Source organism: Paenibacillus sp. DRB1-1, assembly GCF_052119485.1.
Classification (GTDB): Bacteria; Bacillota; Bacilli; order Paenibacillales; family Paenibacillaceae; genus Paenibacillus; species Paenibacillus polymyxa_B.
Window position 1 is genome coordinate 5467514 of the sequence record NZ_JBODQH010000001.1, and the last position, 57671, is coordinate 5525184.

The 57671-nt window shown below is 42.0% G+C and carries 41 protein-coding genes, 4 pseudogenes and 1 riboswitch (2 of these 46 running past the window's edge); of the genes and pseudogenes, 12 read left to right on the plus strand and 33 right to left on the minus strand.

The genetic code is table 11. The features are described 5' to 3' along the window. A protein-coding gene (locus ACQW03_RS24595; RefSeq protein WP_441952218.1) for a mannitol dehydrogenase family protein crosses the window boundary here: on the minus strand, positions 1-1191 show its 5' portion. Its footprint begins 417 nt before the window's first position; the window shows 1191 of its 1608 coding nt (coding positions 1-1191); its start codon is at positions 1189-1191; the stop codon falls past the left edge of the window. Next, complete coding sequence (gene uxuA / locus ACQW03_RS24600) at positions 1192-2268, minus strand: mannonate dehydratase (RefSeq protein ID WP_104494722.1); 1077 nt, start codon at positions 2266-2268, stop codon at positions 1192-1194. A 160-nt stretch (positions 2269-2428) separates the two neighbouring features. On the opposite strand from uxuA, the gene ACQW03_RS24605 reads away from it, so the two are divergent. Further along, the gene (locus ACQW03_RS24605; protein ID WP_104494724.1) at positions 2429-3082 is read left to right on the plus strand and encodes a GntR family transcriptional regulator; all 654 of its coding nucleotides are present in this window, start codon (positions 2429-2431) and stop codon (positions 3080-3082) included. Between the two features lie 50 nt (positions 3083-3132). Then, complete coding sequence (locus tag ACQW03_RS24610; RefSeq protein WP_220031416.1) at positions 3133-3360, plus strand: hypothetical protein; 228 nt, start codon at positions 3133-3135, stop codon at positions 3358-3360. 74 nt (positions 3361-3434) lie between these two features. On the opposite strand, the gene ACQW03_RS24615 is transcribed toward ACQW03_RS24610, so the two are convergent. Next, entirely contained in the window at positions 3435-4250 is an 816-nt protein-coding gene (locus ACQW03_RS24615) for a MerR family transcriptional regulator (RefSeq protein ID WP_441952221.1), read from the minus strand. Positions 4251-4366: 116 nt separating this feature from the next. Here ACQW03_RS24615 and ACQW03_RS24620 point away from each other — a divergent pair, with 116 nt between their 5' ends. From ACQW03_RS24620 to ppsA, 3 genes are all read left to right on the plus strand, one after another. After that, positions 4367-4897 carry a GNAT family N-acetyltransferase gene (locus ACQW03_RS24620; protein WP_305954433.1) on the plus strand — a complete coding sequence of 177 codons (531 nt, stop codon included), beginning with the start codon at positions 4367-4369 and terminating at the stop codon, positions 4895-4897. Positions 4898-5203: 306 nt separating this feature from the next. Beyond that, a complete protein-coding gene (locus tag ACQW03_RS24625; RefSeq protein ID WP_071640891.1) occupies positions 5204-5575 on the plus strand; it encodes a hypothetical protein in 372 nt (123 codons plus the stop codon). A 623-nt stretch (positions 5576-6198) separates the two neighbouring features. Then, positions 6199-8811: a phosphoenolpyruvate synthase gene (gene ppsA, locus ACQW03_RS24630; RefSeq protein WP_441952224.1), complete on the plus strand. Its 2613-nt coding sequence runs from the start codon at positions 6199-6201 to the stop codon at positions 8809-8811. Between the two features lie 382 nt (positions 8812-9193). On the opposite strand, the gene ACQW03_RS24635 is transcribed toward ppsA, so the two are convergent. Then, positions 9194-11356 carry an amidase gene (locus ACQW03_RS24635; protein ID WP_441952226.1) on the minus strand — a complete coding sequence of 721 codons (2163 nt, stop codon included), beginning with the start codon at positions 11354-11356 and terminating at the stop codon, positions 9194-9196. 1581 nt (positions 11357-12937) lie between these two features. Here ACQW03_RS24635 and ACQW03_RS24640 point away from each other — a divergent pair. Next, entirely contained in the window at positions 12938-13279 is a 342-nt protein-coding gene (locus ACQW03_RS24640; protein WP_441952228.1) for a sensor histidine kinase, read from the plus strand. A 56-nt stretch (positions 13280-13335) separates the two neighbouring features. Here ACQW03_RS24640 and ACQW03_RS24645 read toward each other — a convergent pair. The 18 genes and pseudogenes from ACQW03_RS24645 to ACQW03_RS24730 all read right to left on the minus strand — a co-directional run bounded on the left by ACQW03_RS24645 (position 13336) and on the right by ACQW03_RS24730 (position 35125). Then, a pseudogene (locus ACQW03_RS24645) lies at positions 13336-13972 on the minus strand (FMN-dependent NADH-azoreductase). A gap of 150 nt (positions 13973-14122) precedes the next feature. After that, positions 14123-14302: pseudogene (locus ACQW03_RS24650) on the minus strand (alpha-amylase family glycosyl hydrolase); the annotation flags it as partial. A 33-nt stretch (positions 14303-14335) separates the two neighbouring features. After that, on the minus strand, positions 14336-15973 hold the full coding sequence (locus ACQW03_RS24655) for a glycoside hydrolase family 13 protein (protein WP_441952230.1): 1638 nt from the start codon (positions 15971-15973) through the stop codon (positions 14336-14338). 63 nt (positions 15974-16036) lie between these two features. Further along, positions 16037-16930: a carbohydrate ABC transporter permease gene (locus ACQW03_RS24660; protein ID WP_071640877.1), complete on the minus strand. Its 894-nt coding sequence runs from the start codon at positions 16928-16930 to the stop codon at positions 16037-16039. A gap of 13 nt (positions 16931-16943) precedes the next feature. Continuing rightward, positions 16944-17858: an ABC transporter permease gene (locus ACQW03_RS24665; RefSeq protein ID WP_039274897.1), complete on the minus strand. Its 915-nt coding sequence runs from the start codon at positions 17856-17858 to the stop codon at positions 16944-16946. Positions 17859-17920: 62 nt separating this feature from the next. Continuing rightward, complete coding sequence (locus tag ACQW03_RS24670) at positions 17921-19657, minus strand: sugar ABC transporter substrate-binding protein (RefSeq protein ID WP_039274898.1); 1737 nt, start codon at positions 19655-19657, stop codon at positions 17921-17923. 323 nt (positions 19658-19980) lie between these two features. Next, positions 19981-21639, minus strand: a complete 1659-nt coding sequence (locus tag ACQW03_RS24675) for an extracellular solute-binding protein (RefSeq protein WP_233901869.1) — start codon at positions 21637-21639, stop codon at positions 19981-19983. Between the two features lie 47 nt (positions 21640-21686). Then, the gene (locus ACQW03_RS24680; protein ID WP_441952234.1) at positions 21687-23093 is read right to left on the minus strand and encodes a response regulator transcription factor; all 1407 of its coding nucleotides are present in this window, start codon (positions 23091-23093) and stop codon (positions 21687-21689) included. 2 nt (positions 23094-23095) lie between these two features. Further along, a complete protein-coding gene (locus tag ACQW03_RS24685; RefSeq protein ID WP_441952236.1) occupies positions 23096-24802 on the minus strand; it encodes a histidine kinase in 1707 nt (568 codons plus the stop codon). Between the two features lie 389 nt (positions 24803-25191). Next, complete coding sequence (locus tag ACQW03_RS24690; RefSeq protein ID WP_158659106.1) at positions 25192-25329, minus strand: hypothetical protein; 138 nt, start codon at positions 25327-25329, stop codon at positions 25192-25194. A gap of 21 nt (positions 25330-25350) precedes the next feature. After that, positions 25351-25683 (minus strand): hypothetical protein, encoded by a 333-nt coding sequence (locus tag ACQW03_RS24695; RefSeq protein ID WP_071640870.1) that lies wholly within the window; start codon positions 25681-25683, stop codon positions 25351-25353. A gap of 256 nt (positions 25684-25939) precedes the next feature. After that, entirely contained in the window at positions 25940-26647 is a 708-nt protein-coding gene (locus ACQW03_RS24700; protein ID WP_071640868.1) for a response regulator, read from the minus strand. Further along, positions 26640-29336: a DUF4118 domain-containing protein gene (locus ACQW03_RS24705; RefSeq protein WP_441952239.1), complete on the minus strand. Its 2697-nt coding sequence runs from the start codon at positions 29334-29336 to the stop codon at positions 26640-26642. The genes ACQW03_RS24700 and ACQW03_RS24705 overlap by 8 nt, the downstream gene beginning before the upstream one ends. Before the next feature lie 323 nt (positions 29337-29659). Continuing rightward, the gene (locus tag ACQW03_RS24710) at positions 29660-30667 is read right to left on the minus strand and encodes an SDR family oxidoreductase (protein WP_441952241.1); all 1008 of its coding nucleotides are present in this window, start codon (positions 30665-30667) and stop codon (positions 29660-29662) included. A 105-nt stretch (positions 30668-30772) separates the two neighbouring features. Continuing rightward, the gene (locus ACQW03_RS24715; RefSeq protein ID WP_441952243.1) at positions 30773-31591 is read right to left on the minus strand and encodes an oxidoreductase; all 819 of its coding nucleotides are present in this window, start codon (positions 31589-31591) and stop codon (positions 30773-30775) included. A 329-nt stretch (positions 31592-31920) separates the two neighbouring features. Beyond that, the gene (locus tag ACQW03_RS24720; protein ID WP_076293688.1) at positions 31921-32574 is read right to left on the minus strand and encodes a TetR/AcrR family transcriptional regulator; all 654 of its coding nucleotides are present in this window, start codon (positions 32572-32574) and stop codon (positions 31921-31923) included. 415 nt (positions 32575-32989) lie between these two features. After that, positions 32990-34753 (minus strand): starch-binding protein, encoded by a 1764-nt coding sequence (locus ACQW03_RS24725; protein ID WP_441952245.1) that lies wholly within the window; start codon positions 34751-34753, stop codon positions 32990-32992. Positions 34754-34783: 30 nt separating this feature from the next. After that, positions 34784-35125, minus strand: coding sequence for a hypothetical protein (locus ACQW03_RS24730; protein ID WP_441952247.1), 342 nt, complete (start codon positions 35123-35125; stop codon positions 34784-34786). A 576-nt stretch (positions 35126-35701) separates the two neighbouring features. Between ACQW03_RS24730 and ACQW03_RS24735 the strand changes: the two genes are divergently transcribed. Further along, the gene (locus ACQW03_RS24735) at positions 35702-38512 is read left to right on the plus strand and encodes an alpha-amylase family glycosyl hydrolase (protein ID WP_441952249.1); all 2811 of its coding nucleotides are present in this window, start codon (positions 35702-35704) and stop codon (positions 38510-38512) included. Positions 38513-40990: 2478 nt separating this feature from the next. Here ACQW03_RS24735 and ACQW03_RS24740 read toward each other — a convergent pair. The 3 genes from ACQW03_RS24740 to ACQW03_RS24750 all read right to left on the minus strand — a co-directional run bounded on the left by ACQW03_RS24740 (position 40991) and on the right by ACQW03_RS24750 (position 44030). Next, positions 40991-41932: a flavodoxin family protein gene (locus ACQW03_RS24740; protein WP_441952251.1), complete on the minus strand. Its 942-nt coding sequence runs from the start codon at positions 41930-41932 to the stop codon at positions 40991-40993. A 462-nt stretch (positions 41933-42394) separates the two neighbouring features. Then, entirely contained in the window at positions 42395-43174 is a 780-nt protein-coding gene (locus ACQW03_RS24745) for a DAPG hydrolase family protein (protein ID WP_441952253.1), read from the minus strand. Positions 43175-43208: 34 nt separating this feature from the next. Beyond that, positions 43209-44030, minus strand: coding sequence for an NAD(P)-dependent oxidoreductase (locus tag ACQW03_RS24750; RefSeq protein ID WP_441952255.1), 822 nt, complete (start codon positions 44028-44030; stop codon positions 43209-43211). 451 nt (positions 44031-44481) lie between these two features. Between ACQW03_RS24750 and ACQW03_RS24755 the strand changes: the two genes are divergently transcribed. Further along, positions 44482-45435 carry a PucR family transcriptional regulator gene (locus tag ACQW03_RS24755; protein WP_441952257.1) on the plus strand — a complete coding sequence of 318 codons (954 nt, stop codon included), beginning with the start codon at positions 44482-44484 and terminating at the stop codon, positions 45433-45435. Positions 45436-45460: 25 nt separating this feature from the next. On the opposite strand, the pseudogene cntE reads toward ACQW03_RS24755, so the two are convergent. Both cntE and ACQW03_RS24765 read right to left on the minus strand, forming a co-directional pair. Continuing rightward, positions 45461-45968 (minus strand): annotated as a pseudogene (cntE, locus tag ACQW03_RS24760) (staphylopine family metallophore export MFS transporter CntE); the annotation flags it as partial. A gap of 89 nt (positions 45969-46057) precedes the next feature. Further along, positions 46058-46304: pseudogene (locus ACQW03_RS24765) on the minus strand (diaminopimelate epimerase); the annotation flags it as partial. Positions 46305-47266: 962 nt separating this feature from the next. Here ACQW03_RS24765 and ACQW03_RS24770 point away from each other — a divergent pair. Beyond that, positions 47267-49174 carry a carbohydrate-binding protein gene (locus ACQW03_RS24770; RefSeq protein ID WP_441952259.1) on the plus strand — a complete coding sequence of 636 codons (1908 nt, stop codon included), beginning with the start codon at positions 47267-47269 and terminating at the stop codon, positions 49172-49174. A gap of 559 nt (positions 49175-49733) precedes the next feature. On the opposite strand, the gene ACQW03_RS24775 is transcribed toward ACQW03_RS24770, so the two are convergent. After that, positions 49734-50699, minus strand: coding sequence for a flavodoxin family protein (locus tag ACQW03_RS24775; RefSeq protein WP_071640829.1), 966 nt, complete (start codon positions 50697-50699; stop codon positions 49734-49736). Between the two features lie 311 nt (positions 50700-51010). Here ACQW03_RS24775 and ACQW03_RS24780 point away from each other — a divergent pair, with 311 nt between their 5' ends. Continuing rightward, complete coding sequence (locus ACQW03_RS24780) at positions 51011-52564, plus strand: PucR family transcriptional regulator (protein WP_441952261.1); 1554 nt, start codon at positions 51011-51013, stop codon at positions 52562-52564. 156 nt (positions 52565-52720) lie between these two features. Here the strand turns inward: ACQW03_RS24780 and ACQW03_RS24785 are convergent, their stop codons facing one another. The 4 genes from ACQW03_RS24785 to ACQW03_RS24800 form a co-directional block, all read right to left on the minus strand. Continuing rightward, on the minus strand, positions 52721-53035 hold the full coding sequence (locus ACQW03_RS24785) for a DMT family transporter (protein WP_071640827.1): 315 nt from the start codon (positions 53033-53035) through the stop codon (positions 52721-52723). A 3-nt stretch (positions 53036-53038) separates the two neighbouring features. After that, a complete protein-coding gene (locus tag ACQW03_RS24790) occupies positions 53039-53380 on the minus strand; it encodes a DMT family transporter (protein WP_025723001.1) in 342 nt (113 codons plus the stop codon). A 95-nt stretch (positions 53381-53475) separates the two neighbouring features. Then, positions 53476-53574: riboswitch (guanidine-I (ykkC/yxkD leader) on the minus strand. 84 nt (positions 53575-53658) lie between these two features. Next, entirely contained in the window at positions 53659-54177 is a 519-nt protein-coding gene (locus tag ACQW03_RS24795) for a GNAT family N-acetyltransferase (RefSeq protein ID WP_220028115.1), read from the minus strand. Between the two features lie 26 nt (positions 54178-54203). Further along, the gene (locus ACQW03_RS24800; RefSeq protein ID WP_441952265.1) at positions 54204-54656 is read right to left on the minus strand and encodes a MarR family winged helix-turn-helix transcriptional regulator; all 453 of its coding nucleotides are present in this window, start codon (positions 54654-54656) and stop codon (positions 54204-54206) included. Positions 54657-54772: 116 nt separating this feature from the next. Here ACQW03_RS24800 and ACQW03_RS24805 point away from each other — a divergent pair, with 116 nt between their 5' ends. Next, a complete protein-coding gene (locus tag ACQW03_RS24805; RefSeq protein WP_441952267.1) occupies positions 54773-55417 on the plus strand; it encodes a YczE/YyaS/YitT family protein in 645 nt (214 codons plus the stop codon). Positions 55418-55635: 218 nt separating this feature from the next. Beyond that, entirely contained in the window at positions 55636-56553 is a 918-nt protein-coding gene (locus tag ACQW03_RS24810) for a dihydrodipicolinate synthase family protein (RefSeq protein WP_441952269.1), read from the plus strand. Positions 56554-56839: 286 nt separating this feature from the next. On the opposite strand, the gene ACQW03_RS24815 is transcribed toward ACQW03_RS24810, so the two are convergent. Further along, on the minus strand, positions 56840-57671 hold part of the coding region annotated (locus tag ACQW03_RS24815; RefSeq protein WP_441952271.1) for an amino acid adenylation domain-containing protein (this coding region is incomplete at its 5' end). The annotated region continues 9100 nt past the right edge of the window; 832 of 9932 annotated nt are visible.

Sequence of the window (57671 nt, forward strand, 5' to 3'; positions counted from 1 at the left end):
GGCGAAGCGTTCCTGCAATACCTCGTCAATAAATGGTTTCGGTTGGATAATACCGGGATCAACTACAACAGGCAAACCTTCCTTGTAGCCAATGGTTTCCACCAGACGACGCAATGTCTGATCCCTCATTTCATCTGCAATAAGCTCATATCCAAGCAGACACCCAGCTAGGGCCAGGGCTGTATGCAGCGGATTGAGACAGGTAGTGACTTTCATCTTCTCCACTTTGTCCACCGTATCCCGATTCGTGAAGATGATGCCAGCTTCCTCCAGTGCAGGTCTCCCGTTCGTAAACTTGTCTTCAATGACCAAATACTCGCTAACCTCAGCATTGACAAAGGGAGCCGTATACGTATGCCTTGAGGTAACGATCATCTCCATGTCGGCTAACCCCAGCTCCCGAAGAGCAGACTGTACTTGCAAGGAAGGGCGGGGAGTAATTTTGTCAATCATAGTTAGGGGGAAGGTTATTTTCTCCTCATTCTGCAGATAGTCTGCAAATCCTTCCTCTACCAGGCCTCTGCGAGTCCACTCCTTGGCGATAGCAATCATACTATCCTTTAACAGATCGCCGTTATGGGAGCAATTATCCATGCTCACAAAGGTCATTGGATGCCGCCCCTTCAGATAACGCCGATAGGCAAGCGAAGTAGCTATGCTCATCACATGCACTGGCTGTTCAGGACCATTCGTCAAATCCCTCTCCACAACAGCCAGATACTTGCCGTCGGGCCCGGTCAGGGCGTATCCTTTTTCCGTGACAGTAAAGCTTGCCATCTGCAAGGATGGATTCTCAAATGTTTCAATCAGACGGAGGTAGTCGTCTGGACGATTTTGCTCTGCTGCGAGTCCCTCAACGATGCTTGCGACCACGCTCTTGTGAAATCTTCCGTCTGCACTCATCAACACCAGTAAGGTTAGATTGTCGTAAGGCTTATAGGCTTTGTCGATCATTTCAAAATCAAAGACTTCGGCTGCAACAATACCTGTATCCGCTTTCAATTTATTCAGCAGTTGTTGCTGCGCGTTGGCTATCAACCCTCGAAAAATATTGCCTGCGCCGAAATGCAGCCATTGTGGTCTAACTCGGGTGTTATTGGCTACAAGCTCCAGATCATATTTTGGCAGTTCGATGCCTGCTGCTCCCCAGGCCGCCTTGTCTGAAAGGCCTTTCCGGTTAAGTTGGAGCATTTATTTCACTCCTTTGCCTTGAGCGAGACTATCCCAGACACCAAGCAAGTACATAACTCCCAGTGCACGGTCATACAAACCGTAGCCTGGCCGACAATTCTTTTCTTCCCCCCATAGATGTCTGCCGTGATCCGGGCGTACATATCCCTGATAGCCGTTCTCGTGATAAGCTCTAACTACTTCCGGAACATCGACGCTTCCGTCCTTTCCGCGGTGTGACACTTCAATAAAGTCACCATTCTCAAACACCTTGACATTACGAATATGCGCAAAATGAATACGATCGTGAAACTCCCGAATCATGGCAGGCAAATCATTCTCAGGATTGCTCCCCAGTGAGCCTGTGCAGAAGGTTAGACCATTATAGGGACTGTTCACTGCATCTAGGATGCGCTGGATGGTCTCACGACTACGGACAATTCTCGGCAATCCGAAGATGGGCCATGCCGGATCATCAGGATGAATGGCCATCTTGATGTCAACCTCCTCGCAGACCGGGATGATGCGCTCAAGAAAATACTTCAGGTTGTCAAACAACTTGTCTTCTGTGACATCCGCGTAAGCAGCAAAAAGTTCATCCAGTCTCGCCAACCGCTCCGGTTCCCAGCCAGGCATGGTGAACTTTCCGGCTCCCTCGAGAATCCGATCCACCATTTGGCGGGGATCATCGGTAATGGCAGCCTTTTCATAAAAGAGGGCGTTGGACCCGTCAGGTAGTTCCTTATACAGTTCCGTTCTTGTCCAGTCAAAGACAGGCATAAAGTTATAGCAAATCACCTTGACTCCCACTTTGGCTAATTTTCGAATGGTGTCGATATAAATGTCAATATATTGATCGCGGGATGGCAGGCCGATTTTGATATCATCGTGGATATTTACACTTTCTACGACCGCCGTACTAAAGCCCTTACTCGTAATCTGATCAGCTACTTCCTGAATTCGCTCCATTTCCCATACTTCACCGGCTACCTTATCATGTAAAGACCAGACAATGCCCATAACTCCCGGAATTTGCCGGATATGATCCAGTGTAACATTGTCATTGCCTTCCCCATACCATCTCCAGGTCATATTCATAACGATACCCTCCCTGATTGTATTTCGTTTATCTTGTATACAAGATTGAGTTGATCATAAATTATAAGATTTGTTCTTGTCAATGATAATTTCAGAGGAGTTCGTCACATCAAAATGCTTTATAATAAAACTAGATTTATAAAGTGAAGGTAGGAATGATATGTTTACAAAAGAAGAAATCATGCAACTGTTGAAAAAAGATATTTTGTCCCTGACCTTAAAGCCGGGTACTCTTCTCAGTGAGACGACCTTGTCAGAACGCTTCCAGCTGTCCAGAACTCCGCTACGCGATGTATTGAAGTGGCTTGCGCTCGAGTCCTACATTGATATTTATCCCAAGAAGGGAAACATTGTTTCCTATATTGATCTGGAGTCCGTGGAACAAATTATTTACTTAAGAAGCGCATTGGAAAAGGAGATTATGAAGGAGCTTTCTTCGCAAATTGTATTAAAGGATGTACAGAAGCTGAGCGATATTCTGGACAGACAGAGAGCTGTGATTGAAGAAGATCATGCTACGGATCAATTTCTCAGTCTGGATGATCAGTTTCACCAAACCATGTTCCAATTGGTGGGGCGGGGGTTTCTTTGGCAGCTCATTCAGCAGTCGAATGTTCACTATATCAGATATCGCAAGCTGCATATGCTGGAAACAGGGAAGCTGATGGGCATCTGGCATGAGCACCAGGCTATGCTTGAATACATGTTGAATAAGGAAACAACCAAAATGGATGATCTGGTTCATCATCATCTCAGAGAGGATATCCATTCGCTCGATTTTCTCCGGAAGTTCGCTGATTATATCAAGAAATAAGGGAACTAGCTCAAATTAACATGTATGAATATTGAAGAAGTGAGTAATTCATGGAGGCTGTTCTACGAGTTGGATATGTTGGTGAAAGAGCGAGTAAGAAATGCGAGACTGCAGCAAAATTTAAGGCCGGCAACATGCCAGCCTGTGTCATTCCATTCTTGCTCGTGAGTATTGTTATTTACAGTCAGGCGGTGGTCAAACTGGAGGAATCCTCACAGGAACTTGCGGACTTGTATACATGTCAGATGGAATCCTCCTTGAATACGCTCATGGAATAATATAATAAATTGTCTAGCTTGATACCTTAAAATAACCTTGATGTTTGCCTTTCTTATTAACTTCAGCAATACCCTCAGTCTGTGACTGTTTGATTCCCAACCCTAACTTGTATTTCCGTTAAATACTCTTCCTCAAGTATAGTATCTCGATTATCAACCTCGTAAATTTCAAAAGGACTGCCCAATATTTTTAAGTTATTTTCTTTTGCATACGTAATAACTTCTATTATTCTGTCTGTGCTTTGATGATAACCTCCACGATAATAAAGTGAAAGATATTCTCCTGCGGGAAGAGTAAAGTCATTTTCATCTTGATCCAGAATAAAAAAAACAGAGTTAAACACAACCGGTGCGCCATCTTTTAGCTCATCAACCGATACAGAAGCTGCATAAAGTTGATTTCCGAAGTCATGAATCTTTTTTTCATGTTTTGAGTGTAGCTTTTTTATAGCGAAGTCCATTTCTTCATCTCTGGTTATTCTCATTTTAAGTTTAAGACATGGGCGTTCAGACATTTTTTTTATTTTAAAAACGTCTGTTTTGATTTGGCTGGCTGCCGATAATACCACTATCCTATCATGAATCATTTGTTCCTTCGTTTGGAGCTCCTTTAACTGCTTTTGAATGAGCATCTGTTCTTCATGCAGCAGTTCCAAAGTATTGTCAATACTCTGATAATCCAAGTATTCTTTGATTTGTTGCATGGAGAAATCTAATAGACGAAGATCGCGAATGATATTTAACTTGTACATATCATTAAGACCGTAAATGCGGTAGCTATTCACATCACGTTGAGGTTTCAATACGCCTAACTTCTCATAATAAAGCAATGAATCAATACCAATTCCATAAAGTTTCGATATTTCACTTATTTTATAATAATCTTTCATTATACTCACACCTTTACATTTCTAAATGTAATTAAAATTCTTGACTCTAGTATAATACCAGGGTTTAGTGTGGTTCATACAGGATAGAAATTAATTATAGCTAGGAAGTGAGCAATTTGATTCAACGTGAAATATTTGATCAAATATTCAATATTATGAAAGAATCCTTTCCTATCATCGAATATCGAAACTATGAAGGACAGAAGGAATTACTTTCTAATCCGCGTTATCGTCTGATGACTGAAGAGAATAAGCAAGGCGAAGTGATCGCTTTTCTCGCGGGTTGGGAATTTGAGGGTTTTAGATATGTAGAGAATATTGCTGTTTCCCCGACGATTCGGGGAGGGGGGATAGGAAAACGTTTAATGGAGCGGTTTATAAAGAAATCTACTTTGCCAGTAATCCTGGAAGTCGAACCGCCAGAAGATGAGCTAAAGCAGAGAAGGATCAGGTTTTACGAGCGTCTTGGGTTTCGATTAGGGAACTACAAGTATCTTCAGCCTCCGCTGCGCGCGGGAAATTCTAATTTTCCTTTATGTATCATGAGCTATCCCGATCTTTTGACAGACTCGCAATTTAAATTCATAAAGAATCAACTGTACAGGGAGGTGTACAATGTTCCGGCTGTTTATCCGAATTCAATTTAATTTATTTGAGCAAGGGACGCATTATAGTAGGTCCAGTAAAAATAATGTGGGGGAGAAAAAAGCTCTTAGGACTTATTCATATAGAATGAAAGTTCCGACACCTGCATTCAAACAGGACAAAAATGAAGATTCCCTGTTTTAAGACCATAAAAGGGTATAATGTTTTACGCAACCGCTCGCCGTAAACCTCCTAAACCGCTGCGTAAAAAGGAGAATTATATTACAATTGAAAAAAATACTGAAATATTTCCATGATGTAAGTAAAAAATGCCAGATCAATTCTAGATTATAAAGGGGGGGAACAATATGTGCAGATACGCAATGTACGGCCCATATAAAGATATCTTTGCCTGCTTTACCTGCAGGAAGGTATATAAGCAGACATCACGGTTTGAAATACCGAAGGATGAATATGAACGGGTTGGCCATGTCTGTCCGCAATGCCAGGCATCCATGCATGACATGGGTCATGATTTTCAGGCCCCGAAGCAAACGGATATTAAGCAGTGGAAAAAGGTGGAGCTACTATATCAACAAGGATACGCTTATCACTCATGCGGCTGCGGCGGCCCCGGGTACAGACCCTCCCGGCTGTCGGAGGTACCTGAATTTCTGGAGGTACAGCGAACGTTTGAGAATAAGAGAGAGGCGCTACTGTACCGGCTTTTGCAGAGCTAGTTGACGTGGGATTATAACAAACGTAAGTGAAAGTAAAGTAAATTTGGCAATTGGAACAAACATATCCTGGATATATTATTATCTATCACATTGTTTCACAGTAAGTGTAAGCCAGGAATAGAGAATGAAATAAATTATCTTCTTTTTAGTTTATCATAAAGAAGAGCCTATAGAATCACATGTGAGATGAAGTGAAATATAGAAACTTTCATGTTTTCCCATTTTTCCCAAGTGCAAAGATGAACATGCCCGAAAAAAATATAAGAGGTTCACTATACGCGCTTCGTTCGCTGAACTAGCGGGCAGGTTAGCTCATTAAGAACCCGACGCAACCTCAGGATTTCCTTAGGCTGCATAGGACCGATAGGGAACTATGCAGTAACTGAGTTCGGCTCGAGCCATGGTTTTTGATGTGACTAATGATACCGGAAATCAAAAAAGAACCGGATAGTTTTATCAGGTTCTTTTATATTGCATATAAAACATACACGATGATATAATCAGATTACGATTTTGAAGATTTGAATGATCAAAATTATCACATCTTATATTTCAACTTTACCATGCCGCTAAACTCTTGTCAAATGTTTTTTTCTCAATTTAATGGTTAGGAGAGATATTGAATGAGTTCTTTGGTTCTCGGTTTTCAGGAAATGGAAAAAACGCAGCTTTTGCTCGTTGGCGGAAAAGGGTTGAATTTAGGGGAATTATCAAAAATTGAAGGAATACATGTACCAGAAGGTTTTTGTGTTACAACAATGGGGTATCAAAGAGCCATCGAACAAAAAGAAATGTATTATGCATTGTTGGACCGACTAACAAGGCTAAAAGCAGAAGAACGAGCTCAAATTGGTGAAATTAGCAGGCAGATTCGTCAAATCATTATGGAAGTAGACGTTCCTTCCGATGTTGTGGAAGCAGTTACTCACTATCTCTCCAGGTTTGGAGAGGAACATGCTTATGCAGTACGTTCTAGTGCGACTGCTGAAGATTTGCCACATGCCTCTTTTGCTGGTCAACAAGACACCTATTTAAATGTCATCGGCAAAGAAGCAATCTTGCAGCATATCAGCAAATGTTGGGCTTCACTATTTACGGATCGCGCGGTTATCTACCGTATGCAAAATGGATTTGACCACAGTCAAGTTTATTTATCCGTTATCGTTCAAAGGATGGTTTTCCCACAGGCTTCAGGAATTTTATTTACCGCTGATCCGATTACCTCCAACCGGAAGCTGCTATCAATCGATGCCAGTTTTGGGCTTGGAGAAGCACTGGTCTCTGGCTTGGTATCTGCCGATTGTTATAAAGTACAGGAAGGGGAAATCATCGATAAGAAGATAGCGACCAAAAAATTGGCTATCTATGGACGAAGAGAAGGCGGAACAGAGACCCGACAGATTGATCGCGATCAGCAAAAGACTCAAACCCTTACTGAACAACAAATTTTACAACTGGCACGTATGGGAAGACAGATCGAAGCTTATTTTGGTTATCCACAAGATATCGAATGGTGTTTGGTTGATGATACTTTTTATATTGTCCAGAGTCGTCCAATCACGACTTTATATCCGATCCCTGAAGCGAATGATCAAGAAAATCACGTTTACGTATCTGTCGGTCATCAACAAATGATGACTGACCCGATAAAACCATTGGGATTGTCTTTTTACCTGTTAATAACTCCTGCACCCATGCGTATAGCCGGTGGAAGGTTGTTTGTTGATGTTACACATATGCTGGCTTCACCTGTCAGCAGAGAAACTTTCTTAAATACCCTGGGACAATCTGATCCGCTCATAAAAGACGCATTTATGACTCTAATAGAGCGAGATTTTATAAAATCGTTACCAGATGACAGAACAGAACTGAGTTCCGGTAAAAGCGATAAAGGGTTGTCGTCTGCAGGTTTTCAAGCACAAATCGAAAACGATCCGGCAATTGTTTCTGATTTGATTAAGAACAGCCAAACATCGATAGAAGAATTAAAACAAAACATCCAAACAAAATCAGGAGCAGATTTATTTGATTTTATTCTGGAAGATCTCCAAGAATTAAAGAAGATCTTATTTGACCCACAAAGTTCAAAGGTTTTTATGACTGCTATGAATGCTTCGTCATGGATCAATGAAAAAATGTACGAGTGGTTAGGTGAAAAAAACGCAGCAGATACGCTTTCTCAATCTGTACCAAACAACATTACTTCGGAAATGGGTCTGGCGCTATTGGATGTCGCAGATGTGATTCGTCCTTATCCGGAGGTAATTGATTATTTACAACATGTAAAAGATGATAATTTTATGGATGAACTGGTTAAGTTGGATGGTGGACAGGAAACTCAAGACGCTATCTATGCTTATCTAAACAAATACGGAATGCGATGTGCTGGTGAAATCGATATTTCGAGAACTCGTTGGAGTGAAAAACCAATTATACTTGTCCCCATGATTCTCAGTAATATCAAAAACTTTGAGCCTAATGCTAGCCATCGGAAATTTGGGCAGGGGCGACATGAAGCTTTGAAAAAAGAACAAGAGTTATTAGATCGATTGAAGCAATTACCGGATGGTGAACAAAAAGCCAAAGAAACAAAACGAATGATCGACCTGATCCGGAATTTCATCGGTTATCGTGAATATCCCAAATACGGCCTGGTTAATCGCTACTTCGTTTATAAGCAGGCTTTACTAAAAGAAGCCGAACAACTCGTACAAGCTGGTGTTATTCACGAGAAAGAAGATATATACGATCTCACTTTTGAAGAACTTCACGAAGTCGTACGCACAAATAAAGTGGATTATCAGATCATCCGTAAACGAAAAGACGATTATAAATTATATGAAAAACTAACTCCCCCGCGTGTAATCACGTCTGATGGTGAAATCATTGCGGGTGAGTACAAACGAGAAAATCTCCCAGCCGAAGCTATTGTAGGTTTACCTGTTTCTTCTGGACTTATAGAGGGGCGAGCACGTGTCATCTTAAACATGGAAGATGCTGATCTGGAAGATGGAGATATATTAGTCACCGCCTTTACTGACCCCAGCTGGACACCATTGTTTGTATCCATAAAAGGCCTAGTCACCGAAGTTGGTGGACTGATGACTCATGGAGCCGTTATCGCACGTGAATATGGCTTACCCGCAGTTGTCGGAGTGGAGAATGCTACCAAACTGATAAAAGATGGGCAACGAATTCGCGTGCATGGAACAGAAGGGTATATCGAAATATTGTAATGGCTGAATACGTCAAGTAATAGCCTCTGTCATAATGGACGGCATTAAATGCAAACTATCATGGATAAAAGGGCGGTTCCCCTGTTCGTCCTTTTATCCATGACACAAAGCACCCCCCAAAAAAATCAACTGATGATAAATTGGGGGTTGTACTTTAAGAACTTATTTGTTTAATGATCGAAAAAACACATTTACGGCAATAGGTACAAGTTCTTTTCCTCGAGTTGAGACAAGTGCTTGTACCGTTAGAACAAAAAAGTCGCTAAAATAGCGACTTTTATTAGAATTTAAAGAGCTGGAAGTTGCAGCGATGGCTTCCCTAATGAGAACCTTATTACGGTCATGGAATTCACAATTATAGTGAGTTCTATGATGTCCTTCGTCATTGGGGTAAAGTGACAGACTTGACTTGAGCAGAGGTATTTCCGTAAATATCCTTGGCCAGTACGAGAATATGCAGCGTATCGGCTTGGGAGGAACCACCCTGTTTGTATTTAGTAGTTGGAAGCGTTGCTGACCAATTGGCTTTATCTTCAGTAATATCGACACGAATGCCATTGACATAAACTTTAAGCTGTGCAATATCGCTTTGATCTGTGACTGAACCTTCCAAAGCGAGAACATTATCCGTGATTGAAGCATTCAACTTAAGTTCAGGGGTTCCTGTTTCCTTGCGTTTAGAGGGTGGGAGAGCAGTTTGCGGGTTATAGGAAAAGGTTTCATCCTCAAGCGCTGGCGTGCGTGCTGCAATAGGACGGTTTTTGGTAGCCTGCTCATAGGAATAAGCGTAACGAAGCAGGTCATTATCGCTGTATGCAGCACCTGCCATCGTCAGATTAACGGGCATTCCGGTATCCTTCATAGCGCCCATACTCACAGACACACTTGGGATCCCGTACTCGCGTAGAATGAAATTCGTATTGGAGAAATAGTTGCCATTCTCCCAAGCCTCCTCATAGGATGTTTCATTCACATCGGAGTCAGCTTTGCCGATATTCGAATTTGCCGGGAATGCAATAAAATCAAGGTTGTTTTGCTTCATCCAATTTTCAAAATCAATCTTTCGTACATTTTCAAGCCCCCGTAGTCCTTCATGAAACTGAGGAATTTGTTCATAAGGGGTGACACCTTTCTTTATGGTTTCAATAAATACGTCATAGTGACCAAGGTCTCTGCCACGTTTGGCATCTACCGAACCGGGCGGATTCGGGAAGACGGTTGCGGGGTCTATATTAGCCCATGACGGGAAATTCGGATCGCCTACACTTTTAAGGAATTCCTCAGCTGCATAGGGATTAAGCAACCCGAATTCCTTTTCAACCCACTTTGCTGGCATCAAACCACGTTCTTCAGGTGTTTTCGCTGTTGCCCGGTCCTTCTCGCTGTTCGCCTGCAAGGGGAAGTCGACTTCCACTACCTCAGCTCCAAGAGCAGTTAAATCCTTTACAGCTTTTTCCCATAATGCCTGAATCGAAGGTCTGAATTTGATCGGAGTTGTGGTTTCATGGTCCTTACCGATATAAATTTTCGGAACGCCAATGCGTTTGCCTTTCAAAGCTTGAGTGTCTCGCAACTCTAAATAGGATTTGGGACGGACACTGTTGACAGAAGGGAGCCGAACGGCTTTCTGTTCTCGCCAGAAATCACCCTTGGTGATCTTATCTTCTACAACGATCACGTCAAGCAAGCGGAGCATGTCCTCGACAGTCCTCGTATGTGGGACAACGACATCCCGTATAGGGAAGAGCGGCCAATTCCCCCGAATGGATATTACCCCCCGCGATGGCGTGTAAGCAATTAAACCATTGTTAGATGCCGGTGATCTTCCCGAGGATACCGTTTCTTCCCCCATACCAAAGGCAGCGAGGTTGGCGGCTGTTGATACACCAGATCCGTTAGAGGAGCCAGAGTACCAGGCTGCAGCCAAATAATCTGGATTGTACGGACTTTCAGCACGGCCATAAACGCCTCTTTGCATTCCCCCTGCTGCCATTGGCGGCATGTTGGTTTTACCAATGAGCACCCCACCGGATTTGCGTATCTTCTCTACTGTAAAGGCATCGTCCTTTGCCATCAGGTTTTTGAAAGCCGAAGATCCAGAAGCGACAGTAAGGCCCTTAACCTTGTAGCTGTCTTTAACCGTGTAGGGGATGCCTTGCAGAGGACCGGTCTTAATACCCTGTGCCCTTAGTTGATCAGCCTGAGCGGCTTCTTTTAGTACGTCGGGGTTCAGAACAGGGATGGAATTCAGCCGAATGCCACTAGAATCATAGGCATATACCCGGTTAAGGTACAGGACGGTGAGCTCGACACTTGAGAGTGCTCCTGACTTCATCGCGTCCTGCATTTGAGCAATCGTAGCCTCTTGCAATTGAAATGTAACTAGGGAGGAGCCGGGTTCACTAGTTTTACTAGAGGATGAGGGTGAAGGAGCGGCGGATGCAAGCGGACATCCCGTGAAAGTTAAAATCATACCAACTGCGATCCATTTGCAATAGTTACCCATTACATTCCTTGTATTCGCTTTTAGCGTTCGTGCGCGCATAGCATTTTCACTCCTTAAAATAGATAGAATCAGGAATTGAATAGAGGGGAATGAGAAAAGGCCCTTTTACAGTATAAATGTTTCTAATTATACTACTTATTTTCATGTGAAATGTCAATTTTTGTAATGCGATACACAAGGAAGTTTGCTACTTTTAATGTGAAATCTAGTAATCCATGATTCAGAAAAAGAAATTTATATTTCGTTTAATCCCAGAGGAAGAGATGTTGAAAAAACTATTATATGCCTGAAAGAGTATTCTGGTGATTTTTGAGAGAAGTTCGTAAAAAACAATCTAGATGGATTAACATCGATATATTTAGACCTAATGATCAAAAATAAGCTTCTCCATATTTGATAAAAACTTCTGAATTAGTTAATGGCGATTCACATAAGTATCTTAAGATGATTCTTCAGGTTAATAACTTAAGTCCATACAAAGTTTTTGGATTTGAAGAAACTCTAGATTCTCTAAACCCTGATATTAAAATTTTGACATTGATTATAAACAAATTTAGGAAAAACGATATTTTTCCTGTATTTATTGTGAAAACGAGTAGTAAAGCTATTTCCGAACAGATAACAACAATACAGCGACTACTTCGAAATTATACCCTTACTTATGGAGCAGAACATTTGAAGGGATGGAGAATTGAACTTCAATAATACGAAGGAAAAAGAGCGCATAAACATTACTACAGCTCGTTCAATTTACCCTAACTAGTTGTGAATATGTTGCGTTTAAATCCATTCGGAACGGGATTGGTTGCTCAAAATTGATTGAGTGTTACCAAGGTATCCGAGGAGACCAATCGGTGATGCAAAAATAGGGGTTGTAATGTATTACACAGAAGATTAAATAAGCATGAATGTCAGTGGACAAGAACATCTAGACTATTAGTCAAAATACGGGTTTTGTGAACATGTCTGAAGAAAACCGCATAACAGCACAGCATGCACATGAATGCCTCAAAGAATGAACCGTCAAAGCTGGCTTTCCGGATGCTGTTGCATATTTCTCAACAAGTTTTCGATAGGGTAATTCAGTTAACTTATCGTCAATTCGACCCATAAGGTGTAATTTCGCTTGTTTATCCAAAAAACAACCACCCCCAAATAAATATAATCTTTAAATAATTATTCGTCAGATTATTATTTTACGTAATTATATTTACTGGTTTAACTGATATCTCACTTTTCCTGCCATGTGGCAATTCGTCAGTATACATTTTCGTTCACTTATACTTTGATTATTTTCGCGTTTTTCTTCAATTCTGGAATTATTCCCTCTATTTTATCAAAATAATTAGGATGAAGAGTCCACCAATTCTCTCTCTACTGGTGATACCCCGACTCCGAACAAAACCAATTAACCATTTTACTAGCTTCTTGAGCAAGTACTTCTCCAAAAAGCCGAAGGATTGAAAAATTCACTCCATTGTACCTCTTTCTTATAGAAGGGTGAGAATGTCCCTCTAAAGATGATAAAGATGGAGCATACCTTAGTTAAATGGAAGAATACTAGGGGTACCTTCCCATTCAAATAGATTAATTAGTTTTCAGTTCGATTCGGCAGAAGTCATGATTATCGCAAACGAAGATATGCTCAGTCAGGTTTGGATCAACCTTCTGGACAATGCAATCAAGTTTTCGCCTTCGGATTCAGAGATCAAAATCGATATCAATTCCAACGATCAACAGATCCACATCTCTATTCATGATAACGGTCCAGGCATCGACTTGAATAAGCAAAAATACATTTTAATCAAATTTTACCACGGAGATGCCTCACACTCCTCTCCGAGTAATGGACTAGGTTTGAGCATTGCTCACAAAATCATTGCCCTGCATGGCGGAACGATCAGGATTGCAAGATCCGATGAAATCGGCACAACATTTGAAGTAACCCTCCCTTCACGTTAGTCGATTTCTCTTCACGCGAGTAATGAGTGAATCAGGTTTTTGTTTAGGGGGTTACATCAAAACGCTTTGGCTGCCAATATCGCTTGCCGGATTGCTTGTTCCTTTATGCTCTGCGCTTGGTCCGGCTGCTCACTGATACCTTCAATAAAAATAGCCTGCACATCGTCAATGCCCAGTAAATTCATTACAGCTTTTACATAACTATGGCTGTACTCGACATTTTCAAACTTCCCGTGGGAGAGAACCGTGCCTGAAGCCTGAATGTGCATCACTTTCTTGTCCTGCTGCGTCCCAGTCAAACCGGACAAACCCCGCAGCCCATTATCGGCCCGCTTAATGGTTTTTCCCGGAACCGTAACCGCGTCAATGTACGCTTTCAGAACCGACGGGAAAGAATAATTCCATACTCGATTGACAATGACGATTTTATCCGCGGCCATGAATTGATCCACAATCTCGCGCATTCGTACTGCTTTGACCTTCGACTCCTCGCTCAGTTCATCGAAAGAAGGACCACTTGGCGGTTGCCCCCAGCGTCTTAGAATGCGGAAGATCCATGCGATATAGGTCTAAATGAATGACCTCATCTCCAGGGTTGGCCTCCTGATAGGTTTCGATAAACTGTTTGCCGACTGATAAGCTGTATGTACCGTCTTTTAAAGGATGAGAAGTTACGTACAATACATTTGCCATGATAAATCCACTCCTTTTCGAACTCTATGAAAATCCGCTGATTAATATCATTACTAACTCCCTCTTTAATGTAACCATTATAGTTACATAAAAAAAGTGAATGTCAAGAGGGATCTTGAAATGCAAACACCAATTTTTTGACTTTTATTGGTCATCATTGAGGGGTTTGTACATTGGACTTATCCATATCAAATCGATTCCAAGATCTTGAATATAATCAAGTTTTGAAATAATTCCCTCTATATCACCAATGCCATCCCCATTGGAGTCCATAAAGCTTCTCGGATAAATTTGATAAGCCACAGCTTTTTTCCACCATGTCTTTTTCATATTGCTTGATCCTTCTTCCCTTATTCTAAAAATTTATAAATATTTTTCAACCATAAGGTACATCCTCGCTTCATAAGGACGCATTTCTACTTCAGACATGTTATTTGGATAATTGGATATTAGCAGCTGTTTAGTCTCTGCCAGCTCTTTCTGAAGTGGGAGATGGGTTGTGTATTTTTGAAAATTACATACTACAAGTAGTTTGGTTCCTTTCAGCGTTCGAGTGTATGCGAACAAATCTTTATTCTCGGGATACATCAGCTCATAATCCCCATATATAATCACTTCATGATCTTTCCTTAATCGGATTAGTTTCCGATAATAATGGAATATGGATTCAGGGTTATTTAAACTTTCTTGTGCATGGATATCCTTATAATTCGGGTTTATTTTAATCCAAGGGTTCCCTAATGTAAAACCAGCGTTGTCGGAAGCGTCCCACTGCATTGGTGTTCGAGCGTTATCACGCCCCTTTGCAAAGACTGACTCCATAACTTTATCTTCAGGGTATCCTTTCTCAATTCTATCTTTGTAGAAATTTAGTAACTCAATATCCCGATAGTCTTCAATTGGATATTGAACATTCGTCATTCCTAATTCTTCCCCCTGATAAATGTATGGTGTGCCTCGCATGCCATGAAGAAGGGTTGCCAACATTTTAGCCGATTCTATTCTGTATTCTCCGTCATCTCCCCAACGAGAAACGATTCGGGGTAAGTCGTGATTATTCCAAAACAAACTGTTCCAGGCATCCCCCTTCAGCTCTGTCTGCCATTTAGATAACACTTTTTTTAATTCTAGAAAATCTAGAGGCTTAAGATCCCACTTCCCTTTCCCCTCTTGTTCGTCCAAACTAATATGTTCAAATTGAAATACCATTGAAAACTCACTGCCGTCCGGGTTGCTATACAATTTGGCGATCTCTGGCGTAGCGCCCCATGTTTCTCCAACCGTCAGCAGGTCTCCAGCTTTTTGAAACGTCTCCTTGCTGAGTTCCCTGATATACTTATGCAGATTCGGCCCGTTGCTGGTAATTTTCAAATCTGGTTCTTTTCCGATTAAGTCAATTACGTCAAGTCGAAAACCGCCTACACCCTTGCTTATCCACCAATTGATCATTTCGTAAATCTCTTGTCGGACTTTTGGGTTTTCCCAGTTGAGATCCGGCTGTTTTACAGAAAAAAGATGTAAATAATATTGTCCTATCTCGGGTACCCATTCCCAAGCTGAACCACCAAAAATGGAACCCAAATCGTTTGGTGGCATTCCTTCAACGCCATCTCTCCAGACATAATAGTCATGGTACGGATTTTCTTTGCTTTTTTTTGCTTCTTGAAACCAGGGATGCTCATCGGAAGTATGGTTTAACACCAAATCCATTATGATCCGAATGTCACGTTCCCCAGCTTCATGAATTAACATCCCCATATCATCCAAAGACCCGAACATCGGATCAATATCCCGATAGTCGGAAATATCATAACCAAAATCATCCTGAGGGGATTTACAAACTGGTGATAGCCAAATTGCACCGACACCGAGTTGCTGCAAATAGTCCAGACGGGAAACAATTCCTTTCAAATCGCCGATACCATCACCATTACTATCTTGAAAGCTCCGTGGATATATTTGGTATACAACGATTTCTTTCCACCAATTTTTATTTTCCATTGTTCATTACAACCCTTCCAATACACGAATAGTGTTTTATCTTAATCAAATCACAGCATACAATTACTCTTTTACCGATCCTACAACAATTCCAGTCACAAAATATTTTTGAAGCAGCGGATAAATCAGCAGCAACGGGATGACAGCGACTACGATTTTGGCCGCATTTAAATTTTTGTTTGAAATTTCAGTCAAGTTGCTGAGTTGTGCTGAGTTGGTGCCGGATTGAAGAAGTTCCGCAATGTTCACGTTAAGGGACTGAATATAAGTCATTAGCGGATAATTGCTGACTTGGGTCATATAGATCAAACCGCTGAAGAAATCATTCCACGTTCCCACGATACTGAATAGTGCTACCGTCGCCAGCGCAGGGATGGACACGGGAACATACACTTTGAACAGGACCTGGAGCGGATTTGCCCCATCGATGAATGCTGCTTCTTCTAGCGCCTTAGGTACAGCAGAGAAGAAGTTCATGACAAGGATGACGCTGAATATAGGGACCGCACCCGGCAGAACAAGCGACCAAATTGTATTAAGCATATCGAGGTTTTTGATCAGTAGATAACTCGGGATCATCCCGCCGCTGAACAGCATGGCAAAAATCATGACATTCATATAAATGTTTCTGCCTCTAAATTCCCTTTTCGACTTGGAGAGCGGGTATGCCATTAAAATAATAAGAATCATGTTGAGAATAAGTGTAAGCACAACACGTAGAACAGATATGCCAAAGGAACGCCAGAACTGAGCATCATCGATAATTTTCGTATAAGCTGCTGTTGTAAAATTGACCGGTACGAGACCTACAGCATTAGCTGACACGGCCTCGCTGCTGCTGAATGAAATCGCAACGATATTCCATAACGGAAGAAGGCAGATCAATGCCAGCAAAATGACGATGGCATTGATGACAAACCGGCCAATTCGATCTTTTAGGCTTACAGAATACGGCATAGGCTTTGCCTCCTTAGAATATTTTTCGGTCGGTGTATTTCTTGGCCAAATGGTTGGCGGATAATAGCAAAACAATACCAATCACTGACTTGAACAGGCCAACAGCCGTACCGAAGCTATACTGTCGCCCAACGAGTCCAATCCGATATACATAAGTATCCAGAATATCTCCCGACTCATAGACAACCGGATTATACAGATTATAAATTTGATCGAAGCCGGCACTTAAAATATTGGTTAGACTCATCACTCCCATGAGCAGGATAATAGGCAGCATACCTGGCAATGTAATATGCCATACTTTTCTCCACCAGCTGGCTCCATCCATTCCTGCCGCTTCATACAGACCCGGATCAATCGAAGTAATTGCAGCCAAATAGACGATGGAACTGTAACCGAACTCCTTCCACACGTCTGTCCCAATAATCAGCGGCTGGAACCAGGTGTTGCTGCCGAGAAAATTAATATTCTCCAGACCGAAAAAAGCCAAAATTTGATTCACAATTCCATCCAAACTGAACATGTTAACAACCACGGATGCTAGAACTACCCAGGATAGAAAGTGTGGCAGATAAACAATTGTCTGTACGGATTTTTTAACAAATTTGATGCGGATCTCATTTAACAAGATGGAAAAAATGATAGCCATCATTGTTCCCAATAGAATCTTGGCAATGGCAATCACCAACGTATTACTAAAAACCTGTGCGATGTCCGGCAGCTTAAACATATAAATAAAATGCTTCAGCCCTACAAATTTGGAGCCAAACATCCCCTTGGCTGGTATATAATCCTGAAACGCCGTAATGACACCGACCATCGGAACATAGCTGAATACCAGTAAAAATAAAATCCCCGGAAGCATCATCAAATGATACATGGCACCCGTGCCCAACCGACCTTTTGCTCTCTCATTTCCCTGTTTCATGGATGGACCCCTTTCCTGAAGAAAGACTGCTTATCGCAGCCCTTCTAGCAGTTCATGATTGTTTATTTTTCGGATGCAGCCTCGTCTTCAATTTCCTGAATTACCTGGTCACCACCTTGTTTCTTCCAATTGCTAACGAAAGTATCGAAGTAATCCAGAGATTCTGCACCAGTCACGATTTTGATAAAAGATTCCTGCTCCATCTTGGTCAGATTAGCCCATGTCTGTTTCATGCTTGGTGTAGTGCCAGAGAAAGCGGGTGTCATCCAAACGAATTTGTTTTCCCGTGTCAGTTTGTCGATGAGTCCCACTCCGTTGATACGCGAGTGATATTTCGCCCAGGCTGTTACGTTATCCGTATCCATATCGCTCAAGTAGGTTTGAATACTTTTAATATTGTTCTTTGATTCTGTCGTCCGGACCTGATCCAAACTAATCTCCCCTTTAATCCCGCGAACAATGTCAGAGTAATCATCCAGCAGCGAGGTAGCCGAGTTGACTTCAATATTAAAAGGTCTGGTAGAACCGTCTACGCCGTTCTCTTGATACTTGGCGGCTTCTGGCATAGATGTTTCCACATTTTTATCATTTGCCAATTTATCGTAGAAAAGGTTTACTATTTTAACGGCGAGTTCCGGGTGTTCATATCCTTTTCTTACAACGATAAACTGATTGGCTGGATTGGCGTGTGCCACGTTTACCTTTCCGTCTGCATCCTCCAAAGTGTAAGCCGTGAATTTCGCATTCTTATCCATCTGCTTCACGCTGCTCAGACCCCAGTCAGGAATATGCCATGGTCCAAAAGCAATACCGCTTTGGCCGTTGGTGTACAGTGCCGTAATATCATCAAATGTGCGTGTTCCAAATTGCGGGTCGATGAGGCCTCTCTTGAACCAATCTGCCATGACGCCTAACATCTGCTTGGTTTCCTTAGTTGTCGAGCCATAAACAATGCTGCCGTCCTTCCCCTTCAACCAGTATTGAGGGAATGCACCCTTGGTGGAGGCAACTCCCAGCATGGTATAGGCAGAACCATTATAGTCACTTGTATTCAGGGTGTTCACAAAGGGAATACCTACCGGTTTCCCAGATTGGCCAGGATCTCTTTTCAAGAATTCCTCGGCCGTTTTCTCCACATCATCCAGTTTGATGGCCCCGTCTCCGTCTGCGTCAAGTTGGATTCCCAGTAGATCCAGCCAATCCTGACGAACCCAGACCATGGTTGGCGCGGAATCTAGGGAAGTAGCTGGAAGTCCCATTAAACGTCCATCTATCGTCGCACTGTCCAATGCACGGCCCTCATAAGAGTCGTAAATGTTCTTGATGTTATCTGTGGCATATTGTTTATAAATTTCCGTCATATCTTCAATCAGATCATTATCAACCAGTTCTTTGAGTTCATCCTTGGAATCAACACGCATCATGTCAGGCAGTTCTCCAGAGGCGATGGCGAGAGAAACCTGACGGCTGTAATCTTCTCCGTTGGCTTCAAATTGGTCTTTAATCTTAGCGTTAAACTTTTCTTTGACCAACCGAGTATACGCGTTGTTCTCATACGTATCTCCAGCCGGCAGTTTCGGGTTGGCTGTAGTCACACGACCCATCGTTACGGTTATTTCGTCTTTATAGGCACTGAATGGGTCTCCCGGTGTTGCCTCATACTTGCCCGCTTCCTCTGCAGTGGGAGGGTTGGAGGAGCCCCCACAGGCTGCAAGGGTTGAAATCACCAGGGCAGACATCGACAGCGCAGCCAGACGTCTCGTCAACAATTTGCTTTTTATGAACCATTTAGTTCTCATCACATTCGATTCCCCTTCGTTCTGAATATTTCTCTATCATTGTTGTTTGCGCTTTCATTATAAAGCTCGGAGAAGACAAATCGAGATAGGGATTGAACGTCTATTTGGATAGAGAAATGTATGCGGTTTCATTCGGGATCAAAAAGCCAGAGTTGGCTTGTAAGCATTTATCCTACCTACCGACATACATTTGTCTATCCTTACTTACTAATCAAAGTGAAGAACAAAAAAACCGGCAGCTCCTGAAACAGGAATCGTCGGCTTGATTAATGGAATTATAAAAGTGTCTTATAGAATTTATCGTATCACATTCATGATGGTCTTCAGCGATGATTATGGAGTGCAGTCACCTCCACAGTCACTTGATCGCCCCCTTGTTCCTTCCATTCCTCGACGAATTGATCAAATGAATCGATCGGTTCAGCGCCTAAAATAATTTTTAAAAATGTATCATGTTCCAGTTTTGATAGTTCACCCCAAGCCTTCTCCATCGTTGGAGTTCGTATATAGGTAAGGCTTCGAACTTTATGGATGTTTGGATCGAAAAAATTTCTTCCGCCTACTAGAAGCGAATAACCCCGCATAAAGCTATCGCTGTGTTCATTCCAATAGGAAATACCATATTGATCATAAGGCTTCAATTTGGTTTGTTTTATTGTCGAAACCAAATTTTCCAGCAATTTGTATTCAGACTTGTCCTTGAAATCGGCGGGTGTTTTGGTTCCCATCAGAATATCCTGCGCGGCCTTTGATTCAAATCGTGCTTCATCTGCCGGAGCTAAGAAATTGCGGCCCAGCATAAAACGCGTACCGTACTTGAACTCATCACGAAGGTACAGATTGTTAATTTTAATGATCGCTTCGGGATGAGCATATCCTTTTCGTACCACCAAGAATGAACTTGACGGATTATCCACCTTTACATGGTATGCACCGTTTGCATCCAGTGGGAGTGCGTATGCTTGCCAGTTCGCCTCCGGCTCGTTCTGCCAAGCGCTCGGAAGGGGCCAGTACCCAGCATAGAAACCTTGAAAGAACATCCCCGCCTGACCGTTAATAACTGTTTCTTCCGCTTCTTTGCGGAGACCCAGTTCTGGATCGAGAAGGCCTTTGGCGTACATTTCACGCAGTTTGACCAAGGCGTCCTTCGTTTCCGGTAGAACCGAACCGTATACAGGTTTTCCATCTTTGCTCAGCCAATATCCCGGAAAAGATCCATATGCTGCGAAGATTGGCGTTAGATCAAAAGAAAAAGCACTGTTGTTGAAATCGTTATACAGTCCAGTGCTTGAAGCAAGGCCAATCGTATCCCGCTTACTGTTTCCATCTGGGTCATTCTCCACAAAGGCCTTGGCGATAGCTTCTAGATCATCTACCGTTTTCGGCGGCTTCAGTCCAAGACGGTCCAGCCAATCCTGTCGAATCCAGAGCATGCTGAAGTCTTCCGCTGTCACAGAAGGAATAGCCATTATCTTGCCAGCGAAGGTCACTTGTTCCATAGCCAATCCGTTTGTGCTATCAATAATTTTTTTTATTTCCGGTGATGCGCTGCTATTGTATGCCTCGGTTAGATCTTCAATTTCTCCAGCCTTGATCATCTCGTTCAGCTGCAGCTGATTTACAATCATGGCATCCGGCAGATCATTGCTGGCGATAGCCAGGTCGATTTTCTGACTCAGATTTTCCTTCGATACCTGCCATAATACCTGGACATCAATGTTAAGGTTTTGTTTAATCACCGTTTTCCATATATTCTTCTCAAGTGTTTCTCCTCCAGAGAGATCCGCGCCTGTTGGGTCTACCGCATATCCCAGTCGGATGGAAACGGGATGTTCATATTTCCCAAATGGATCGGTAGCGGCAGTGTCCGAGATTGTTTTCGTTGGTCCCATTGGCGATTCCCGGAAGTATGGTTTGCTGAAATATACGGTCACTGCAATTAAGCTGACGACAAGAACACATGCAGCCATCTTCTTAATCATCGCTTTCCCCTCTTTCGCCCGGTTTATTGGTCATCTGGGAGAGTACGCTATTTATCCCCTCTGCCGAGGTGTCGATATTCGCTTGGCAGCAGACCTGTCAATTCGCGAAAAATTCGGCTGAAATATTTTTCATCCGTATAACCCACTCGCTCCGCAATCCAGAAAATCGTGTTGTTTGTATTCAATAAATACTCTTTAGACTTCTCTATTCTTATAAATCGGGAGTACTCATTAAAGGTTTTCCCCATCAGATCCTTGAAGCATTGACTGAAATAGCTTCGGCTGATGTTCAGTTGCTGGGACAGACCTGAAGCTGTAAAAGCTTGGTCCAAATCATTGTGCATGATCATAATCGCTTTTTTCACGGCGTCTACAATTTCCTGTGAATACGAAGTCTGTTCATCTGACTTACGAATGCCCTCAGAGGTCTGCTTGATCCACTCTTCTACCTCGTACCAGGATTGAAAAGAATGGATCATTGAGATTCTACCCAGCGTAGTCTGGGCAAAAAGGTGATTCCATTCCATAACTATAGAGTATAGCAATCCCATCAGCTGGCCTTTATGCAGTCTTAGTGATTTGAGCTGTTCAATCAGTTGGTTGTAGTAACTATCGTTGTGGGTCCATGGTGATAGGAACCAACTTTGCTTAATACGATCCATGTCTTCATCCTTCGGTTCTATTGGAAAAGAGTTCTCCACATCCATCGAAACGGCAATGACAGGATCATAAGGGTTGTATGCATAGAATAAGGACGTTTCTGTATAATTCATAATCCAGTTTTGGATTTGCGACCATGTTCGGTCTTGTACATCGGATATAACCAGCAAGGCGCCTTGGGGAACTTGATCCAGGGATTCCTTCAGTTTATGGAACAGCTGATCCTCTACGTCCATGGGTGCCGTCCACATCCAACAGTTCCGTTCAACCTCCCATCGGATCTCGTCTACATTGGATGTCAGTTCAATCGGCCAGCTCTGTCCTGACTTGCGATCCAGTGAAACAAGTGCATACACATGGCGATAATGGACATTGGTCTCACTTAGCAGAGGCAGCTTTCGTCTTGTATTCGCCAGCTCGTCAATCCGAGCATGTATTCGATGCAGCACGTGTTCGAATTGCTCCTTCTCGAGCTGAACTTTGGCTATATAGTCGATGGCTCCAAGTCTGAGCGCTTCCTGGATATAATCGAAATCTTGATGCAGTGTTAATACGACAATATGTAGTTCTGGATAGAGCTGCCTTGCAGCTCGCATCAGTTCAATACCTGACATCACCGGCATCGCGAGATCCGTCAACATCAGATCGACCGGTTGGGCTTTCAGAAAATCCAGTGCTTTCAACCCGTTACTTGCTTCTCCTACAACCTCCATATTGAACTCGTTCCACGGCATCGCAGAGCTTATTCCTTTTCGTACTAATTTATCGTCATCCACTATCAATACCTTAATCATCCTCAGACATCTTCTCCTTTGATAGGAAGTATGAGCAGTATACTTGTCCCTGTACCCAATTCACTTTCGATCACCAGTTGTGCTTGATCTCCGTACTGTGCCCTCAACATGCGGTGGACATAATTGAGTCCAATGCCCATCCCTACTTTTTTATGTTCAGTTATACGATTGTTCAGAAGTCTTTGAATCGCTTCCTCGGTCATGCCTGCTCCATTATCCTGTATTAAAATATTCAGCGTTTTGGCAAGTGTAACTTCAATTTGAATAAAACCTTCGTCACTCAGTCCATGATAAAGTGAATTTTCAACCAACGGTTGCAAAATAAAACGAGGCACAGGTATTTGAAGCACTTGATCATCTGCTGAAATACGCACGTCAAATTCAAAGTCATATCGAATTTGCTGCAGGATTAGGTACTGTCTTAGCGCATCAATTTCCTCTTCCATCGTGGATACTTGCCCTAATTTACCCAAATTGTAATATAACAGCTTGTTTAAGGATTGCACCAACTTGTCAATCTCCACTTGTCCGTTCATGACGGCCAGCCAGTGCACAGTATCCAGCGTATTCATCAGAAAGTGAGGATTGATCTGATATAACAATTTTTCCACTTCCAAATCTGCACGAATCTTCTCTTTCTGCTGCACTTCCTTGAACAGGTCCCCGATTTGATGCTGCATATTTGAGAATTCCCCCAACAGAAAATCAAACTCGGGAATTTGAGTGCGGGTCTGGCTTCCTGCCTTTTGTGGATTCTGAGACATTCCGTTAATTTCCGAATGGAACAGACCTAGTGGTTTGTAAACCATCTTCCACAGAAGCCAAGCCAGAAATACGGTAAAGCCGAGAAAAAATAAAGCGACCAGTAATATTTGAAGCAACCACTGGTTTTTCTCCTGTTGATACTTAGCCTGCGAAATTACCGATATGACGCTCCAGTTCTGACTGGAGTCCTCCTTAAACCAATGGTAATCACGGGATATTCCATCTTTTGCAGTACCTTTCGATATGCTGGAGAAATTCTCTCCGACCTTCATCGCTTCTGGAATTTCACTGTAAACAATGTTGCCCTCACCATTCAGGATTAAATGCGATAAAGCTCCTTTGTATTGATTGTAACCCAGTATATCCTGTGTAAGACGAAAGCCGGATTCGACGTAAATATATACATCGTCCCTTTGAGGCAGCTGTACCTTTCGCATAGCAGATAAAACAAGCTGATCATCAAATCGGTTCATACTCATATGGGGACCATAGTACGCAATGCCATATGATTTGGAAAGCACAGGCAAAGACTCGGGAGAAAAACGATCTTTGATGGGAAAGTTAGCGAACTGTGTAGTGCCTTCTTTCTGGAAATAGTATAAGGTCAGACCTATATTCGGATTAGTAAACGTTACAACATTTAACTCATTCTTTAATTCATCTCTAGCCTCAATCAATTCAAATATATTGGAAGAAGGCTTTAAGACTTCATCCAGTTTTTTCCCTAATGTACCACTATATGATAATTGCTGAGTAACATGATTCAGGTTGGTAATTGAATTTTCCAGTGATGAAGTTACCTGCTGTAGATTGCTCTTAATTCCATCATTGATTTTATTCGCAAAAATGGAATCAATAGTATAGTAAGAAATTGCAAATATACTGATAAAGGGAATAAACGCGCTGAGAAAAAACAATAAAAAGATTCTTTTTTTAAGTGTCATTCCGCCCCATTCTCCTTAGGTAAATGAAATAGCAAGCCCCAGGTAATGGTGGAGCTTGCTGTTTATGAACAACAGCTCTATCGATTATCGTATTCCTCATAGGCAGTGACCTATTTGAAAATTGGCGACATCTAATCCGATTCAGATTGAAAAAATCAGGATACTTCCATCTCGGTGAGGTCCAATTCTGTTCATAATTATAGATTGATATTCAGATATGTCAAACGCTTTCATGAAGTTCATAGAACTTGTTCTCCCTTCCTCTTTGCATATTCAACTTGCCGTTTTTAATTGCTTATGGTAGTTAAATTTTCTACATGTAAAAAAGGCTCACTCCGTCTTCAACAAGCGGAATAAGCCTTCTAAGCTTTCAATAGCATTTTCTACTCCTAATTCATACAAATGTTGTTGTTGATCAGGATTGGATGCCAAAGCAACAAATATTTCTCTCCTTCACTCAGCGCTTGTAGAAATTGTTCTCCGGCCAGATTGGGAGCAAACACCAATAACGCGGCCTGACGACTCATATTTTTCCTTCTTTCTGAGGTTTAGCTGTAAACCTCTTGTCCCAGCACCCGATTTACAGCCTTGATAAAGGCAAGATAACCACCATCGGAATCGTTACGATGAGGAAGAGCCCAAAGCATTGTCTCTTCAACCTGGTTATCGTCTAACTCATAGCTGTTTGTCAGGATTTCTCTGATCTCATCGACGGGTGTACCGAGAGCAAACTTTTGAGCTGCTTTATAGATATCATAGTTCTCATAGAGATCCTTCCGTGTCACCTTCTGCAAATCGATAAAATCATATATTTTTTTAACGGAATACAGCACCGCCAGCACAATTGAGATCAGACCCGCAATTGTTAAAATTTCATTCATTCCCCATACCTCTTTCCCTATCACTCAGTTGAGAGCTTAGCCGATGAAACAGACGAACAAGGTAGTGCCCATCTCACATGCCAAACCCTCCTTATCCTCTTTACTTCCGAGTTCAGCGTAACATTTTCACCATTAATTTAGGATTAGGGTTTTCATATAGGTATAAAGATCATCTTAAGATTTAGATGGCAGATGAAAAATAAAGAGACCATGCTTCATAAGAGCATGATCTCTAATTACATTATGGTATTGTTACCTAGCCATCATCTCCAACCTGAAGCATACGGTAACCAACTCCGATGTGTGTTTGAATAAACTTTGTTTGTGATGATGTTTTTTCTATTTTTTTTCTCAGCGTTGCCATAAACACACGCAGGGCAGGAATGTCATAGCTGTGGTTGCCCCAGATTTCATGCAGGATAAAATTATGGGTCAGTACTTTGCCTACATGCTTTGCCAACAGGCAAAGCAGTTTATATTCGCTGGGGGTCAGGTGAATTTCTTCTTCACCGATCCATACGCATCCTGCCGCATAATCAATTTTCAAATTTCCATTAATAAAGCTGGAAGCATCCTTCAGGAGCTTATCACTGTCATTTCGAATTCTTCGTAAACTGACTCGAAGTCTGGCCAGCAGTTCTTCTACACTGAAGGGCTTTGTTAGATAATCGTCCGCTCCGGCATCCAGCGCATCTATTTTATCCCGATCTTCGCTGCGTGCGCTGACCACAATAATAGGCATATTCGACCATGCACGAAGCTTTTTAATGATATCTACACCGTCCATATCCGGCAGCCCCAAATCCAGAATCATTAGATCCGGCTGCTTGGATACTGCTTCTAAAATCGATGCTTCGCCTGTTTTAGCTGTATGATATTTATAACCCTGTGTCTCCAGCGTTGTCGTAATCAGCTTGCGGATGGGTTTATCGTCCTCGACAACAAGAATAAAAGGTTTATTCATGAACATTCACTTCCTCAGCTTGCAGGGTAAAATAAAAAACCGTCCCTTTAGGGACATTGTCCTTAACACCAATAGTACCGCCATGAGCATTCACAATTGATTTGCACAGAGAAAGTCCCAGTCCTAATCCACGACGTCCGTCCCCATGAATGTTGTCTGCCGTATAAAACATCTCAAACAGTCTGACCTTGATGTCTTCTGAAGAAATACCAGGGCCATCATCTGAGATTTCTACAACGACTATATGTCTCTCGCGTCTTGCGGAAATCGTGATGTGAGAGCCATCTTGGGTATACCTGATTGCGTTATCAACTATATTGATCAATACCTGAACAATAAGTCGGGAGTCCATTCGAGCCATCATTAATTCATCATCCAATTCCGTCTGAATGACATGCTTCACACTGTTGCGATTCACATGAAGCAGAGCCTCCGAAATGACTTCCTCCATTAATTCTGCCTGAAAATTCAGATTTAGAGTACCACCTTCGATTCGACTAATGGACAGCAAATTTTCTACCAAATTGATTAACCACATGGAATCGTCATATATATCCATATATAGACCTTTTATCTGTTCCTCGTTTAGTACCTCTGAGTTTCCAAGAAGAATTCCCGCATTGCCTGAGATACTGGTAAGAGGGGTGCGCAAATCATGAGAAATGGACCGAAGCAGATCGGCACGGAGTTGCTCCTGCTGGATTTGCATGGAGATTTCTTTTTGTTTTTCGTTCAGCTTTTCTTTTTCTAGCGCTAGCGCGCACTCTTCCAACATGGCAATCATCAGGCTTTTTTCAAAGACTTCTAAAGGTTCTTCCTGATCCATAACAATAGCTACCACCGCAAGAACCTTATCTCCCCCACGCACCGCATGATATAGGCAATTAGCGCCAAAAAAAGTATCCGTGGTAGCTCCTGCACGCTTGTTGTTCTTATACACCCATTCTGCAATTGCACGTTCGTTGCCTCCTGTGTAGACCCCTGGATCAACTGCAGATTCTTTCTTTGGAAAAATCTGCGGCGCCGACAGTTCCCCTTGGTCAACTGAATAAAAAATGACCATTCTGTCCAACAACTTTACCATTTGCTGCGCCATTTCATTAATAATAGCCGAAGAGTCTTTTGCCTGTTGCAGTTTCCGGCTTGTTTCCAGAAGTACCTCGGTACGGTAAGCTTTTTGTGCGGATTGACGAGCCTGCTCTCTTACTCGCATAGTCAGTGTACTCGTCATGAAAGAAGCAGCCAGCATAACCAGAAAGGTGACCGGATAACCTGAATCGTAAGCCTGCAGAGAATAATAAGGCTCAGTAAAGAAATAATTAAACACAAGTACACTCATAACGGAAGAAATGGCGCTATACATTCTGCCCTGGGTCATAATTGCATTTAACAAAACCCCCAGAATATACACCGTGATAATGTTGGCTTCTCGAAATTCCAAATATTTAAACCACAAGCCAATGATAGTGCACACAGCCAAGATAGCAATGGTCTTGATAGTATCAGCCAACGACAGCTTTGGGTATTTTGCGTAAAAAGGCAATCTTTTATAGAAGGAAGACTGAGTATAGGGGATAATATAGATTTCAATATTAGGAAGTAAGGCCGTTAGTTTATCCATTACATTGGATTTTGCAAGTCCTCTCCTCTTATAAGGGGAGCGTCCTAGGACAATTTTCGATACACAGCTTGTTTTGACATATTCGGCAATCTGTCCTGGAATATCGTCTCCATACATCGTTGCGATTTGTGCACCCATTTGCTCAGCCAGCCTAAGGTTTTCCCTTAACTCCGCTTTATTTTTTGGTGTCAATTCTCTCGCTTCCGGTGTTTCTACAAATAACGCGGTGAAATGACCATGAAAAGCTGCCGCCATTCTTGCTGCTGTTCGAATTACTTTCTTATTGGAAGCAGCCGAAGACAGACAGACCAGAACATGTTCTTTTGTATCAAATTCATTTATTTTCGCCTGCTCACTGATTTGCTCCGCGATTCGGTTTAACTGACTTGCTGTATTTCGCAAAGCAATTTCACGTAGAGCCGTCAGCTTCTCCTTGGTAAATAAATGAGCCTGTTTATTCTCCTCCTCACTATAAATCTTCCCCCTATTCAAACGTTCTATCAAATCATCCGGTTCAATATCAACTAATTCCACTTGATCAGCACTGTCAAATACACTGTCCGGTATGTGTTCGTCAACGGAAATGCCAGTAATGGAGTAGACAATATCCGTTAGGCTTTCGATCTGTTGAACATTCATCGTCGTATATACATGAATTCCTGCTCGAAGAAGTTCCTCTACATCCTGATATCTTTTTTTATGGCGGCATCCTGCCGCGTTGGTATGGGCCAAATCGTCCAATAAAATAAGGTCAGGACTTCTTTGGAGCGCTTGGTCCAGATCAAATTCCTTAGTAGAGGATTCTTTATTTGAAATTTTGATGTAAGGAAGAAGTTCAAGTCCTTCCAACAACGCCGTAGTGTATGGCCGGGCATAATGTTCAATATATCCAACTACGATATCAATACCCGCTTTTTGCTCTTCATGGGCGTCGCTAAGCATCCTATAGGTCTTCCCAACACCTGGTGCATATCCAACAAAAATTTTCAGTCTTCCTCTTCTTTTCCTTACCGGCAAGTCAGTAATTCGATCAAGTATGGACCCGGCATCGTTCTGTTTTGCTGCCATCCTGTGCCCACTCTCTGTTATATTCTCTGTCAATCCTTAGTATATCATGAGCAAAATTATTACCGTATTACGAATTTGCCTATAGCATTAAGATTGTATTAAGATCCGCTCTTATGTAATATCATCCTTAAAGAAGACTCAAAATCCTGATTCTGTCCTATCTTTCTCAGTGGAAGGATAGCAGTACAAAATAATAAAAAAACTTTCTCAAGCTGGTTAAGTACGAATTTCAAATGGTTTTCTGTTTTTTTGAAAATACAGTCAATTTTTCCTGTTTGCAAAAAATTCAAGGTTGCACGTTGCTGCAATCCAGCTACAGCGTATTAAAGGTTGCGGGTTTCTTCCTTATTATTAAAGAGCATGTTATCCAGAATATGCTCTTTTACTGCGTTTCGATGAGTGACCCTGTAGCCCTCCAGATACGATTGCATGGTGCTCAGGACATCTTGTTTGAAATCGCGTTTGAGTCCTTCCATCCCTTGTTTTTCAATGATATCTACCACTTCGGGGGACAGGGTCGCATTTAATTTGCACCCGGTAATGATTGACGCCTCGGCCTGTAACACATCCATCACTTCAGTTTCGGTTAGCGCGTTATGCTCGCAAATGAGCGTGGTCATACGCCTCATCTGGACGTAAAGATTCATTTTCAACATAAGCATGGTCTCCGCGTCCACGTTTTTCTCCAGAACGATTGTACGCATGGCTTCTAATCGAATATACAGTGAGTTATGCTCGACAAGCTTCGAAAGTTCGGTTAACAAGAGATGTTTAAAATCATCGAAATCCCGGATGCGGCTTTCTACAATTATTTCAATGAGCCGGTTCAGCCTTTTCTCATATTCACGATCTCCTATCAAGAGAGAGGGCCGCAAGAAAACGAGGCGAGGCAGCCCGAGAGCCAGCAGATAACGTTCTGCTTCTCCTTTTACTCGTGTGTAGAACATAAGAGACCGTACAGAAGACCACATGGCAGTCACAACGATATAGCTGGCTGCTCCATGACGAAGCGCTGCTCTGCCCAGTGCTACCGGATAATCATTATCTACCCGGCGGAACGCTGCTTTGCTCCCGGCTTGTCCCATCGTTGTGCCTAATGTACAGAAGACATCTGCGTCTTTCACCAATGTGCCATCCAATTGTTCCTCCAGTTGATCAAAGGACACCTGTTTCTGCACCAGTTTGGGATGGGATATGCCCATATCCCGACGAACAAGAACGATGACGCGAGCATAGGCTGGATGCTCCAGCAGAAGTTTGACAAGTTGCCTTCCCATCATTCCTGTCGCGCCAGCCACGATGGCAGTGACTGCCTCTTTTTGGGTTTCCATCTGTGTTCCTCCTTCCTTATTACATGCGAGAATTTCCTACCCAGCAAGCAGTAAAAATCATATTTTGCGGTTTAATTCATACGTTTGAAGTATATTTACTATGGTTTAGCTGAACCGAGTGATGATCCGATCAAAGATGCGATCTCCGAACACGGTTTTGATGAATACCATCGGTTTGGCTGCAAATCCAATGAGATACCGCGTTTTAGGCCGTTTTACCGTTACCGCTTTGCCAATGCAGCGGGCAATGACTACAGGTTTGGTCAGGTTGCTGCCACTGTAGGTTTTTGTCATATTGTCTGCCGATTTGTTTGCCGTTTGCTCATACGCTCCATTAGCGGAAGCTCTACGGAGATTTTCGGCAGCGATTATGCCCCAATCGGTAGCGATTCCGCCCGGCTCCACCACGATTACATCAATACCAAACGGTGCCACTTCCATCCGCAGGCAATCCGAGAATCCTTCCACCGCGAATTTTGTTGCATGATACCATGCTCCGAATGTGGTCCACACTTTTCCGCCCATGGATGACACGTTTACGATTTTGCCGAAGCGATGGTTGCGCATACTTGGCAGCACTAGTTGGGTCGTTCGTGCTAGGCCAAATACGTTAACTTCCACTTGGCGACGAGCCTCTTCCATAGGCACATCCTCAATGGCTCCATAGGAACCATACCCGGCGTTATTAACCAGAACATCGATCCGTCCTTCTTTTCTCAGAATGTGATCTACACAATTGTTCATTGATTCCTCGTCAGTGACATCTAGAGCGATTGGGCATATCCCTTGCGTTGCCAGATCCTTCATCATTTCTGTACGGCGAGCTGCCCCATAAACGATAAATCCTTTGTTTTTCAATTCAATAGCTGTCTCTTTCCCAATTCCTGCTGAAGCTCCAGTGACAAGTGCTACTTTTTTATCCATATTGTTGTCCTCCTTTTAATTAATGACCCCGGGTCAATCATAAGTGACCCATGGTCATTTGTAAACAAGGAAATGGATTATTTATTTTAGGAAGTAACATCTACTCTGACGTTCAGGCTGGTGCCGTTAATTTTAGCGTAAACTTGGCCCTTCATTTCGAATTTGCTTGCTATCCCTTAAAAGTCCATACAACAAAAATAAGCCGCCAAAAGGCGACTCATGAAAAATGCGTGTGTCAAGAAATGCATCCTGGATCTGCATTTCGGACTATACAATTCGATGACCAACTCTTAAATATGATTGGCACTGAGCCACATAGTCCCTCTTTTTTATCTTTCGACCCGAAATCCTTCCAAATAACGCTCCATCGTTGTGATTACGTCGGTTTTGAAATCCCGTTTGAATCCGTCCAATCTTTTTTCCTCAATGCTGTTAGCTACTTCAGCAGGCATGCTAGATGATAGCTTGCACCCGATTATAATGGAAGCCTGCGCTTGGAAAACATCCATGACTTCGTTTTCTGTCAGTACACCATTCTCGCAGATTAGAGAGTTCATTTTCATCATCTGGAGGTAAAGATTTGTTTTTAGATTAAGCATCAATTCGGCATCCACATTTTTCTCCAGTATTACTGAGCGTATAGCCTCTAAGCGAATATATAAAGGTTTATGGTCAACCAGTTCGATCAGCTCGGTCATAATTAGGCGTTTGAAATCATTGAAGTTGTGAATAGGTTGTTCGATTATTAGTTCAGTTAGCCGAATTAGCCTTATCTCGTACTCTCTACACAGTAGATTGAAAAATAAAGCTTCTTTAGTTTTAAAATAAACGAAAAGAATACCCTTTGACATTTGCATTTCTTTAGCGATGTCCGACATTTTAATGTGATTATATTCGGATTCTTCGAACATGCGAGCGGCCTGATCTAGAATGGCTTGCGCCTTTAACGCCTTCGCTTCATCTGTCATTGCACGTTTTGCCATAAAACTGCCCCCCAATTTTATTAATGTATCACCTTATAGAAATGGAGTCAAAACGTTCTATAACATGTTACGATGATCAAATGAATTACGTCAATTTGGGACAAGTACCTTAAAACAAAAAAAGCCGCTAAAATAGCGACTTTCAATAGAACTATGTTCTTGTCCCTCGATAAATGCTGATCTGAACCGCGAAGCTCGATATTGCATTCCAAAACGACCGAGTCGTAACCTTGCATTAGCAAGTACAAGCCGCTCCCCTAGAACTCCCGGCCAGGCTGTATTTTCTTTCTTGGAAGTCAACATCTCGTCGCCTGTGCTTTGGCGAAAGTATAGCTATTGTTCGTTTTCCCTATAGCACTGCTTGCTGTCACTTCCAGCGTATAGCGGGTACCTAGCAGATCGCCCGTACCTATCGTTAGTTTGTGGTCGGAAGTAAAAGACCGCCGTTAAGTCTGTAAGTACCACTGTCGGCATCGGTGTAATTGAGCGTGATCTCCTGACTATCCCCTTGGAATGCTCCTTCCGGTTTATTGATCGTAACCGTCGGTTTTGTCCCGTGGGGATTTTGCGAAGTAATCTGTCCTTCCTTGATCCATCTCTCGCCACTTACGGCATATCCAGGCATTTGCGATCCGGGTATCTGATTTCCGTTTGAGTTGAATATGACCTTCGCCTGCGTCCAGTCGGGGGCCCTATACACATACCAGCCGTTGCCTTCATCCTGCATGGCCACGCCCGGCCAAGCTGAACCTTCTCTGAGTGGAGTCACGGAATCATCGTAGTAGTAGATGTTCGGCGCTCCCCAGCCGGAAGGCTTGTAGAAATGAACGGTCATACCCGAGCTCGGTTCCTCCTTCGTATACCTGAACATCTTCTCTGTTTGACCGGACAAATTCGCGGCGACAAGTTTCAGAACAAACGTCGATCCGATTGGAGTCCCAGCGCCAATGCTGACCCTATCTCCCGAGCTGAACGGAGTCGCCGGTCCCCCGTTCAAAGTGTAGGTTGCCGAGTTTGCATTGGAATAGTTTATTCTCACGTTAACAGAATCTGTATAGAAAGAGCCTTCTCCGGGATCGACGGATATTGTCGGAGTTTGCTGCGCCGCGCTATACAGTACGGCGATCCTGCCTCCGTCCAGATGGCCGGTAATTCTGCCGTTCGACACCGTAAACGATCCACCGCCGTTGGCCTTGTTCTGGTAAACGCCGTCCTCCAGTCTGGTAGGAGAGTTGATTTGAGCATTGCCTCCAAGGTTCACAATCGTCATGCCTTTGGTTCCGCGTTCAACCTGCATAATTTGATTCCCTTGCGTCCTAATGTATTCGTCTTGACCTACCATGGCATTGTGGAACTTGTTAACGGCAACAATATCCGGGTCCTTCCAGAGCGTATTCCCCGCGTCGCCGAGCCGATTCGCAAATTTCCCACCTCCTGTCGGTCTGTTGAAGAACAGAGAGGTCGTCTCCGCCCGAGAGGCGATAATTGCCCAGCCCATTTTGATCTGCCAATCGTTCAACCCCGTCGATTCGCTGTTGTCGTTTGCATAAGTGTCATGCGATTCCACCCAAGTAACTAATTTAGAAGGGCTTACATTATTAGCGTTAAAAGATTGGGCCGCATCAACATTGATGTCACCGTGATAACCAACAGCGCTTCTGACACTGTTCCCGTAGCTGGAGGCGCTCAAACTGAGGTAATTGGCATAGCCGGCAAAGTTGTCAGCTCCGCCTTGAAGTACTTCCCCGTAATTAAACAGTTTGTCTTTATTATTCAACGAGCCCAGTACCCGGGGCCAGAAATTGGAGCCCCCCGGATCGTTGGGCAGCTCAATATGCTTAGCGGCGTCGAATCTGAAGCCGTCGGCTCCCAAGGAAATGGCGTCATTCAGGAATCCGATAATGATATCTTGCAATTCTTGGTTAGACGTGTTGAGGTCGGGCAGACCAATTCCCCACTGTGTGACTTGCCAACGGTCATTCCAGTTTTCCACGCCTCTGGCCTCATGCCAGGAATAGCTGTTATTCTTGATCACCGGATCGACATTATGTGCCGGCTGATACTGCTGATTTCCACCGCCCGCATTCCCCGTATGATTGGCGACAACATCAACGATGATACTGATGCCGTATTTATCCGCTTCCTGGCAAAGCCGTCTGAAATCATCCCTGCTTCCCAATTGAGAGTTACCGATTTTAAAGTTGATGGGCTAGTACAAAATCCACCACTTGCTGCCTTCTGTCAACCCTTCCTTGCTGGCCTGGATTGGCGAAGTTTGCACCGCTTTAAATCCCGCCTGAGCCAATTCCGGAAGGTTCCTGGTGATGTTGTCAAAAGACCAGTTCCACGCATGAAAAATAAGACCATCCTTCGTCCTTTCCGGAAGTTCGTAGTTTGTGGCAGCTGTTAGCTTTGCGTCTGAACCGCCTAACTGCTGAACATCAGCATTCGCCTGTACTTCGGGATTAAAGCCAATCGTTTGCAATAACAATGCGACAAAGAGAACAATACTCCAGGTACGTCTCAAGATGGGGCTTGCCTTCCTCCTCATACTAAACTCTCCTTTTTGATTTTATTTTACAACCAACCTCTCTTGAGAGATTAGGAGTAAATAAAAGAGCGTAAAACAAAATGTATACGCTTTCAAAGAGGCAATCGCTTGCACACTATTGCACTCAGGGACATGATTTCATTTATCTAACAATTTGTCAATGATTATATTAAAGATAAATTTCTAACGGCCTTTTTCTCCCGTCATTATTAGTCACTGTGCCTTCAAGGCTTTTAGGACGTTGGCTTCAATTATGAATTGGCTTTCTTTGGTTTGAAATATGTCCCTAGCAATTGCATTGACTAGTAAAAGTATGGTTGATATAATCATAAAAGGAAAAAATCATTGGTGTAGAGCCTTGTGTGAATGGCTTTTCTTAAAGTTTCTTTTGTAAGCGCGTACAATGATTATTTTCCACATATACCTCGAAGGAGGCGATCAATGGATCCATTTTATCCAATTAAATGTCTTTCTTTTTTTTACTTTTAATGCAACCGGTTGCGTGATTTTCCCCACTAATTTTTATCAGGAGGTTGTTAACTTGTTAAGAAAAAAACTGGGAGTTTTATTTCTTGGTTGATTATTTTATCGCTTTGCTTCAACTTCTTCGGCTTACCCGGCGTAGCTTCGAGTAACAACGATTATACAGCCACCTACACGAATCCCACAGCAACTGCTCTTCCATCGACAACCGCTTCGATCACGTCTACCGTTACCGCAACGTATGCACCTACCCCAACAACTAAATCAACTCAAACTGGGTTAACGGTTCACTTTAAGAAACCTTCAAGCTGGAATTCAGCGATTCGAATCCATTACTGGAATCTGAGTCCGGCAACCGTTCCGATAAGCGGGGCGTGGCCGGGAATCCTGATGAAGTCAGATGGAAACGACTGGTACAGCTACACCATTGCCGATGCCACAGGCTCAAGCCTCATCTTCAATGACAGTAGCGGCAAACAGACAGCCAACTTGTCCCGTAGTGTGAAAGAGGGCTGGTATTACACAGATAACACATGGTATGATGCCAGCCCGGAAATGCCTAAAATTCCGGCGATTTCCGCCTCTCCTGTACCCAAAACATACGATTCGTCCCAAACGGTGACGCTTTCCAGTACCAACAGTGACGATAAGATTTACTATACGATAGACGGTTCGACACCTACGACATCCTCGACCTTGTATACCTCTCCAATCCAAGTTGCGTCCTCTTTGACCATTAAGGCCTTCGGTGTTAATTCAATCGGTCAAACTGGAAATGCATCCTCTTTCGCTTATGTGATTGACCTGAATGCAGATCTGCAAGCTCCGACAATCACAGCGAATTTGCCTGCAGGGCATTCCGAGTCCTCAGTGACTGTATCCTTCACCCTTAAGGATAACAAGGCGGCAACGACCAAGGCATACTACACCGAGGATGGTACGGAACCAACCATAAGCTCAAAAGTCTATATCCTCGGCAACGCTTTGGCCGGATTGACTGGACCGTCTATTCTTATCTCCAAGACCACGACATTAAAATTTCTCATTATAGACGGCGCTGGCAATCAAACCAAACAAAGCTTTGTTTATAATGTTGGAAATAAAGGTGATTTTCGGGAAGATACTATTTACTTCGTGATTACTTCCCGGTTCTATGACGGTGATCCGAGCAATAACGTGCACGCATGGGATGATGGAAAGGCGCGTAATCCAGATTCGGACCCGGCTTGGAGAGGGGACTTTAAGGGGCTGATTCAAAAGCTCGATTATATCAAAGCCCTCGGATTCAGCGCCATCTGGATTACACCTGTTGTGCAGAATGCCAACGGTTATGATTACCACGGTTACCATGCTTTAAATTTTGCCAAAGTAGACCCACGGTATGAATCGGCGGGAGCTTCTTATCAGGATTTGATCAATGCGGCCCATGCCAAGGGGCTGAAGGTTATTCAGGACATCGTCGTCAATCATACGGGTAACTTCGGTGAAGAGAATCTGTATCCCATGTTCAAGAAAGATCCAGCTAAACCCGATACCGCTAACAACTTGGTGAAGACTACGGATAAGTTGCCGCCAAACTATGATTCCATGACACCCGATCAGCAGTATCAGGCAAGGCTCGCCTTAATGAAGACAGAGGGGACGAACAATAACATTTACCATACAGAGAAAAGCCTCTCCTGGGAATCCTATACTGTTCAAACTGGTCAGATAGCGGGAGATTGCGTGGATTTGAACACGGAAAACCCTGCAGTTAACAAATATTTAATTGATACCTACAATCACTATATAGACATGGGTGTTGACGCTTTCCGTGTCGATACGGTGAAGCATGTGAGCCGGTATATTTTCAATAAATACTATATTCCTGCCTGGAAGACAAGAGGCGGCTCGGATTTCTATATTTTTGGAGAAGTAGCCACTCGTTACAGAGATGTCTGGAACAGTGGAATTCCAGCGATCTCGACGCCATTCTATACTTGGAAAAGCTCAAAATCGTATCCGGGCGATGGAAAGAATGACTACGCCTCCAATAAAGCGTCAGTTGAACAAGAGTGGGCGGACAACTCTACTACAGCAGGACAGCCAACCTCGAACAATGCTTTCTTAAACGGAAATACCTATCATACGCCTGACTATTCGATGAAATCGGGCATGGATGTGATTGATTTCCCAATGCATTGGGCATTCAAGACTGCACAGGAAGCATTCAGTATGAAAGGTGGCGATCAATACTATAATGATGCTACCTGGAATGTAACCTACGTCGACTCGCATGACTATGCGCCCGACCAGGCTCCGGAAAATCAAAGATTCGCGGGCACACAGGACACTTGGGCCGAGAATCTTGATCTGATGTTCACCTTCCGCGGAATACCCGCTATCTTCTACGGCTCCGAAATCGAGTTTCAAAAAGGGGCAACCATTGATACAGGTCCAAACGCACCGCTAAGCAAAACGGGACGGGCATATTTCGGCGATCACATGGAAGGCAATGTTACGGTACAAGATTACGGCAAATACACGAATGCTACTGGCACGCTTGCGGAATCGCTCAACCATCCTCTGGCGAAACATATCAGACAACTTAATTTAATCAGAAGAGCTGTTCCCGCCTTGCAAAAAGGCCAGTATTCCACAGAGAATGTGTCGGGCAATCTGGCGTTTAAGAGAAGATATACCGACAGTGCCAAAGGCATTGACAGCTTTGCATTGGTCACGATTTCAGGAAACGCCACGTTTACCGGAATTCCGAACGGAACCTATGTGGATGCGGTGACCGGTGATTCCAAAACCGTTACTGATGGCAAGATTACCTTGACATGCTCCGGCAAAGGAAATGCAAGGGTATATGTATTGAATGGCAGAGGTGGAATTGGAGAAACGGGAACCTATCTGAAGTAAACGGCAGTATGTCATAGTTAACTGAATCAACCTCAGTTCGGTATTGCACCGTGCTAAGGTTGATTCCAATTAAAAAGTAGATTCAAGAGAGAGCCGGATATTGCTCTGGACTAAATTTTTAACGGCTGGGAGTGTACCAAGATGCCCCAACGACAGATTCTAAGTGCGGACATTCCTCCGTATGTTTAATCCAACAACCATCAAGTATTAACGGGTTATCGCTTCTTGCAATAAAGCAACTGTATATTTTAGAAAAGAGCCGAAGAAAACTTCGGCTCTTTACGTAATGCAGTAAACTTGCTAATTGTAGTCGGTATTTTTACAGTCATTATTTTGCTTATCAAATTGTTTTGACTATAGGTTAAGCGTGAGCACGGTTACCCTGCTCTCTTGTCCATTCCGTTGCTGTTTATCACCCCTGCATTGCTCACCGATCCGGAACCCAGTTTCTTTCTACCAAATTGAGGCTGTTTTAAACCATCCCTAGTTTGAACTGGGAACGGAAAAAGGATGCTCCCGGCTCATTCCGGAAACGCCCTTCTTGTATTCGATCTTTATTATCTAGTTGTTGGCCGTACTCCCAACTAGGCAAAATTCCTTGTTTAATGCCGTCACCTCACGAAACGGAAAAAATCGTACGCTAAGCAATGCGTTGCATGAAAAAACCGGACCCTTAAAGGGAATCCGGTTCTCGTAATAGCAAGCGAAGTTCAACTAACGTCCCCGTTAGTTGAAAATTGTATCCCGTTTTTACTAATCAAGCGGAAACTTAATGGTTGCTTCCATTGATCTAAAAGCTCATATATGTCGTTATTGGCCAAGTCGTTTTTGTAACTGCTTAGTTCCCCATCTCTTTGCCCACGATTAGCTCTATTTGGAGTGAATTTTAAGTAGGCCTTATCGGTCAAAACAGAATTCTTGAAGTAATTGTTGGAACTGGATCACTTAACTTGTCCCACTTTAGCCGAACTACCTTAGGTAGAACTCCATAATTATCAAATAACTCATAAAGCTGCTGAATTTTCATATCGTACTGTTTTATTGCAATGAATTTTCCAACCACGTTTTGCTCTCTGTCCATTCAAGTGTTGTAATCCAAGAGAAGCCTGAAATTCACCAATCGTTTGTCTCATTATGTGTACTTTAGCACCAGACATAGTGGAAAGATTGAACAAAATGGAGGAAATTCTCTATGCTCACTAATCTATGCTTCTTTACCTTGAGATTAGTGAGTGGTGTTGACGGTTTCGATCAGAACAAAATTGAAGCTATGAAGTATGTATGAGGTTGTGAATATTCTTGGTTGAACTATCATCTTGAGAAGTATGGATAAATGTATCCATTTAAGTGTATACATCCCGAGATTTTTCTCATTTTATATGGACTAATATGTGAAGCAACCGTAGTGAAAGAAATCTCATATATGATTTCGTAGAAGAAGATGGGGTTGTGTAACCGCTTTTTCATTCCCATATTTCACAGTCTGATCAAGAATATCCGCATTGAGTATGGCCTCGTATTGTTGATATTGTACAAACTTGGAATCAAAATGCTGAAACAATTATCACTAAAAAGATTTCGAATGATTTAAAAGAACTATTTAGAAATTAAAAGTATTTCTTGTATACCAAATAAACCCAATATATGCTTAATTTGTACAAGCATTTTAGCTTTTCTCTTCGCAACAGGTTCCTCAACAAAAAAACAATTAAGTCCTCAGTATTAAAACCATCGATTTTTCCTTGAAGCTTTATTTCGACCATAGAGCATCGAGGAAACAAGGAGAAAATCCACCTTTAAGCATCAATGTATCAGAAGAAGCTTGGATATGAGCTTCAAGTGTACACTCCCCTGCCCGGATGAAAATAGATTGCTCAGTTGCTTACCTTTAATACATATCACTCCTTTTATATGAGTAATATATTTTCATCTTAAAATTTTCACATGTAGAAACTGGTAATATGCAACAAAGAAGTCGCCAATCTGGCGACGCCTCTGCAGAATCTATAAGTTATTTAAATCAGCTACTGGTGTCCATTGCAATTGATCGGCTACATGCATGTGCGGTTCAATAACCGATGCTATTAAAGGATAATGTGCTTTTCCTTTGAAGTTACACCATTCAAAAAATATTTCATGGGGATGTTTCTCAATGGATCCCATCAATTGTCCACTGAATATCTATTCGATGTAGTAATTAGATTTTCTACTTTCGGCTGTGAACGATAAAGCCCGTGATTTAAGGGCTGCTTCTAGCGTGAAATGGTTCAATAACCCGAATTGGTTCCTTGGGAAAGCGATAATATTATTTTCAAAATCGTTAATGAGATAGTGTTTCTATCACCCGACATCAAACCTAAAGGCTGATTCTCTTCAGAGTGAAAAATGAGATACAAGCTTTTTTCTTTTCAGATTCTTTCATAATGATAACTAGGCATCCCGAGAAATCATATAGAGTTATGAAAGAAGTCCTGAATACTAATGCCCCATCGTTATTAAGGTATTAGGTTTATACTTGCTATATTTTTTACGCTTTTCATTAATCAGTTCAGTATTCTCAAAGTAAGTTTTCATAGTATCCTGTATCTCAAAGAAGTGGTCAACCGCTCCATGGCTATTTGTCATTGATTTCGTGTTATTGGTAATAACAAACTCCCATTTCCCCTCTTTATTCTTCTGCAAATCGCCGCCACTATGACATACTGGGCATTCAATCGCAAAACCATTATTATTCCAATGTGGTTCGGCCAAAGAAAGCAGATTGGAGTGACAATTAGGGCACCATCCAAGCTTCGGATCTCCTAAGAACGTTACCTGCTCATAATTACGGATGCCAGTCACAACATTCTCACCTAACTGTTTAGCTCGCATGATTATTGAATCGTCCAGCAGAATCTGACCTGGTCTTGGAGCGCGTATTGCAAGCATCTGATCTACAACTTTGATGTCTTGAGACAACATGCTGACGTGAATACTTTCAAGTGCCAAGGACATCCAGCTTCGCGTCGACCCGCCATTACAGATAATTCCTCCTACACGGTGGCGGTGATATTCACTTGAACCTACTTGTTTATGGAAATTAGGCTCGTATGCAAGATGCCGGTCGGTGAAGGTACGGAAGATGCCGGCAGGCATAAACTGATAGGTTGGGACTGCCACGATAATGCCATCTGCACTAAGCCACTCCTTCATGATCAAATCCAGATCATCCTTACTTTTGTATATGCATTCTGGAGCTTCACCTTTTTGCGTAAATTTCACAGTACATGATTCGCATCCTGAGCAAGGAGTGATATCGTAATTATGAAGGTTGATTAACATCACTTCCGCCCCCAACTCTTCCGCTCTCATCAATGCCTCTTTCGCCAAAATTTCTCCATTTCCATTTTTTCTTCCTGCTGTAATGGCTAAGATTTTCATAGTAGTTCCTCCTTTGTTTGAGAAACAATTCACAAAGGTATTAGTGTGTTTATACCGTTGTAGAGTGTTTCTAATCTGTTGACTTTTTTACTATTAATGATTGCATAAACAGTGCTCTCAATCTAACATAGATAACACCAACAATTATTGAAATTTCCATTTGAAAAATAATAGAGTCTTCAGCAGCTGGAGTTGCTCCTAATATCCTAAGGTGATCGCCAACCGCATAACCATGCAGGCATGTAAGTGATCTTAATTAGCCAGAAGAACTGCTACCCCACCTAACACGAATAATATGATAAATAGTGTAATTTCTTGAGGTGCCACTACACATCTTGAATGCTCACAGTGATGATTCCCCAGATCAATCCAAATAGGTACCCCTTTGGACGAAGCAATGCAAGGCTCAGTACTAGACTAAATAATTTTTTTCTTCATTCTAAAATAACCTTTCACAGTATTTTATAGATTACACTTTTCTTCTTTATACAACACTGGCAGCAATTTGGCTAAATGAGTGTATTCTTTGATACAATGCAGAAGTAAACTTCTCGTTTCTTCGAGAGGGACTTGGATATGATCTGGGATTATTTTTTTCGTCTCCTTTGTCTGAAGATCAATGTTATAACCTAGCCAGAATCTGGACCGAAGCTCAACTCCCCCTTCAATGGGGCGAATGTAGTGAACCATTACTGCATCATCACCATTAGCACATAATAATGAGCTTGTATTCGAGAGCTTTAGTTTCTTCAAATCAAAGCCCATACTTTCCGGTGAGCAAAAACGTATCCGAATATTTCTTGGTCCAGAGCCCGTATCTTCCTCTACGATGTGTGTCACTCCCCAAATTCTTTCAGGTAATGGAATGCTGGAGTCGAGTAAACGCTCCCTTTGGTCCGTCTGAATTCCAAAGTGATCTTCCTTGTTCCAGATTTTATAACGCAAAGGCTCCATAGCATGCCATACAAACCACCAGTCAAACATCGTATTAGTGACTCCGGGCATCAGGATACGACTGGCCACAAAGCCTGTTCCGTCTTCCATGCAGCAATAACCGATTTCTGTCTCTAGGTATCCAGGGTCCAGCAAACGATTCCTCTCATAGATGCTGATCGTCTGATTGGAATCAATCGGACCTTCATTGACTTTACTCACTAATTCTTCAGGTGCTGATGACATCTTCCAGTCATAATATTTCGCATAACTTAGTTGTTGCTCTTTATTACTTATATAGGAATTCATCCAAAATTCCTCCCTTAGAAATATCACACCTTGTTCACTCAGCTGCGCATACGGTCCAATGTTTATGAATCAGTGCTTGGTTCTTGACCTCATCCGCCACAGCCAATTGCAGGTCAGGAACTGAAACTCCGGCTGGAATACCATTTTTCATCATCATATAATCGATTCCCAACTCATAATTTCCAGTCCCCTCTCCAGGACGATAAAACCATGGGGGAGACAGAAAACTCCAATTAAAGCTATGGTCCGCTTGAAATAGATCCAAAGCTACACGGCAACCTTCAAGAAGGGGTACACTGGTCCAACTTGATACATGTTTCTCCAGTTTCGAATCTGACTCCCCTGGCTGGATTACACCTGATTCCTTTCGTTCAGCAGCATCATAAAAGAATTTCTCCTGTGTAATATCACCCAACCAACGCAAGTGTACGGCCGGCGCCACGCCAAAATACCATGTGGGGAAACGAGGGTCATCAAACATCTGTAGACCCGGTTTTACATACAAGCTTGCTGCACCACCAATACAGATCAGATATTTCCCTTTTGCTTGTTTAAATGCATTGATAATTCGTCTCGTTCCTTCCACTTGTCTATAATAGACCCGCATATCTATCTCATGTCCCCCTGAGAATGCGCTTACCACTACATCATGATCGGCAATAGCTGCTACCAGTTCCAGAGCATCCATTACCGATACGGTGATAGATGTAAGACCAATTGTATCAGGCACTTTATCTGCATCAATAGAAATGCCAGTTACGGAATGTCCTCTTTTCAACAAAATTTCCGTCAGTGCTTTTCCTCCCATACCTGTGTGACCAATTACAGCTACTTTTAATGGTTTTGACTGCATCATGTTGTCTCCCTTTTCTGGATTATTTACAAATACATGGTCTTCTCCCCATTCATAATATATAATTCAATCCATAAGCGCATTGTCCATTTGCACAAAAATATACGTTCCACAGTTGCTCTTTCCTCATGTGTTTCAATAAAAAGTATTAAAAAAACGGGAAAGTTGTTGATATGTATGAAAGTACGTGAATTGTTTAACATTTTATGCGATTACACAATTACACAGGTGAAAATTTCAAATGAAAATGCTGTGGTCAATAAGACTGCTTGGCTAGATCATGAGCAAACAGATTTTGAACCGTCGACTTTGTATCTGATACATTACAAGAAACTCCCCCTTATTTTTGATGCTAATACAGGTGCGAATTTCCTTTGTTTTGGAAATTCCAGTGTTGTCAATCCGATTCTTCATTCTTTTTCCCATAATGTCTTTCATTTAAGAGAGAGCAACGATGCTGAAATTAGTCGTTGTTATGAAACTATTCACCAATTACTTGCTGAGGATAACCTCATATGGAATTGAAATCGCACATGTAATGATCTCTGAAAGTTACCAGCCGATTTCTGAGTTAGATAAAAAAATTATTCGTTATTTTTGCAAGATCATTTCCATTGAACTACAAAAAGACTCCTTTTATAAAGACAACAAAGGGGTCAAGTATTCCTATTTTCTCGCTGACTTGCTAGATAATCATTTAAGTAGTCCACATACAATTGAAATGCGTCTGAATACGTTAGGCATAAAACTACACAAAAATATGCAATTGGTGATCGTGAGGCCCAACACTCATTCCACTGCCCACTCCCTAGACATTCTTGTAAAACAGTTGCATCTACTTCTGCCCCAGAGCATGTATGTTGTATATAAAAACTCTGTAGTGTTGTTGCTTAATCAAGAGTCATTGTTCTATCCTGATAATGCAATCTACAAGAGAATAAAATGCTTTCTTCATGCTAACGCATTTACAATGGGGGTCAGCAATCCTTTTTCCGATATAAGCAAACTGCAGATTCACTACAAGCAAGCTATAAAAGCAGCGGAGATTGGAAACAACCGGTTAGGTATCAAGTCTGGGGCTATCTATTTCAAAGATATTTCATTTCTCTATCTCCTTGAAATTAGCAATAAAACAGAAGAGAATTTACATTTTTGCCACCCAGATATCTCTTTCCTGATCGAGTATGATGAGTTACATCATACCGAATTGAGCCATACATTAATGGTCTTTTTATTCAATGGGCAAAATACTGCCAAGACCTGCAACCTTTTAAATATCCACAAAAATACGTTGCTTTACCGTATAAATAAAATCAAAAAGATACTTAATACTTCACTTGAAAATGGGGACGATCTCTTCTCCTACCAGTTGTCTTTTAAAATTTTAAATTATAATTCATTACAGTAGTAATGTCCGCACTTTAATTAACAATTCATCCGCGAACCGCCAATTTTCGTCGATCATAGGCAAAAACGATCATCTTTGCCCCTAAAATAGCACATACCATATACATAAATGAATAGGAGGGAAAATCAGCAATGGTTCCCATGATGGCCCCCCAGAGAAACAGCCATATCAGCTGTGGCAATAAACAATCCGATTAGCACATTACGATTTGACTGTGGAAGAACAAATGACAAGTAGGTCGTCAGAGTTGGATAAACGATTACCTGTGCTATACCCATAAGTACGGCTCCAACATAAAAGAGAATCGTTCCGCCCTGTATTGAAAAGCTTACACATCCAGCCGCCAATGCCAGAAGCAGCATTGTTCCCATCATAAAGCGGGAATGCCATTGGCCATCTGACGGAATATTTTTTCTTAGAGTGAAGCGAGAAACTACAACAACTCCCGCTTGAATCATTAAATACAGACCAGCATTACCGTTTTTAAGTTGAGGAATATACAAAGGGATAAACGTCGTAATTGCTCCGAATATCTCCCAAGGTTAAGTAATCTTGCTAATGTTTGCGCTCTTTTTTCATCGCTTCATAAAATTGTTCGACTTTTAATAGAATATGAATATATTGATGCGATATAAGTCGCCAATGCCATACAAGCATTACCGCAGAATTGCCCATTCGGCCATTTGTAAATGTGCGTTAACTTTTTTTTCTGATCTTTCTATAAACCCTACTTGTTCAGCATACACGTTATCGTATGACATAATTTTTGAGGCTATGTGTCTGTATGTCCCAGCTGGATGATTTGTTTTAATAAGAATCGTCATATTCTGTGTTGGACTAAATTTTGTAAAATCGGTCTCCTGTTTCATCTCAGCTACCTCTATTCCACAAGAAGAATTTTTAAGGGACTCTTATGTCACTTAATTAATAGTAATGATTACAATTATCATCCGAAAAAAAATATAGCATAGCATTTATTGATCGTCAACAAATATTTCCATTTAGAATTTTCCAAATAAGATGCTCCACTGATCAGTTCGAATATCAAATTTTTTATCAGCTATTGCCACACCTGCTGAGCCTACGAGCCCTTTTCATCCAAATCTGTAATCTCATCCACCCATACGTAATAGTCGTGGTATTTGTTTTGTGGGTTGCCACCTGGTCTCCTTGAACCATGGGGGCTCGCTGCTCGAATGACTGATAACAAGGTCCATGATCACCTTGACGCTCGGTCCGCTTGTTCATCAAGGTGCGGAAATTATTTAGACTCTCATACAGCGGGTCTACCTGATAGTAATCAGTTACATCATAATTATGGTAACTTGGAGACGGATTTAGGGGTCAAGGCATCCACGATGGCATAAGTTTTGGTTGTTAATTCTCCCGAGATTGTCTCATACGTGCTTGTCTTGCCCCCTTTTACCTCTGCAACCATTTTGATGAATATGGACAATACCAGTTGTTAGGGTGAAACTTCCTTCGTCATTAACATAATTCATCTCCAAAGTAACTAAATTATTTGTCTTTTAAGATTACCTTAATCGGAGCAAATCAGGGATCTACGTTCCTTTCGATTCGTTTTTTTTAAAATAGAATGAAATTGTTATTTTTGATATAACATGTTATGATTACTCCAAATAAAACCATTATTTATAATCAAATTACATATTAGCATTTAACTTTTCGATCAAAATGTAAGCGATTTCATTTCTCTTTTGCCTTCTTCACAGCAGTTCTCCTTACGGGTAAAGGTCTGAGCATATTCTTGGTTTTGATAAATTTGCGGATAGCTCAGCTTTAGACCATATAATAAACGGAGGTTATTGTTATGATCAGAAAATGTCTAGTTTTATTTCTCTCCTTCGCTCTATTGCTCGGTGTCTTTCCCATGCTAAATGTAGATGCTGCCAATCGGCCACTGGCTAAGATCCCTGGAAATTCTAACCCTCTAATGGATCATAAGTTGGGAGCTGACCCCTATTCATTGGTGTATAATGGAAGGGTGTATATCTACATGTCAAGTGATACGTATGTGTATAACAATGACGGATCGATTAAAGACAATGACTTCAGTGCTCTGGATCGCATCCAGGTCATATCGTCCGCGGACATGGTGAACTGGACGGATCACGGAGCGATACCAGTCGCAGGGGCCAACAACAAGAACAGCGGAAGGGGCATTGCCAAATGGGCCTCTAACTCCTGGGCACCTGCAATTGCGCATAAAAAAATGAATGGCAAAGATAAATTCTTCCTTTATTTTGCCAATGGCGGGGCAGGAATTGGAGTCCTGACAGCAGACACACCGATCGGACCTTGGACAGACCCCCTCGGTAAAGCACTTGTGACACATAGTACACCTGGAATGGCTGGCGTGACATGGCTTTTTGATCCTGCTGTGCTGGTGGACGATGATGGCACAGGGTACCTGTATAGCGGTGGGGGAATTCCTAACGAATCCGATCCTGCTTCCATTGCTAATCCCAAAACAGCTAGAGTGAGCAAGTTAGGAGCAGATATGATCAGTGTTGTTGGAAGCGCAACCACCATTGATGCACCTTACCTATTTGAAGATTCAGGTATTCATAAGTACAATGGCAAATACTATTATTCCTACTGTATTAACTTTGCCGGAACACACCCGACTCAGTACCCTGGAGGTGAAATCGGCTATATGGTCAGCGACAACCCGATGGGCCCCTTCACTTATAAAGGCCATTTCCTGAAAAACCCCTATACATTCTTCGGCGTTGGCGGCAACAACCACCATGCTGTATTTAACTTTAAAAATGAGTGGTATGTCGTGTATCATGCCCAAACGGTCAGCAAGGCACAAATTGGCACTGGAAAAGGCTATCGCTCTCCGCACATTAATAAACTGGTGTATAATACCGATGGAAGCATCCAAGAGGTACAAGGGAATATGACTGGAATAGCTCAGCTATCCAATCTAAATCCATATACCAGAGTTGAAGCGGAAACCATGGCGTGGCAGGCGGGTATTACGACCGAGCCCACTCAAGCCACTGGCGGTCCGGTCAGTAATCTGGATGTGACCAATATTCACAATGGGGACTGGGTAGCTGTCGGGAAGGCTGATTTTGGCTCTACCGGAGCAAAGACGTTCAAAGCTAATGTTGCCACAAATGTCGGTGGTAATATTGAAGTACGGCTTGACAGTGAGACAGGGCCGCTAGTCGGCTCTTTGAAAGTGCCTTCAACTGGAGGTATGCAGATCTGGAGAGAAGTAGAGACCACGATCAATAATGCAACTGGAGTTCGCAACATTTATTTGGTGTTTACTGGGGCAGGTAACGGCAATCTATTTAATTTGGATGCCTGGCAGTTCACCCCCAACACGGGGGGAAATATGGGGACAAAGGTTGAAGCTGAGAATATGAATATTGGCGGCACTTATGCAGGCAAGATCAGTACACCCTTTGACGGGGTTGCTTTGTATGGCACTGCTGACTACGCATCATACTCACAGTATTTTGCCAACCCTACGCATAATATCTCAGTACGGGGAGCTTCAAGCAATGCTGGTACGGCCAAAGTGGACTTGGTTATTGGAGGAGCAACTGTGGGTGCCTTTTATTTCACGGGCAAAACACCGACTGTCCAAACCTTGTCCAACATTACTCACGCTACTGGCGATCAGGAGGTCAAACTTACCTTGACGAGCGATGACGGAACCTGGGATGCCTACGTGGATTTCATTGAATTTTCGTTATGATCGCTCGTAAAAACAGTAGTTGTCTTAGTCCTATTGTTGACTAAATTGAGACTGTCTGGATACTTCATCCTCAGTGACTTGCAAGTGCAGCGTATGGAAAAACACCCTCTGGTGCTCGAGATTACTGCTAGGGAAGCCCCCAGCAGTAATCTCGAGCACCCTTTTATCTTAATGGGTCCCTTCATATATAGCTCTGCACTTCTTCTGAGAACAGGAACAGGATCACGATACTACAACGATCAAGAGGTAAGAATATGTTGAAAAAGTAGGCTCGCTCTTAGTAGTGTTCTTCCACTGCTTATGACAATGCTCTCTATGGGCAGCATATCGTCCGCTCTCACATTCAACAATCCTTTTATCTATGCCGATGTTCCGGACAATGATGTAATTCGGGTAGGCAATACTTATTATATGACCAGTATAAACATGGCTATACCATGCATATGAACCCAGGCGTTCCCATTATGAATTAGCTCTATTGGAGTGAATTTTAGTAGGCCTTACCAGCCAAATTAGCTCTCAGCCTTTCAAAAAAAGAATAAGTACTTTATCCAGAATATCAATTACGAGCAGGTCTGGAATAAGATAAATAGTTTTTGTATTTTTTTAATCTTTCAGGCAATTCGCCAGCCTTGGAATTAGGTTTTAATGAAACTTTATATAATTCATCCGCGTGCTCGAATTTCCCAGAGATTAGAACATGAGAATGCGCTCTATCTTCTTCTGTGACATTGAATTTAACTTTGCCTTGTTCAACTTCCAAAGTGCCCTTTACACCGCAAATTCCGCATATTGCAGGATAATTATCATCATGATTCCTGATTTCAACGAGTTTGGAATGACAGATTGGACATAAACCAGATTCGCCAATATATTTCGCTTCCGTATTCGGATTCATTAGTGTTTCAGCCACATGACGACCAGATTGCCTAGCTCTGTTCAATTCATTTTCCTTGAAGACTACTGATCCAGGCAAGCCAACCCAATTGACCAGTATTTTATCTACAACATTGATTTGCATCGGCAGCGTGAAGAGATGGAGCATTGGCAGTGCAAGTGTGTCCCACTCACTTCCCCCTACAGCAATAAGAGAAGCCACTCTTTGTTTAAAGCTTCTTTCATCTGGGCCTTTACCAGTAGTTATTCCTCTTTCTTCGCGTTGCTTCTTGGCAATCATTCGGAAGGCAATATCATGGGAGGGGCCCATCCGGTCATTCAGAGTCTTCAACAGTCCACTCGGGCTCTTCTCATAAATGGCTGAGCTCACAATTAACCCGTCGCATTCCATTATTTTTTCTTCAATAAATCCATAATCATCGTTCTTTATCACACAATCTCCTGAGCCACACTTTTCAAGCAGGCTCACTACACAAGCATTACAACCGGTGCAAGGTTTAATTTGCAGGTCATTAAGACGTATAAGCTCTACCTCGGCACCTATCTCTTCAGCACCCATCAGAGCTTCCTTGACAAGGATTTCTGAATTACTCATCCTTCTACCGCAACTGATCCCTAAAATTTTCATTAAAATCCTCCTGCTATTTGTATTTGTTAGGCATAGATCCTGAAGCAAATCCATGCGAGAGTTTCAGCTTTCTCCACTAATTTCGCATAAATTTCCTCACATAATTCCAAAACCTTTCCCTCACAGAGCCTTGATTTTAAACAATATTACTCATTTTTTGATGAAAGTGTCATTTATTGCAGCGTGTAATAATTTCAGTATATATAATAAAAACGTTATATCCCATGTGCTGGAATTTAAATATAGTCCGATATAGTGACGATGTTTTGTAATATTGCACAAGGATTAAAAAGCTTTTGGAGGCTGCTCTTGTGAAAATTCAAAAAATAATCAGAAAACTTAGCGACTGTTATCTTTCCTTGCCCGAAGAGGCCATGCAAACAAAAGAAATCAGTGAATTTACTATCCTGCGGTTGAGTTCCGTTTTCCAGGCTGACACCGCTTATATAGGCAAGCTTTCGGATTTGCCAAAGGACTTTCCTACAGACACTCCTCTTTTCTGCATTCAGGATTGTGATGCACTTGTAGACTCTTATACTTGTCTTACCCTTCTGCCAAATGGACTGGATCTGCTGGATCTTTCGGGAAAGATTTCATCTATACTTGCTCATGAGAATCGGCTCATTGAGCATATGCACACTCTGATATCCGCACTTTACTCAAACAAAGGTTTGCAATACTTGACAAACGAGGCCTCCCGCATCTTTGGTAATCCGGTAATCATTGTCGACGCAGGCTATAAGTTACTCGCTATGTGTCAGGCCCCCATCCCCAGCCGACCTGATATCGAACAGCAGCGAAATTTGGGTTATATTCTTGACAGTAATATTGAGAGCATGAAGAAATCTAATCTGTACGAACTGACCCGTATGGCTCTTATTCCTTATTATTCACGCGATCCCGAGACCAACGACTGTTGGATAACAGCTTTTGTGTACGTACATGGTATAGAATTCGCGCAGGTCAGTGTTATGGAACTGGATCGTAAATTTACAGATTTTGATTTTGAACTCGTACAATTTCTTTGTGAGCTGGTTTCGGTAGAATTGCAAAAGAACGACTTTTATAATTGCAATCAAGGAATGATGCATAGTTTTTTGCTTTCCGAACTGCTTACAGGCGAGCTCAATGATGCTAATGTCAACGCAATGCGACTGGCTCATCTGGAATGGACGCTTACACCTTACCTGAGAGTGATGACCTTGACAGACCTGAAGAACGGCTTTTTTGACGGGAAAGTTCAGCTGGTTGCACAGCATATGATCCAATTACTTCCGGATAGCCGTTGGATCGTATATCAGGGACGTATTGTATTTCTCATTTCTCTCGTTGATTCATCCTGTAAAATCATTGCTGAAGACAAACGAATTCTGGAGTTTCTACAAGTAAACGGTCTAACTGCTTCGCTAAGTGACTGCTTTAGTCATTTAGCCTGTTTACGAAAATATTATAAGCAATGCTTAACCGCCATCGAGATTGGTTTCCAACTTCATTCAAACAAGTCAGTGTATATGTATGAGGACTATCTCTGCGAGCATATTGGAAAGATCATATCGGAACAGAACGATCTCGCTGACTTCTGCCATCCAGTTATCCAAAAGTTAATTGCTTATGACAATGCCCACAAAACAAGTTTGCTGTCTACACTTGAAGCCTATCTTCAATATGTGGACACTCCAAATATTGCTGCTAAAACACTTTTTATTCATAGAAATACTTTGTTCTATCGAATCAACAGGATACGTGAGCTATTCGAGATTGATCTAAGCGATGGTGATATTCGTCTGAAGCTTCAAATGACTCTTCATTTTCTAAAACTGAAAACACAACGCGACGATCCTAAAGATCAGAGTATAGAAGGGTAAGCAAAAGCAAAAAAACATGCAGACAAAATTTCTTATCGATACTTTGTCTGCACGCTAGTCTTTTCTATCTATTTTTTAAATTTAATGATAGCCCATAAGCATTCAGATAGTCCGCTGCTGTTCTAAGATGACCAGTATGTCTAATTCCATCATTAATCAGCTTACCAGCTTTAGGCCAACTGCTGAACCGAGTACCATAGCGATGAACAGAATTCTCGCGGTATTACGCGGTTCACTGTAAAAGATCATGCCCAATATGGCCCCTCCAGAAGCTCCAATACCGGTCCAGACAGCGTAGGCCGTTCCCATTGGTAGTGTTTCCATGGCCAGGGATAGAAACAAGAAGCTCAACCCAAAGCCTGCAAGCAGGTAAAAAGCAGACAGGAAATTCCGATCTTTATGGAGCTTATTAATCATGAGAACTCCAATCATCTCAAATACGCCTGCCAAAATTAGAAATACCCAGTTCATACGTCAGTGCACCTCTTTTCCTTGTTTCTTCTCTTTGCTCTGTATTTTGAGGCCTACAACTCCGAGCAGAAGCACCCCGATTAGCAACAATTTAGATCCCTGTACCTCAGCACCAAACAACAAAATTTCTGCCAATACAGTGCCGGCCGTTCCCAAGCCGACAAACACTGCATACACCGTACCTACCGGAAGCGTACGGGAAGCCATAATCATGAGTATGAAACTTACTAAAATGGCAACTAAAGTGCCCCCCCACTCTAACCATCCGCTAGCATGTTTCAGGCCGATGACCCATCCAACTTCAAATAATGCCGCAATTACAACAGATAACCATGTCTTGTTCATTCTGTGCTTCCTCCTTTTTGATAATGCTGCAAATGTAGTATGGATTTATAGCAGCAATAAAAAAAAGCCTGAGAGAATACTGCATACAGCAGTTTTTCTCCCAGGCTTTTATCCCTCCGTGGCACAGTACGACGACTGTGAGTTTTCTCTCGGACCAGCCGATATTACATCGCGGAACCCTAGAAAACATTTTTGAATTCAATTATAGTTAATATTATACACATTAGTGAATAAATTACAATATAAAAATTAATAAGAATTCGTATATCATCCTAAACTTATATCATTGTTTTGGTCATTATGAAATCAATTTGTTCTTCATCCCCCATATAAAAAGAGTGTGCGCCAGTTTGAACAAACCCCATTTTCTTGTAAAAAGCAATGGCATTTTCATTTTTTTCCCATACCCCGAGCCAGATCTTCTTTTTATTATGTTCAATCGCAATTTCCATAGCTTTATTTAGCAGATATTTACCAAGCCCATGTTTTTGAGATTTGTTTCTTATATAAATCCTCTCAATTTCGAGCGACTCATCACCCATTCTTTCGGATTGGGCATCATTCATATTTACCTTTAAGTATCCAGCAAGTTCTTCATTAAAATAGATGAAAAAGATTTCTGAAGAGTCGTTGGACAATTCCTCCTCCAACTGCTTATAGTTAAATGCTCTTTCTAGATAAGCTTTCATATTTTCAGGTGAATTCTGATCTTTAAAAGTATCATTAAATGTTTCAATACTTATTTCTTGGAGTATTTGTAAATTTTCACGGCTGCACTTTATTATTTTCACGGTCACTTTAATGTATCGCTCCTTCATGTAAATCAATAATTTCTCTTGTTCCCCTTTTTTACAAATTCCCAGTCTTCCCCTATATTTTCTCTTACTCTTTGAAGAAGATTGAAAATAGTTTCTACTTCTTTTTCTGAAAATCCCTCTAATGCAACGTTATTGGAATAATCATTTTCTCTTTTTATAAAAGGATATACATTGTTTCCTTTATCTGTTGGATAGAGTTTTTTGATTTTTTGGTTATGGTTATCTTCTTTCTTTTCAATAAAGCCATTAATTACAAGTTTTTTTATAGCACGAGATGCAGTTGTTCGATCTACTTTTATCATCTCAGCTAACTTTTCTTGAATGATTCCTGGGTTTTCACATATTCGCACAAGGTACAAATACTGCCCTTTTGTAAGCTCATATTCTTTAAATTCTATATTACTTATAGAATCTAATGCCCTTGCGATCATTCCAATTTCACGAAGAACTTCCTTCATTAGTTAACTCCTTTGCACCTATTTTGTTGCAAATGCAATAAAAATGATATACATTGAATTTACCTTATTTTTATTGCATTTGCAACAAAAAAATTACATTAAAGAGGTCGAGTAATGTGAAATATGTTTTTTTCGTATTAGGAATTTTTATATTATCCCTTGGAATTTCGTTCACTATACAATCAGACCTTGGGACTTCACCTTTTGATGCACTTTTGGTAGGACTGTCCATAAATGTGGGGCTTACTGTGGGGAGTTGGGAAATCATAATAGCTATAATATTGATATGTTGTAATTCGCTTTTGAAAAGACAAAGACCTGAAGTTTTGGGGTTGTTAACAGCATTTATAACGGGTATTGGTATTGATATGTGGCTTTTTTTATTACACAATTTGATAGCACCTGAACTATGGTACAGCAAAGTTGTTTGTTTTGGAATTGGTTTAGTTGTTGTAGGATTAGGAACTGCAACATATTTACAGACAAATTTTGCACCAATTCCAGTTGACCGATTAACATTAATCATACAAGAATTAACTAGAACAAATCTATTTTTTTCGAGAACACTCATCTATCTTATATTCTTGATCATAGCAGTCATTTTAAATGGCCCCATTGGCATTGGAACTTTGTTAACTGTTTGTTTAGGGGGGCTAATACTCAATTACTTTATGCCACTTACTGAAAAAGTACTTGACCGCATATTAACACACTCTCATACATCACTAAATCATGAGAAAGATAAAAAGCATTCTATATAGAATGCTTTTTATGTTGTTCAACTAACTTGATCTGTTAAAAGATGTAATATCCAAGTTGAGACTGAAGCTTGATGCTCATATCTCTTTGTTTCGATATTAGGTTTCTCTAGAAGAATTGGTACTGTTATTTGTCTCTCAATTGGTACTTTAATTGTGTCTAATTCATTTTTATAATGTGTTTGTATTTTGAAGGCCAATTAATAAAGGAGTGTAGCTTTATGTTCTGTGGATTATCTGCTTTTCCACTCACCCCAGTTAACGAGACAGGTATTAACGAAAAAGCATTTGTGACACTAATTCAACGATTAGTTGCAGCTGGTGTAGACTCAATTGGTGCATTGGGTTCAACTGGAAATTATGCATATCTTAATCGAGAAGAACGTTTACATGTGCTTCAACTTGCTGTCCATTCATCTGAGGGGATTCCCGTGATGACAAGTATAAGTGCGATTCGTACTTCTGAAGTACTTCTATTAGCGGAAGATGCACAAAGAGCAGGAGCAAGCGCAGTGTTGCTAGCCCCTGTCTCCTATCAAACACTAACGAATGAAGAAGTATTTTTACTCTATGAACAGGTGACGAGTTCACTCTCCATTCCACTTTGTGTATATGATAATCCGAGTACCTCGCATTTTCATTTCAGTGATGAGTTGCACGGTCGGATTGCTGAGCTGTCTAACGTTCGTTCTATCAAGATTCCTGGAGTACCTTCTGACCCTGAAGAAGCTAATGCACGAATTAGCAAACTTCGTAAGCTCATCCCTTCCTATGTAACGATCGGAGTAAGCGGGGATCCGTTTGCAGCCACCGGCTTGAATGCGGGCTGTGAAGCATGGTACTCCGCTCTGGGTGGCTTGTTTCCAGAGACCTGCTTGAGAATAACCCGATTTGCTCTGGATGGTTGTGCTGACGAAGCAAGTCGACTCTCAACACAGCTTGAACCGCTTTGGTCGTTATTTCGCCAATATGGCAGCCTTCGCGTTGTTTCAGCAGCAGCAGAAATAAGTGGCTTGATCTCAAGTCCCAGTCTTCCTTTACCCTTACAACCATTGAATCAATCAGCTAGAGAACACTTGAAATTCATACTAAAGGATCTTCAGTCCACTGAAACATTCTGTTCACCATTTGATGTTTAAATTGCATATGAATCAAACCAGCAATTTCTAAATAAAGAAGACCCGCGTTTATTGAACCGTGGGTCTTCTTTTGTTAAAGTTCATTCAGCTTGTTCAACGTAATACCTTTTAAATAATCAAAACAATTCGTAACATAAAATGGAGCTAATCCATCTTATTGTTTATAATACTTGAATTTTCAAATGGAGTTGTTTTTGCTGTTTTTTTCAATGCAGGCAAGGGCAGTCGGACAAGCCGCCGCCCTCTGCACATGCAAAGTGAACTCATTGCATTTTAGAAAACTGATTTAGAAAACAAAATCGATGGAATCCGGCGAGAAGCCTTCTGGCTGCTCGTCCGTGTTCACTTGAATATCGCTTAACAGTAAATCTGGATCGGTTCCAATCTGGGACAGGATCGCTATCAAATCTCTGGTTAATCTCTCAATAGCGTCGCCCCCAAATAGCTTCGTGCAGTATTCAAAGGAACCCTTGATTTCCCCATCTTCATCACTCATGGACAAGGTCAAATCGAATTTGGAGATACGATGCTCCTGAACATACGGACTAAAGGACAGCGTCTCAAGCTGCGCTTCCGGCGACTCTGTATTTTCCAGTACAAACATGGTGTCAAACAACGGGTTACGGCTTGCATCCCGTGCTACATCCAGTTTTTCCACCAACTCTTCCAGTGGATAATCCTGATGCTCGAAGGCTTGCAACGTACGATCTCTGGCTTCCAGCAAGTAGCTGTGGAACGTTTGGTTGCCCTTCGGCTGATGCCGGATGGCTAGCGTGTTGACGAACATTCCGATCAGTGGCTCCAGTTCAGGCAACAAGCGGCCTGCTACCGGCGTACCGATGATCAAATCGTCCTGACCGCTGTATTTGGACAGCAGAACGGTGTAGGCGCTCAACAGCACCATGTACAGCGTACTTCCGGTCTGTGCCGCAATTCGGCGCAGTTGCTCGGATACATTCGCGTCCACTGTAAATTCATACATCGCACCCTCGAAGCTGCGAACAGCAGGTCTAGGATAAGCAATTGGCAAATCCAGTACCGGTAATGCTCCGGCTAAATGCTCCAGCCAGAAGTGTTCTCGGCGTTGGTATGACTCACGCTGCATCTCCTGCTGCTGC

Coding starts and splice junctions, on each gene's coding strand:
- ACQW03_RS24705 (WP_441952239.1), bottom strand. CDS start 29,336: ATGGCAGCAAAACAGAACGATGCCGGGTCCATACTTGATCGAATTACT.
- uxuA (WP_104494722.1), bottom strand. CDS start 2,268: ATGAATATGACCTGGAGATGGTATGGGGAAGGCAATGACAATGTTACA.
- ACQW03_RS24635 (WP_441952226.1), bottom strand. CDS start 11,356: ATGCGCGCACGAACGCTAAAAGCGAATACAAGGAATGTAATGGGTAAC.
- ACQW03_RS24685 (WP_441952236.1), bottom strand. CDS start 24,802: ATGACACTTAAAAAAAGAATCTTTTTATTGTTTTTTCTCAGCGCGTTT.
- ACQW03_RS24655 (WP_441952230.1), bottom strand. CDS start 15,973: ATGGAAAATAAAAATTGGTGGAAAGAAATCGTTGTATACCAAATATAT.
- ACQW03_RS24690 (WP_158659106.1), bottom strand. CDS start 25,329: ATGAGTCGTCAGGCCGCGTTATTGGTGTTTGCTCCCAATCTGGCCGGA.
- ACQW03_RS24720 (WP_076293688.1), bottom strand. CDS start 32,574: ATGGCAAAACGTGCAATGACAGATGAAGCGAAGGCGTTAAAGGCGCAA.
- ppsA (WP_441952224.1), top strand. CDS start 6,199: ATGAGTTCTTTGGTTCTCGGTTTTCAGGAAATGGAAAAAACGCAGCTT.
- ACQW03_RS24670 (WP_039274898.1), bottom strand. CDS start 19,657: ATGAGAACTAAATGGTTCATAAAAAGCAAATTGTTGACGAGACGTCTG.
- ACQW03_RS24625 (WP_071640891.1), top strand. CDS start 5,204: ATGTGCAGATACGCAATGTACGGCCCATATAAAGATATCTTTGCCTGC.
- ACQW03_RS24715 (WP_441952243.1), bottom strand. CDS start 31,591: ATGGATAAAAAAGTAGCACTTGTCACTGGAGCTTCAGCAGGAATTGGG.
- ACQW03_RS24800 (WP_441952265.1), bottom strand. CDS start 54,656: ATGAAGGAAGTTCTTCGTGAAATTGGAATGATCGCAAGGGCATTAGAT.
- ACQW03_RS24710 (WP_441952241.1), bottom strand. CDS start 30,667: ATGGAAACCCAAAAAGAGGCAGTCACTGCCATCGTGGCTGGCGCGACA.
- ACQW03_RS24785 (WP_071640827.1), bottom strand. CDS start 53,035: ATGAACTGGGTATTTCTAATTTTGGCAGGCGTATTTGAGATGATTGGA.
- ACQW03_RS24775 (WP_071640829.1), bottom strand. CDS start 50,699: ATGAAAATTTTAGGGATCAGTTGCGGTAGAAGGATGAGTAATTCAGAA.
- ACQW03_RS24660 (WP_071640877.1), bottom strand. CDS start 16,930: ATGCCGTATTCTGTAAGCCTAAAAGATCGAATTGGCCGGTTTGTCATC.
- ACQW03_RS24730 (WP_441952247.1), bottom strand. CDS start 35,125: ATGAGGAGGAAGGCAAGCCCCATCTTGAGACGTACCTGGAGTATTGTT.
- ACQW03_RS24680 (WP_441952234.1), bottom strand. CDS start 23,093: ATGATTAAGGTATTGATAGTGGATGACGATAAATTAGTACGAAAAGGA.
- ACQW03_RS24700 (WP_071640868.1), bottom strand. CDS start 26,647: ATGAATAAACCTTTTATTCTTGTTGTCGAGGACGATAAACCCATCCGC.
- ACQW03_RS24790 (WP_025723001.1), bottom strand. CDS start 53,380: ATGAACAAGACATGGTTATCTGTTGTAATTGCGGCATTATTTGAAGTT.
- ACQW03_RS24750 (WP_441952255.1), bottom strand. CDS start 44,030: ATGATGCAGTCAAAACCATTAAAAGTAGCTGTAATTGGTCACACAGGT.
- ACQW03_RS24665 (WP_039274897.1), bottom strand. CDS start 17,858: ATGAAACAGGGAAATGAGAGAGCAAAAGGTCGGTTGGGCACGGGTGCC.
- ACQW03_RS24610 (WP_220031416.1), top strand. CDS start 3,133: ATGGAGGCTGTTCTACGAGTTGGATATGTTGGTGAAAGAGCGAGTAAG.
- ACQW03_RS24615 (WP_441952221.1), bottom strand. CDS start 4,250: ATGAAAGATTATTATAAAATAAGTGAAATATCGAAACTTTATGGAATT.
- ACQW03_RS24605 (WP_104494724.1), top strand. CDS start 2,429: ATGTTTACAAAAGAAGAAATCATGCAACTGTTGAAAAAAGATATTTTG.
- ACQW03_RS24695 (WP_071640870.1), bottom strand. CDS start 25,683: ATGAATGAAATTTTAACAATTGCGGGTCTGATCTCAATTGTGCTGGCG.
- ACQW03_RS24640 (WP_441952228.1), top strand. CDS start 12,938: ATGATTATCGCAAACGAAGATATGCTCAGTCAGGTTTGGATCAACCTT.
- ACQW03_RS24675 (WP_233901869.1), bottom strand. CDS start 21,639: ATGATTAAGAAGATGGCTGCATGTGTTCTTGTCGTCAGCTTAATTGCA.
- ACQW03_RS24745 (WP_441952253.1), bottom strand. CDS start 43,174: ATGAATTCCTATATAAGTAATAAAGAGCAACAACTAAGTTATGCGAAA.
- ACQW03_RS24810 (WP_441952269.1), top strand. CDS start 55,636: ATGTTCTGTGGATTATCTGCTTTTCCACTCACCCCAGTTAACGAGACA.
- ACQW03_RS24755 (WP_441952257.1), top strand. CDS start 44,482: ATGCTGAAATTAGTCGTTGTTATGAAACTATTCACCAATTACTTGCTG.
- ACQW03_RS24770 (WP_441952259.1), top strand. CDS start 47,267: ATGATCAGAAAATGTCTAGTTTTATTTCTCTCCTTCGCTCTATTGCTC.
- ACQW03_RS24740 (WP_441952251.1), bottom strand. CDS start 41,932: ATGAAAATCTTAGCCATTACAGCAGGAAGAAAAAATGGAAATGGAGAA.